Origin of the sequence: Streptomyces sp. ME19-01-6, from assembly GCF_033793745.1 — a bacterium.
GTDB lineage: Bacteria > Actinomycetota > Actinomycetes > Streptomycetales > Streptomycetaceae > Streptomyces.
In genome coordinates this window covers 1-57,671 of record NZ_JARAXF010000014.1, presented here as the reverse complement: position 1 = coordinate 57,671, position 57,671 = coordinate 1, and the positions used below count along the sequence as shown (strand labels likewise).

The following is a 57,671-nucleotide window of genomic DNA, read 5'->3' as shown; positions in this document are numbered from 1 at the left end:
TACCGATCGAACAGCACGGCGGCCGCGTCCCTCGGTCCTCGGACGAGCCCTCCGCAAGGGCACCGCTCGTGGCAGACGCGCCGGGGCGTCAGGCGCGGCGGCCGCCCGGCCGCCGTGGAACCGAGCACTTCAAGGAGTACGGCCATGGCCGTCGTCACGATGCGGGAGCTGCTGGAGAGCGGCGTCCACTTCGGGCACCAGACCCGCCGCTGGAACCCGAAGATGAAGCGTTTCATCTTCACGGAGCGCAACGGCATCTACATCATCGACCTGCTCCAGTCGCTGTCGTACATCGACCGCGCCTACGAGTTCGTCAAGGAGACCGTCGCCCACGGCGGTTCCATCATGTTCGTCGGCACGAAGAAGCAGGCGCAGGAGGCGATCGCCGAGCAGGCGACCCGCGTCGGCATGCCGTATGTCAACCAGCGCTGGCTGGGCGGCATGCTCACCAACTTCTCGACCGTGTACAAGCGCCTGCAGCGCCTCAAGGAGCTCGAGCAGATCGACTTCGAGGACGTGGCCGCCTCCGGCCTCACCAAGAAGGAGCTGCTGGTCCTCTCGCGCGAGAAGGCCAAGCTGGAGAAGACCCTCGGCGGTATCCGCGAGATGCAGAAGGTGCCGAGCGCCGTCTGGATCGTCGACACCAAGAAGGAGCACATCGCCGTCGGTGAGGCGCGCAAGCTCCGCATCCCGGTCGTCGCGATCCTCGACACCAACTGCGACCCGGACGAGGTCGACTACAAGATCCCGGGCAACGACGACGCGATCCGCTCGGTCACCCTGCTCACCCGCGTGATCGCCGACGCGGTCGCCGAGGGCCTCATCGCCCGCTCCGGTGTCGCCACCGGTGACGAGAAGGCCGACAAGGCCGCCGGTGAGCCGCTCGCCGAGTGGGAGCGCGACCTGCTGGAGGGTGAGAAGAAGGCCGACGAGCCCGAGGCGGCCAAGCCCGCCGAGGCCGAGCAGCCGGCGGAGGCCACGGCCGAGCAGCCGGCGGAGGCCACGGCCGAGGCTCCGGCTGAGGCCCCGGCCGCGGACGCCGAGCAGGCCTGACCACTCGGACCACGCGTGACGGCGGGGGAGGGTGCCTGGGGCACCACCCCCGCCGTTCCCCCGTAGAGCTTTCGACTTTCGAGAAGAGATTCACAGATCATGGCGAACTTCACCGCCGCTGACGTCAAGAAGCTCCGTGAGCTCACCGGCGCCGGCATGATGGACTGCAAGAAGGCGCTGGAAGAGGGCGAGGGCAACGTCGACAAGGCTGTCGAGCTCCTCCGCGTCAAGGGCCAGAAGGGCGTGGCCAAGCGCGAGGGCCGCAGCGCTGAGAACGGCGCCGTCGTCTCCATCATCTCGGACGACAAGACCTCCGGCGTGCTGGTCGAGCTGAAGTGCGAGACCGACTTCGTCGCCAAGGGCGACAAGTTCGTGGCCGTCGCCGACGCCATCGCCGCCCACGTCGCCAAGACCTCCCCGGCCGACCTGGATGCCCTGCTCGCCTCTGAGATCGAGGCCGGCAAGACCGTCCAGGCGTATGTCGACGAGGCCAACGCGACCCTCGGCGAGAAGATCGTCCTGGACCGCTTCGCGCAGTTCTCCGGCGGCTACGTCGCCGCGTACATGCACCGCACCAGCCCGGACCTGCCGCCGCAGGTCGGTGTGCTGGTCGAGCTGGACAAGGAAGACGCCACGGTCGCCAAGGACGTCGCGCAGCACATCGCCGCGTTCGCGCCGAAGTTCCTGACCCGTGACGAGATCCCGGCCGAGACGGTCGAGAACGAGCGCCGGGTGGCCGAGGCCACCGCTCGCGAGGAGGGCAAGCCCGAGGGCGCCCTGCCGAAGATCGTCGAGGGTCGCGTCACCGGCTTCTTCAAGGAGAACGTCCTGGTGGACCAGCCGTTCGCCAAGGACAACAAGAAGTCCGTCCAGAAGATCCTGGACGAGGCCGGTGTCACGCTCAAGCACTTCGCTCGCTTCCGCGTCGGCGTCTGAGCGTCGGCGTCCGAGCCGAGCAGCGAATGACCGGCGACCCCGATAGGGTCGTAGGCAGCCAACCGTCAACCGGTCGGCCGCAGATGTGACGAGGAGGCCATTGCCGCAGAGGTCGATCAAGGACCCGTCCGGCAGTGGCCTTCTTCGTATGTGCACGAGGAGATCTCCAATGAATCAGGGCCCGGGCGCCGCACAGGCCGCCGACGAGAAGAACGCTCAGGGCAGGGTCAAACGCCGTCGGTTCCTGCTGAAGCTCTCCGGCGAGGCGTTCGCCGGAGGCGGGGGACTCGGGGTCGACCCGGACGTCGTGCACGCCATCGCCCGCGAGGTCGCCGCGGTGGTCCGGGACGGTGCCGAGATCGCCATCGTCATCGGTGGCGGCAACTTCTTCCGCGGCGCCGAACTGCAGCAGCGGGGCATGGACCGGGCCCGCTCGGACTACATGGGCATGCTCGGCACGGTCATGAACTGTCTCGCTCTCCAGGACTTCCTGGAGAAGGAGGGCATCGACTCCCGCGTCCAGACCGCCATCACCATGGGCCAGGTCGCGGAGCCGTACATTCCGCTGCGCGCGGTGCGCCACCTGGAGAAGGGGCGCGTGGTCATCTTCGGCGCGGGCATGGGCATGCCGTACTTCTCCACGGACACCACGGCGGCCCAGCGCGCCCTGGAGATCCATGCCGAGGCCCTGCTGATGGGTAAGAACGGGGTGGACGGGGTGTACGACTCAGACCCCGCCCGGAACCCGGACGCGGTGAAGTTCGACGCCCTGGAGTACGGCGAGGTGATCACCCGCGACCTCAAGGTCGCCGACGCCACCGCCGTCACGCTGTGCCGGGACAACAAACTGCCGATCCTCGTGTTCGAGCTTCTCGCCGAAGGGAACATCGCGCGCGCGGTGAAGGGTGAGAAGATCGGCACGCTCGTGAGCGACCAGGGCTCCCGGGCCTGACGGCTCATACGGGGGATGGACAACGGCCTGCCGGTCGGACACCGTGCAGGAGAAGACGCACGCAGGGGCGAGGCTCTGCTTACTGATAACACCAGGAGCAAGTGGTGATCGAAGAGATCCTCCTCGAGGCCGAGGAGAAGATGGAGAAGGCCGTTGTGGTCGCCAAGGAGGACTTCGCCGCGATCCGCACCGGGCGTGCGCACCCGGCGATGTTCAACAAGATCGTGGCGGACTACTACGGAGCGATGACGCCGATCAACCAGCTGGCGTCGTTCTCGGTGCCGGAACCGCGCATGGCCGTGGTGACCCCGTTCGACAAGAGCGCGTTGCGCAACATCGAGCAGGCGATCCGCGACTCCGATCTGGGCGTCAACCCGAGCAATGACGGCAACATCATCCGGGTGGTGTTCCCCGAGCTCACCGAACAGCGCCGCAAGGAATTCATCAAGGTCGCCAAGGGCAAGGGCGAGGACGCGAAGATCTCGATCCGCAGCGTCCGCCGCAAGGCCAAGGAGTCCATCGACAAGCTGATCAAGGACGGCGAGGTCGGGGAGGACGAGGGCCGCCGCGCCGAGAAGGAGCTCGACGACACCACCGCGAAGTATGTCGCGCAGGTGGATGAGCTGCTCAAGCACAAGGAAGCCGAGTTGCTCGAGGTCTGATGAACGACTCATCCTGGGGAGCTCCGCCGAGCGCCCGCCTCTGGGAACCGGCCCAGCAGGGGCCCTCTCCCTCGCTTCGCGGCAAGGTGCCCTCGCCCTCGGCGGGTCCCGCGCACGACATGGGCGAGGCGGCGCAGACTCGGCCCATGCCCACCGTGCCCCACGCAGGCGGAGACCCTCGGGATGCCGCCGACCCTGATCGGGGGGCCGCTCGGCCGAGCGGCCCCCTGTTCCGCGATGACCGGGAGCCGGAGCGCGGGCCGCGGCAGCCCGCCGCGCACCCGCCGACGCCCCCGGACCGCGCCGACGCCACGCCCTCCGACAGCGCCGCTCAGCCCGGCGAGACGGTCGGCGCCCACCAGACGGGGAGCGCCGACGAGATGGGCAGCACCAAGAAGAAGAGCGCGGGCCGCAATCTGCCCGCCGCGATAGGGGTGGGCGTCGGCCTCGGTGTGGTGATCGTCGCCTCGCTCTTCATCTACAAGCCGGTGTTCATCGGCGTCATAGCGGTCGCGGTGGTCGTCGGCCTGTGGGAGCTGACCTCGCGGCTGGCCGAGCGCAAGGACATCCGCGTCCCCCTGGTGCCGCTCGCCGTGGGCGGCGTCGCCATGGTGGTCGCCGGTTACGTGCGCGGTGCGGAGGGCGCGTGGGTGGCCGTCTCGCTGACCGCCCTGGCGGTGCTCGTCTGGCGGATGACCGAGCCGCCCGAGAACTACCTCAGGGATGTCACGGCCGGCGTCTTCGCGGCCTTCTACGTGCCGTTCCTGGCCACCTTCGTCGCGCTCATGCTCGCGGCCGACGACGGGCCGCGGCGGGTGCTGGTCTTCCTGCTGTTGACCGTGGTCAGCGACACCGGCGCGTACGCGGTCGGTTGGCGCTTCGGCCGCCACAAGCTCGCCCCGCGCATCAGCCCCGGCAAGACCCGGGAGGGGCTGCTGGGCGCGATTGTCTTCGCGATGGTCGCGGGCGCGCTCTCCATGCAGTACCTGATCGACGGCGGCGCGTGGTGGCAGGGGACGCTGCTCGGGCTCGCCGTCGCGGTCAGCGCGACCCTCGGCGATCTCGGCGAGTCCATGATCAAGCGCGACCTGGGCATCAAGGACATGGGCAAGCTGCTGCCCGGCCACGGCGGGATCATGGACCGGCTGGACTCCCTGCTGCCCACCGCGCCCGTGGTCTGGCTGCTGCTGGTGATCTTCGTGGGCGGCGGCTGACCGGCCCTCTTACCGAAGGCCGTACGGCCTCGTGCCGCGCGTGGCACGAGGCCGTACGCACGTCTGCGACACTGGGGAGACCATGCCCAAGCCCGGAGAACTCACATTCGTCGCGCCGCGCGGAGCCAAGAAGCCCCCGCGGCATCTCGCCGACCTCTCGCCCGCCGAGCGCCGCGAGGCCGTCGCCTCCCTCGGCGAGAAGCCCTTCCGCGCCGGCCAGGTATCGCGCCACTACTTCGCCCGCTACAGCCACGACCCGGCCCAGTGGACCGACATCCCGGCCGCCGCGCGCGAAAAGCTGGCGGCCGGGCTGCTGCCGGACCTGATGAGCGTGGTGCGTCACATCAGCTGCGACGACGACACCACCCGCAAGACCCTGTGGCGCCTCTTCGACGGCACGCTCGTGGAGTCCGTGCTGATGCGCTACCCGGACCGGGTCACCATGTGCATCAGCTCCCAGGCGGGCTGCGGCATGAACTGCCCGTTCTGCGCCACCGGCCAGGCGGGCCTGGACCGCAACCTGTCCACCGCCGAGATCGTGCACCAGATCGTCGACGGGATGCGGGCGCTGCGGGACGGTGAGATCCCAGGTGGTTCGGCGCGGCTGTCCAACATCGTCTTCATGGGCATGGGCGAGCCGCTCGCCAACTACAACCGCGTCGTCGGCGCCATCCGCAGGCTGACGGACCCGGAGCCGGACGGCCTCGGCCTGTCCCAGCGCGGGATCACCGTCTCGACCGTCGGGCTGGTCCCGGCGATGCTGCGCTTCGCCGACGAGGGCTTCAAGTGCCGTCTCGCGGTGTCGCTGCACGCGCCCGACGACGAGCTGCGCGACACGCTCGTCCCGGTCAACACCCGCTGGAAGGTCCGCGAGGTCCTGGACGCGGCGTGGGAGTACGCGGAGAAGTCGGGCCGTCGCGTCTCCATCGAGTACGCCCTGATCAGGGACATCAATGACCAGGCATGGCGGGCCGACCTGCTGGGGCGGCTGCTCAAGGGCCGCCGGGTGCACGTCAACCTGATCCCGCTCAACCCGACACCCGGCTCCAAGTGGACCGCGTCCAGGCCCGAGGACGAGAAGGCGTTCGTGGCCGCCCTGGAGGCACACGGCGTGCCCGTGACCGTCCGGGACACCCGGGGGCAGGAGATCGACGGGGCGTGCGGGCAGCTGGCGGCGGCCGAGCGCTGAGGGCCGGCTGATACGGTGCCCTGGCACCACCTCGTACACACATGAACGTCTCGTACAAGTGAACATTCCGACAGGGGAGCGCGAACAGCGCTGAGAGTGCGGCCCGGCCGCAGACCCTCGGACCTGATCCGGGTCATACCGGCGTAGGGAGTCAGCCTCATATGAACAGCCGTCTTCGGCATGCCGTCGCCGCCGCCCTCTTCGGCTCGCTCGGCCTCACCACGCTCGTCGCCTGCGGAGAGGACTCCTCCGGCTCCTCCGGCGGCTCCGGCTCCAAGACCGTGAAGCTGGTCTCGCACGACTCGTTCGCCGCGTCGAAGGCCGTGCTGAAGGAGTTCACCCGGCAGACCGGCTACAAGGTGCAGGTGCTGCCCGGTGGCGACGCCGGGGCGGCCGTCAACCAGGCGATACTCTCCAAGTCGCACCCCCAGGGCGACGTCTTCTTCGGCGTCGACAACACCCTGCTCTCCCGCGCGCTCGACAACGACCTGTTCACCCCCTACCGGGCCACGGGCCTGGACAAGGTCCCCGCCGCCCTCCAGCTCGACGCGGCCGAGCACCGCGTCACCCCGGTCGACTTCGGCGACATCTGCGTCAACTACGACCGCAAGTACTTCGCCGACAAGAAGCTGGCCCCGCCGAAGACCTTCGACGACCTGACCAAGCCCGCCTACAAGAACCTCCTGGTCACCGAGAACGCGGCCACCTCCTCTCCCGGCCTCGCTTTCCTGCTGGGCACGGCCGCCCGGTACGGCGACGACGGCTGGCAGGGCTACTGGAAGAAGCTCAGGGCCAACGGCGTCGAGGTCGTCGACGGCTGGGAGCAGGCGTACTACGACCGCTTCTCCGGCTCGGCGGGCGGCGCGAAGGGCGACCGGCCGCTGGTCGTCTCGTACGCCTCCAGCCCGCCCGCCGAGGTCGTCGACTCCAAGCCGCGGCCCGCGCAGGCCCCCACAGGGATCGCGACGGGAACCTGCTTCCGCCAGGTGGAATTCGCCGGGCTCCTGAAGGGCGCGTCGAACTCCAAGGGCGGAAGGGCGCTGCTGGACTTCCTGCTGACCAAGCGGTTCCAGGAGGACGTGCCGCTCAACATGTACGTCAACCCGGCCCGCGAGGACGCGAAGCTGCCCGAGCTGTTCACGAAGTACGGCGTGAAGGTCGCCGACCCGGCCAGGCTGGACCCCCGGAAGATCGCCAAAAACCGTGACCAGTGGGTCAAGGCATGGTCCTCGCTCGTCCTGTAAAGCGGAGTGAGCGCCCCGCCGCCGCGCCGGGGACGGCGAAGGAGCGGCCTGGGCGGCTGCGCGGGGCGGCGCTGCGGCTGGCCCTGATGGCTGTGCCCGCCGCCTTCTTCGCGCTGTTCTTCGTCTATCCGGTGGCCGCCATCGTCGCCCGCGGACTGCGCGTCGACGGCCACTGGCGGCTGGGCCGCATCGGCGAGGTGCTCACCGACCCGGCGGTCCTGGACATCCTGTGGTTCACCGCCTGGCAGGCGGCCGCCTCCACCGCCCTGACGCTGGCGGTCGCGCTGCCCGGCGCGTATGTCTTCGCCCGCTTCGCCTTCCCCGGCAAGCGGCTGCTGCGCGCCGTGGTCACCGTCCCCTTCGTCCTGCCGACCGTCGTCGCGGGCTCCGCGTTCCTGGCCCTGCTCGGCCACGGCGGACTGCTGGACAGCCTGTGGGGGGTGCGGCTCGACACCAGCGTCTGGGCGATCCTCCTCGCGCACGTCTTCTTCAACTACGCGGTCGTGGTACGGACCGTCGGCGGACTGTGGGCGCAGCTCGACCCGCGGCAGGAGGAAGCCGCCCGGGTGCTCGGCGCGAGCCGCCTGGCCGCGTGGCGGCGGGTCACGCTGCCGGCACTGGCGCCCGCCGTGGCGGCCGCCGCCCTGATGGTGTTCCTGTTCACCTTCACCTCCTTCGGCGTCATCCAGATCCTCGGCGGCCCCCGATACGCCACCATTGAGGTCGCGATCTACCGGGAGACCGCCCAACTCCTCGACCTGCCGACCGCCGCCGTGCTGACTCTGATCCAGTTCGTGGCCGTGGCCGCGGTCCTGGCCCTGCACGCGTGGACCGTACGGCGCCGCGAGGGCGCCCTGAAGCTGGTCGATCCCGAACAGACCGCGCGCCGCCCCCAGGGCGCGGCCCAATGGGCGCTGCTGTGGGGCGTGCTCGCCGTCGTGGCGCTGCTGATCCTGCTGCCGCTCGCGGTCCTGGTCGAGCGGTCCCTGGACGCCCCCGGCGGCTACGGACTCGGCTACTACCGCGCCCTGCAGTCGGTGGCGGACAGCGGCGGCACGTTTTTCGTGGCCCCTATGGACGCCGTCTGGAACTCCCTGCGCTACGCCGCCGTGGCGACCGTCTTCGCGCTCGTGGTGGGCGGCCTGGCGGCCGCCGCGCTGACCAGAAAAGCGGGCAGGCTGGTACGGGGCTTCGACGCGCTGCTGATGCTGCCGCTGGGCACCTCCGCCGTCACCGTCGGCTTCGGCTTTCTCATCGCCCTGGACGAGCCGCCGCTCGACCTGCGCGCCTCATGGATCCTCGTACCGCTCGCGCAGGCCCTGGTGGGCGTGCCGTTCGTCGTACGGACCATGCTGCCCGTGCTGCGCGCGGTGGACCACCGGCTCCGCGAGGCGGCGGCCGTGCTCGGCGCGTCCCCGCTGCGGGCCTGGCGGGAGGTGGACCTGCCGCTGGTCGCGCGGGCCCTAGGGGTCGCGGCCGGCTTCGCCTTCGCCGTCTCGCTCGGCGAGTTCGGGGCGACGGTCTTCATCGCCAGACCCGACCACCCGACCCTCCCGGTGGCCGTCGCCCGCTTCCTCGGCCGGGCCGGGCAGCTCAACTACGGCCAGGCCATGGCCCTGAGCACGATTTTGATGCTGGTGTGCGCGGGCTCCTTGCTGGTACTGGAGCGGATCCGCACCGACCGTTCGGGGGAGTTCTGATGACGCTGCTGCGACTGGACGAGGTGACGGTCCGCTACGGCGAGCGCGCGGCGCTGGACGCCGTGGACCTCGAGGTCGCCGAGCAGGAGACGGTGTCGGTGCTGGGGCCGAGCGGCGGCGGCAAGTCCACGCTGCTGCGCGTGGTGGCGGGCCTGGAGCGGGCCCACACCGGCCGGGTGTGGCTGGCCGGGCGGGACCAGGCGGGGGTGCCCACCCACCGGCGCGGCGTGGGCCTGATGTTCCAGGACCACCAGCTCTTCCCGCAGCGGGACGTGGGCGGCAACGTCGCCTTCGGGCTGCGGATGCGCAAGGTGGCGCGCACCGAGGCGGAGCGCCGGGTCGCCGAACTGCTGGAGCTGGTCGGCCTGCCGGGCGCGCAGCGGCGCGCGGTCGCCTCGCTGTCCGGCGGCGAGCAACAGCGGGTCGCGCTGGCCCGCGCCCTGGCCCCGCGGCCCAAGCTGCTGATGCTGGACGAGCCACTGGGCCAGCTCGACCGCGGATTGCGGGAGCGGCTGGTGGTCGAACTGCGCCAGCTCTTCGGCGAGCTGGGCACCACGGTCCTCGCGGTCACCCACGACCAGGGGGAGGCCTTCGCGCTCGCGGACCGGGTGGTGGTGATGGACGGCGGGCGCATCGCGCAGGCCGGCACCCCGCTGGAGGTGTGGCAGCGCCCCGCCACCGAGTTCGTCGCCCGCTTCCTCGGCTTCGACAACGTGGTCGAGGGCATCGTGCACGGCGAGAGCGCCGACACCTGCTGGGGCAAGCTGCCCGTGCCCGACGGCACCCCGCCGGGCCCGTGCCGGCTGCTGGTCCGCCCGGCCGGGGTGCGGCTCACCTCCCCCGAGGAGGGCCTGCCCTGCACGGTGGCGGCGCGCACCTTCCGCGGCGACCGCGTGGCCCTCGTCCTCCAGCCGGCGGGCGCGCCGCGCCTGGAGGCGGCGTGCGCGCTGCGGGACGCGCCGAAGGAGGGGGAGCGGGTCGGCGTCGCGTTCGACGCGGGCGACGTGGTGGTGCTGGGCGCGGGCTCGTGACCGCGGGGGGCGTCACCGTACGGGGCGGCGTCACCGCGCCGAGGCTCCCGGGACCACGAGGCCCAGCTCGTACGCCAGGATCACCGCCTGCGCCCGGTCGCGCAGCCCCATCTTGGCGAACAGCCGGTTGATGTGCGTCTTGACCGTGTGGTCGGTGATGGTGAGGCGGTCGGCGATCTCGGCGTTGGACAGCCCTCGGGCGATCAGCAGCAGCACCTCCGCCTCCCGGGTGGCGAGCCCCTCAACGGTCCGCGCCGGTGGGCGGGGCCCGCGCTGGCGGGCGAACTCGGCGATCAGCCGCTTGGTGACCTCCGGGGCGAGCAGGGCCTTGCCCTCGGTCACCACCCGCACCTCGTACAGCAGTTCGGGGAAGGTCGCGTCCTTGAGGAGGAAGCCGCTGGCCCCGGCGGCGAGCGCGTCGTAGACGTACTCGTCGAGGTCGAAGGTCGTCAGCATCAGCGCCTTCGTCGCCCCGCCCGACGCGGCCACGATCTCGCGGGCGGCCTCGATGCCGTTCTTGTGCGGCATGCGGATGTCAAGCAGCGCCAGGTCCGGCCGGGTCCGGGCGGCGGCGCGCACGGCCTGCACCCCGTCCTCGGCCTCCGCCACCACCTCGATGTCCTCCTGGGTGGCCAGGAGATTGACGAAGCCGGTCCGCACCACCGCCTGGTCGTCGGCCACGAGCGCCCTGATCACCACGGGAGTTCAGCCTCCACCTCAAAGCCTCCGTCCGGCCCCGGCCGCGCGCTGAGGCTCCCGCCCAGCAGCGCCGCCCGCTCGCGCATGCCCGCCAGCCCGTGCCCAGGGACAGCCGCCTCGGGGACCACCGCCTCGGGGTCCGCCGCCATGCGGTCCGTCGATCCCTCCGGCCCCGGGCCGTCGTCCGCGATCCGCAGCGTCAGCCGGCCGGACCGGTACGCGATGTCCACCACCGTACGGGCCCCGGGCGCGTGCCGCCGCGCGTTGGTCAGCGCCTCCTGCACGATGCGGTAGGCCGACAGCTCCCAGGACGCGGGCCGCGCGGCCCGCTCCCCGCTGATCCGCAGCTCCGCCGCCCCGCCCACCGCCCGGTGCTGCTCGAGCAGTGCGTCGAGGTGGTCCAGGGTCGGCTGCGGGGACATGGGAGCGCACGCCCCGGGCTCACCGGGCGGGGCAGCGCAACACGCCCAGCAGCCGCCGCAGTTTCGCCATCGAGGAGCGCGCGGACGCCGCGATCTGCTGGAAGCCCTCGCGGGCCGGCGGGATGAGGCCGGGGATGGTGTACGTCGCGCTCTCGGCCTGCACGGCGATCATCGAAACAGAATGGGCCACCACGTCGTGGATCTCGCGCGCGATGGCCGCCCGCTCCGCCTCGGCCGCCTGCCGCCGCTCCATCGCGATCAGCCGGGCCTGCGCCGCCGCCTGTGTCCGCCGGGTCTCCTCCCGCGCCCGTACGGCGTCGCCCGCGCTGACCGCGGCGGTGATGGCCACGGTGAGCACGAAGCTCTCCGCGAAGAGCCCCAGCGCATAGGTGTGGTGCGGCCAGGTGGTGATGTGCAGGAGGTTGACGAGGACGGACAGCACCGCGCCGCCCGCGACGACGGCGACCGGCGGCAGCACTCGGCGCCGCCCGAGGGTGTAGCAGGCGGCCAGCCCGCTGACGGCGGCCGCCAGATACAGATCCGACCCCGCGGCGAAGCTCACCAGGACCGCGACCGCCGTGAGCAGGGCGACCGCCGGCCGGGACCGCCGCCACACCAACGACGCGGCGGCCACCAGCACACTCACGGCGATCACCCACGAGTGGACCGGGACCAGCGCCAGCTCCGCGGCCGCGCATCCGGTCAGCGCCGCTCCGGTGGCCCAGGGGTAGGCGGGGGCGTCGGCCCAGGCGCGCGGCCGCCGCCCGCGGAAGGTGCTCATGCCGCCATTCTTCGTACCACGGGGGCGGGCCGCGTCACCGTACGGGTTGATCCTCGGGCTCGGTCCACCCCCCACGGCGTGACCCCGCGTCACACCACGGCGTGATACCGGAGTTACCTCCTCCGTGTGACGCGCTGGGGTGGGGCCGTTCCTAGCCTCGGTCCGCATGACCGAACAGCCACGCGGGATGCCGCGCACCCTCGTGATCACCAATGACTTCCCGCCGCGCCAGGGGGGCATCGAGACCTTCGTCCAGGCCATGACCAGCCGCTTCCCGCCGGAGGCGGTCGTCGTCTACACCTCGTCCGAGCCCGGCGCGGCACAGTACGACGCCGACCTGCCCCACCCCGTCGTCCGCGACGGCGCCCGCACGCTGCTGCCCACCCGGCGCGCCACGAGCCGCGCGGTGGAACTGGCCCGCCGCCACCGCTGCGACAGCGTGTGGTTCGGCGCCGCCGCGCCCCTGGGGCTGATGGCCGGGCGGCTGCGCCGCGACGCGGGGGTGCGCCGGATCGTCGCCACCACGCACGGCCACGAGGTGTGGTGGGCCGCACCCCGGGGACCCGCGCGCTGCTGCGCCGCGTCGGGGCCGGGGCGGACACCGTGACCTACCTCGGAGCCAGTACCCACGCCCCCATCGCCGCCGCCCTCGGGCCCGCCGCAGCGGCCCGGATGACCCGGCTGGTCCCCGGAGTCGACACCGCCGCCTTCCGCCCCGGGCTCGACACGCGCCTCGTACGCGAACGCCACCGGCTCACCGGCAGCCAGGTCATCCTGTGTGCCGCCCGGCTCGTCCGGCGCAAGGGCCAGGACGCGCTCATCCGGGCCCTGCCGCTGGTGCGCCGGGCCGTGCCCGGGGCCGTCCTGCTGCTCGTCGGCGACGGCCCCTATGCGTACGGGCTCCGCCGGCTCGCCGACGCGCACGGCGTCAGGGACGCCGTGGTCTTCGCGGGCGGGGTGCGGCACCGCGCGATGCCGCCCTACTACGCCGCCGCCGACGTCTTCGCCATGCCGTGCCGCACCCGCAAGGGCGGCCTGGAGGTCGAGGGCCTGGGCATCGTCTTCCTGGAGGCGGCCGCCGCCGGGCTGCCGGTGCTCGCCGGGGACTCCGGCGGCGCGCCGGACGCCGTCCGGGACGGCGAGACCGGACATGTCGTCGACGGCCGCGCCACGCGCGCGATCGCCGACCGGCTGGTCGCGCTGCTCCGGGACCGGCCCGAGGCCCGGGCCATGGGCGAGAAGGGGCGGGCCTGGGTGCGTCAGGAGTGGGACTGGGACGTCTCGTACCGGACGCTGGCCCGGCTGCTCAGTCCGTCAGAGGCCCCATCAGCGACATGAGCGCGCCGGGAGCCTCGTCCACCGAGTCCACCAGCGCGATACGGGCCTTCATGGGCCTGCCCTCGGCGAGCGCCTCCAGCAGCGGCCAGGCCGGCAGGCGGCGTGTCCAGTGGTCGCGGTCCACGAGCACCATGGGCGTTGGCTCGCCGCGCGACTCGTAGTAGTTCGGCGTCGCGTTGTCGAAGATCTCCTGTACGGTCCCGGCGGCGCCCGGCAGGAACACCACCCCCGCGTTCGACCGCGCGAGCAGGCCGTCCTCGCGCGTCGCGTTGGCGAAGTACTTCGCGATGTGCGAGGCGAACGCGCTGGGCGGCTCGTGCCCGTAGAACCAGGTGGGAATGCCGACCGACGCCCCGCCGTCCGGCCACCGCTCCCGCACCGCGAAGGCCGCCTCGGCCCACTCGCCGACGGACGGCCGGAAGGAGGGGGCCTTGGCGAGCAGTTCGAGGGACTCGTCGAGCATCTCGTCGGCGCACGGGGCCGCGTACGCGCCCAGGTTGGCGGCCTCCATCGCGCCCGGCCCGCCGCCCGTGGCCACTGTGAACCCGGACCGCGCCAGCGCCCGCCCGAGCCGGGCCGCGCCCGCGTAGCCCATGGAGCCGCGCTCCAGGGCGTGGCCGCCCATCACGCCCACCACCCGGGATCCGACGAGGAGTTCGTCGAGGGCGTCGGAGACGGCGTCGTCATGGATGGAACGCAGCATCGAGGAGAAGATGTCGCCGTCGGCCTTGGTGCGCTGGAACCAGGCGTACGCCAGCGCGTCCGGCGTCCCCGCGTAGCCCCGCTCCGCCAGCCCCTCGAACAGCTCCTGCGGCGAATAGAGGGTGCCGCGGTAGGGGTCGAACGGCAGGCCGGGCACCGGTGGGAAGACCAGTGCGCCGCCCGCCCGCACCTTGGCGGCGGCCTCCGGCTCCATCGGGCAGCCGAGGAAGACCGCCTCCGCGGTGTCCGTGTCGAGCAGCGCCCGCGTGCGGTCCGTCAGGTCGACGGACTGGACGCGGTAACCGGCCAGGGTGCCGCGCGCCACGACCTCGTCGAACTCCCGCAGGGACTCGATCTCCCGGTCGGGGCAGGGGTCTTGGGCGGCGGTGGAAGCGTCGTCGGTCAGCACGGCGACATGCTACTTGCGGCCGTGCGCGCGGTCTCGTCCCGCAGGTGGGCGCGGGGGCGGGCGGGGGACGGGCAGGGATCGACCGTGTGCCGCCATTGCGGCGGCCTCACGGCTGCCCCGTGGGACGGCTTCAGGCCTACGTGGCGGCCTTAGGCGTACGCGGCGGGCGGCCCGCGTCCCAGCCGATCCGCACGACAGCCGCATGGCAGCCGCAGGGTGGCCCGCGTGGCCGTGTGGGTCAGCGGTTGAACGGCAGCGTGCTCAGCTCCGCGACAGCCCAGGTCAGCGGCGTCAGCAGGACCAGCAGCGCCAGTCCGCGCAGGGCCGCGGCGCCCCGCAGCAGCCGCGGGGGCGCGCCCAGGCGCAACAGGGCGTCTGTCGTCCCGTTCCGCGCGCTCTTCGCTTCGAGCGCCGCCATGAGCGCCGAGGCGGTGGCACACATCATGATCAGGGCCGCGCCCAGGCCGGTGAGCGGGCCGAAGGGGCGGTTCCCGGACGGCCCGGCGCCGGTGCCGTACAGCTCGACCGCGGCGTACGCGCCGGTGGCGACGGCGCACAGGACGCCGACCGAGTGCCCCAGGCGCCCCGCCTCCTGCTGCAACACCCGCCCGGCCAGCAGCCGCAGCGTGCCCGGCCGCCCGGCGGCCAGCAGTCTGCCGCACAGATGGGTGAGGCCGGGCCCGGCCAGCACCAGCCCGACCGCCGTCAGCGCCCAGCCACCCACCACGCCGGGCGGGCTGCCCCCGAGCCCGCCGGGCAGCGGCAGCAGCGCGTCGGGCGGAGGGGGCGGGCCGCTGTCCGAGCTGTTCGCGAATGCCTCCAGCGCGATCCCCGCCGCGGTCAGCGCGATCCCCCAAGGCAGCCCCCGGGCCGCGAGGTCCGGCGGCGCGGCGCCGCGCGGAACCCGCTCGGCGGCCCGCGGCCGCGCCCGGCCGCCGACCCGCGCCCGCTGCGCTCCCCGGGGCCACAGACGGCCCGCGCAGGCCGCGGCCGCCACCGCCGGCACGACGGCGAGCAGCGTGACCGTGGCGGCGGCGGGCAGCGGATACCCGATGCCGAGCGGGCCGCTCGCCGCCCCGCTCGCCACGCCGGCCCACGGCAGCCACGAGCCGCCCAGATCGCCCCGCAGCTGCAGGAAGGCGAGCAGCGCCAGCGCACAGCCCAGCGCGCACGACAGGGCGGCCGAGGCGGCCGCGAGCAGGGCCGACCTGGCCGGGCCGCCGCCGGCCGCCGCGAAGACCGCGCCGAACGGGACGCTCGGGTCGGCGCGCGACACCGCGACCGCGAGGTGGGCCGTGGCGGCCAGCGGCACCGCGCACCACAGCAGCCGTACGACCGCTCCGTCGGTCTGCTCAGGGTGCCCGGCCGCGTACCCCAGGGCGCACAGCAGCAGAAAGCCCGTGCCCGCCGCCGCGGTGGCGACCAGCGACCGCCGCAGCAGCGCCAGGGGCCGGGCGCCGCGAGCTAGGCGGAGACTGAGCACGCGGACCTGCCCTCCGCCTCGGGGGAGTGGGCCGACCCCACGCGGCGCCCGTCCAGCAGCGCGACGGTACGGTCCGCGAGGGTGGCCACCTCCTCGTCATGGGTGGCCAGGAGCACCGTGATGCCGTGCGAGCGGGCCGCCGTGGTCAGGGTGCGCAGCACCTGGGCGCGATCGGCGCGGTGCAGCGGGGCGGTGGGTTCGTCGGCGAACAGCACGGCGGGCGCGGAGGCCAGCGCGCGGGCGATCGCGACGCGCTGGCGCTGTGCCTGGAGCAGCGCGGCGGGGCGCCGGCGGGCGCAGTCGCCGACGTCGAGCCGGTCGAGCCACTCGTGTCCGGCGCTCTTGGCCTCGCGCCGGCCGGCGCCGCGCAGCATCAGCGGCAGCGCGGCGTTCTCCCCGGCCGTGAGTTCGGGGATGAGCTGGGGCTCGGTGTCGATCCACGCGAAGCGGTCGCGGCGCAGCTGTTCGCGGCCGAGCGGGGAGAGGGTGTGCACGGGGGCGCTGTTGAACCACACCTCCCCGCGGTCCGGGACGAGCAGGCCCGACAGGCACTTGAGCAGGGTGGTCTTCCCGCAGCCGCGCGGACCGGTCACGGCCAGGATCTCGCCGTCGCGGGCGCCGATGGAGACGCCGGCGAGGGCGGGCGACCCGCCGTAGGCGTACGTCAGGGTGCGTGCCCAGAGCACGTCGTTGTCCGGCGGAGCCACCATACGAAGCACCTCGCCTCAGCTGCGGTCGTCCGTGCGTTCCCCCGGTTGGGTGAACGAGCGCAGAGCCAATGGGTCACTGGCACGGTAAGGACTCCGCCCGGCGCCCGCGCCCAGGCTCGGCGCGGGCACGCTGTCAGTTCCTCCGATCAGCCCTCTGGCCGCCGGTGCCGGTGGGGCGAGCCGCGTTCCGAGCCCTGCGGCAGCCGAAGCTCTCGCCGAAGCGCTCAGTGGTGCGTAGGCCCGCGGACTACTGTGGGTGTCTCACCCATCGGAGGCCTGACAGGGAGGGGTGGCACGTGACCACCGAATCGCGTCGTTTGCGCAACTACATCGACGGGGAGTTCCGGGACGCCGCGGACGGGCGGACCACGGAGGTGGTCAACCCCGCCACGGGCGAGGCCTACGCCGCGGCGCCGCTCTCCGGCCCGGCCGACGTGGACGCCGCCATGGCGGCCGCCGCCGCCGCCTTCCCGGCCTGGCGCGACCTGGTCCCGGGTGAGCGCCAGAAGGCCCTGCTCAAGATCGCCGATGCCTTCGAGGCGCGGGCCGAGGAACTGGTCGCGACCGAGTCAGAGAACACCGGCAAGCCGCTCGCCCTCACCGCGAGCGAAGAGATCCCGCCCATGATCGACCAGATCCGCTTCTTCGCGGGCGCGGCCCGGATGCTGGAGGGGCGCTCGGCCGGTGAGTACATGGACGGGCTGACCTCGATCGTCCGGCGTGAACCGATCGGGGTGTGCGCGCAGGTCGCGCCGTGGAACTACCCGATGATGATGGCCGTGTGGAAGTTCGCCCCGGCGCTGGCGGCGGGCAACACCGTCGTCCTCAAGCCCTCCGACACCACCCCCGCCTCCACCGTGCTGATGGCCGAGATCATCGGCGGGGTGCTGACGGAGCTGGGTCACCCCCGGGGCGTCTTCAACGTCATCTGCGGTGACCGCGAGACCGGCCGGCTGATGGTCGAGCACTCCGTGCCCGCCATGGCCTCGATCACCGGCTCGGTCCGGGCCGGTATGCAGGTCGCCGAGAGCGCGTCGAAGGACATCAAGCGGGTCCACCTGGAGCTCGGCGGCAAGGCGCCGGTCGTGGTCTTCGAGGACACCGACATCGCCAAGGCCGTCGAGGACATCTCGGTCGCGGGCTTCTTCAACGCCGGCCAGGACTGTACGGCGGCCACCCGCGTGCTGGTCCACGAGTCGATCCACGACGAGTTCGTGGCCGCCCTGGCCAAGGCCGCCGCCGACACCCGGACGGGCGCCCCCGACGACGAGGACGTGCTCTACGGCCCGCTCAACAACGCCAACCAGTTGGCGCAGGTCAGCGGCTTCATCGAGCGGCTGCCCGCCCACGCCAAGGTCGAGGCGGGCGGCCACCGTGTCGGTGAGAAGGGCTTCTTCTACGCCCCCACCGTCGTCTCGGGGCTCAAGCAGGAGGACGAGATCATCCAGAAGGAGGTCTTCGGCCCGGTCATCACCGTCCAGTCCTTCACGGACGAGGGCCAGGCCGTCTCGTACGCCAACGGCGTGGAGTACGCCCTGGCGTCCTCGGTGTGGACCAAGGACCACGCGCGTGCGATGCGGATGTCCAAGGCCCTGGACTTCGGCTGCGTGTGGATCAACACCCACATCCCGCTGGTCGCCGAGATGCCGCACGGCGGCTTCAAGAAGTCCGGCTACGGCAAGGACCTGTCGTCGTACGGGTTCGAGGACTACACGCGGATCAAGCACGTGATGACCTCGCTGGGCGGCTGACCCCGCTGAGAGCACGCACGGTTCCCGGGACGCGCCGTCGTGTCCTGGGAACCGTGCCTATCGTTGTACCGCACGGCCGCGCAGCCGAAGCGCGGCGGGGAGGAGCACGGCCGTGACCATCGAGCTGACCGACAGGGTTGTACCGACCGACAGGATCGAGATGGCCGCCAGCGGAGAGCTGACTCTGGACTACTTGTTCGAGCGGCTGGAGCAGATGCCAGTCCCCGAGGGCTACAAGGTCGAGATCGTCAAGGGGGCCATCTTCATGTCGCCGCAGCGAAGGAATCACTGGGACACGATCAGCGCCGTCTACGAGCAGTTGCGTGCCCAGTATGCGAGGAAGCGCCTGACATCGGACGTCCGGTTCGACTTTCCGGGCCTCAACGGGCTCTGTCCCGACCTGGTCGCGCTGAAGGAGGACGCGAAAGCGGACGACAAGGGCCGGTGCAGGCCCGAGGACATGGAGTTCGTCCTCGAGGTCATCTCCAAGTCGACGGCCGCCAACGACTACGGCGACAAGAAGGCGGTCTACGCGGAGGCGGAGGTGCCGGTGTACCTGATCGTCGATCCGTACACCGGCAGGTGTCACCTCTACACGCACCCCAAGGGGGGCGAGTATCTGAGCGAGCTGACGGTCGCCTTCGGCGAGCCCATCGATCTGACGGGCACGGTCGTCGGGCTCACCCTCACGACGGACGACTTTTCCCGCGGCTGACCCCCAGCAGCGCACACAGCACCCCGATCCGGTTCGTCGTGATCGAGTCCACCCCCGCGCGCAGCAGCCGCGCCATCGACCGTCGGGTGTCGGCGGTCCAGGCGGAGACCAGCAGCCCGTCGGCGTGGTTGCGGGCGACCAGCTCCGGAGAGACCAGCCCGAAGCGGTAGTTGAGCCAGCGGGGGCGCAGGTCCGCGAGCAGCGTCGGGCGGGGCGGGGCCAGCGTGGTCCAGGTCAGGGCGATCTCGGCGTCCGGGTCCTCGCCGCGCACGGCGTACATGGCCGCCAGAGAGCCGCTGTAGTAGGCGCGGTCCGCCGCCCCGGACTCATGGACCTCGGTGACGGCGCAGTGCGCGGCCGAGGCGTCGGGGAGGTCGATCATCATGCGGGTCGAGTCGGCCGCGGCGAGCGCGTCCCGCAGCGTCGGCACACCGCCGCCGGTCAGCCCCCGCACCTCGTTGCCGGTCAGCGCGGCAATGGGGCGGTCGTGCCCCCACAGGCGCTTGAGGGTCGCGTCATGGAGCAGCATCGGGACGCCGTCCTCGGTCAGCCGCACATCGATCTCCACGGCACCGGCCCCCGCGAGCACCGCGGAGCGGACCGAGGCGAGGGTGTTCTCGCGGCAGACATACGGGTCGCCGCGGTGGGCGACCGCCGTGAACGCCGTGGCGGGCGCGGTCATCGGCCCACGGCCGCCGTGTAGGCGTCGATCTCGGCCGACAGCCGCGCCTTGCCCGCCGGGTCCAGGAAGGACGCCTCGACCGCGTTCTTCGCGAGGGCCGCGACGCCCGCCGCGTCCAGGTTTAGCAGCCGGGCCGCCACCGCGTACTCGGTGTTGAGGTCCGTGCCGAACATCGGCGGGTCGTCGCTGTTGATCGTCACCAGCACCCCGGCCTCGACCATCTCCCGCAGCGGGTGCTCGTCCAGCGTGGCGACCGCGCGGGTGGCGATGTTGGAGGTGGGGCAGACCTCGAGCGGGATCCGGTGCTCGGCGAGGTGCGCGAGCAGCTTCGGGTCGCGGGTGGCGCTGGTGCCGTGGCCGATGCGCTCCGCGCGCAGTTCGGTGAGCGCGTCCCAGATGGTCTCGGGTCCGGTGGTCTCGCCCGCGTGCGGGACGCTGTGCAGCCCGGCCGCGATGGCGCGGTCGAAGTACGGCTTGAACTGGGGGCGCGGCACGCCGATCTCAGGGCCGCCGAGACCGAAGCCGACCAGGCCCGCCGGGCCCAGGTCACAGGCGATGCGGGCGGTCTCCTCGGCGGACTCCAGACCCGCCTCGCCGGGGATGTCGAAGCACCAGCGCAGCACGGTGCCCAGCTCGGCCTCGGCCGCCTTGCGGGCGTCCTCGATCGCCTCGACGAAGGCGACATCGGGGATGCCGCGCCGCGTGGAGCTGTAGGGGGTGACGGTCAGCTCGGCGTAGCGGATGTTCTGCCGGGCCATGTCGCGGGCTATCTCGTAGGTGAGCAGCCGTACGTCGTCGGCGTCGCGGACCAGGTCGACGACGGAGAGGTAGACCTCGATGAAGTGCGCGAAGTCGCGGAAGACGAAGTAGTCGGCGAGGGCCTCGGGGTCGGTGGGGACCGTGGAGTCGGGGTGGCGGGCGGCGAGCTCGGCCACGATGCGCGGGGACGCCGAGCCGACATGGTGCACATGCAGCTCCGCCTTGGGGAGGCCGGCGATGAAGGTGGTGAGATCGGTCAACGGATCCTCCGGGAGGCGGCCGGCTGCGACGGGCTCCGGTCATCGTAATGGGGCGTGGTCAGGGGCTCGGTGCGGGCTGTGACGGAGACTGAACTCGGGCCGTCACAGGGCGGGTACAGACCGGCGGTAGGGGTTGGGCACAGGCCGTAGCATGGGCGGACATCGTCTGGGGGAGAGCATGGCCGACCAGCCTGAGCAGTCCGAACAGCCGAAGCGGCCGAAGCCGCGCGAGAGCGATCCGTGGGCTCCGCCGGAGCAGCGGGTGCCGCTGGACAAGCCGCCCGCGGCGGCCGAGCCGCCGACGGCCGTCCCAGGGGCGGGCCCACCGCCGGTGCCGGGTGCACCGCCCATGCCGGGCGTGCCTCTCGTCCCGCCACCGCCCCCTGCGCCCGGGCCGGGCCCGGTGATGGGGGCGGGCGCGGTGCCCCCGCCGCCTCAGGCGCCCACCGGCCCCGGCACGCCGAGCGCCTATCAGCCCCCGCCCGGACCGTACGGGGCGGGGCCGTACGCGACCACCGGCTACGGTCAGCCGGGCTACGGCCAGTCCGGGTACGGCCAGTCCCCGTACGGGGCGCAGCCCGCCTACCCCGGCGGATACCCGGGCTATGGCTACCCGGGCCCGGGCTATGGGCCCGGGGCCTTCACCCCCGACAACGGCAACGGCACCGCCGCCCTGGTGCTGGGCATCGTCGGCACCGTCCTCTTCTTCAGCATCGTCTTCGGCGTCATCCTCGGCGTGCTCGCGATCATCTTCGGGGTGCTCGGCCGCTCCAAGGCCGAGCGCGGCGAGGCCGACAACGGCGGACAGGCGCTGGCCGGACTCATCCTCGGGGTGATCGCCGTGGTCGCGAGCGTCGTGATGATCTTCGTCTATATCGCGGAGGAGGACGACGACGACCCGTACGCCCACGGACCCGGCTACACCGGCGTCGCCGCCGTGGTCGCGCACTCCCCGGACGACAGCCGCTGACGGGCCTCCATCAGCGCGAAACCCAGCAGATTCAGCCCGCGCCAGCGGGCTGGATCCTGGGACCGTTCGTCGTCCGCCGCCAGGCCGATGCCCCATATACGGTCCACCGGGCTGGCCTCCACCAACACCCGCGACCCCGTCCCCAGCAGATAGTCGCGCAGCAGCGGATCCGCCCCGAACTTGTGCACGCTGCCCCGGACCACCAGCTCGAAGCGGTGCCGCTCCCACTCCGCCTGGTCGAAGCCGCGCACCGAACGGCCCGCGTCCTTGGCCTGCTTGGGATGGGCCGCCTCCAGCGCCCGCCGCTCGGCGTCCGCGTCGCCGAACAGCCGGGCCTTGCCCGCCATCATCCAATGCTCGGCCGTCGCGTAACGGACGCCGTCGACGACGAACTCCGAGGGCCACCACTGGCTGAAGCACCCGGCGCCCACACCCCCGCCGCGCGGCGGGCGGTGGCCCCAGAACCACACGTACTTGAAGCGCTCGCCGCTCGCCTCCCGCCCGGTCAACTCCGCCACCGAACGCGGCCCGCCGTCCGCTGAAACCGAAACAGTCTCCCCGTTCGTCTCCATGCTCAGATTTTCGCATCTGCCACCGACAGCGCGGAGTGAGCTGCCACCACGGCTGGGCCCGGAGACCGATCAGCCCATAACATTGCACGGCACTTCATCAGGAGGGGAGACAACTCATGTCCGCTACCAACCCACAGCCCGGTCCGTACGACCCCAACCAGTACGGCACGCCCCAGCCGCCCGCCCAGCCCCCGCAGTACCCCGGCGCCAACGCCGGTTACCCTGCCGCGCCCCCCGTCCACCCGGGGGCCACCGGGATGCCCATGCAGCAGAGCAACGGCCTGGGGACCGCCGCGCTGGTGTGCGGCATCATCGGGCTGGTGTGCGGGATCACCTACTTCCTGTGGGTCTTCGCCATCATCCTGGGCATCCTCGCGATCATCTTCGGCTCGATCGGCAAGGGCAAGGCGAGCCGCGGCGAGGCCAACAACGGCGGGTCGGCCACCGCGGGTCTGGTCTGCGGAATCATCGGCATGGTCGTTCCGATGATCTACCTGATGGCGCTCGACGCCGCACTCGACTCCATCTTCTAGCCCGGTCCGACGGACCGGAGCCGGTGATGTCGGCGCCGCCCCGATGCTCGAAGCCGTCGCTCGGCGATGCGCGGAGACGGGGTGGCGTGCCGCGGCGTCGCATACAGCCGTCGAGCAGAACAGCGCGACACGGCACGGCATTTGACCGGGCGCTTGTAGGGTGACCGGGTGCATCCGGATCTCTTCGTGGCATTGACGGCTGGACGTACCGAGCCCTTGAGGGACTGGCTCTCCCAGCAAGACGTCAGGACCGGCATGCTGAGAGCCCTGCCGCGCTGGGACGCCGAGGCTCCGAGGGACGGCGTGCCCTCCAGCCGCAGACCTCCGGGCAGGAGAGCCGACGCGGCGGAGGAAGTGTCCGTCCAGTTGCCGCAGGCCGCGCGAGTCAACGGCGGCCCGGCCCTGTTGCTGCTGTACATCCTCCTGGAAGTCGAGGAGGCATGGGAGGTCTCCTACCACTACCGCCCGCTGTGGGACACCCTGCGCGGTGCGCAAGACGCCTTGCGTGATCGGTTGCCGGGCCTTGCGGAGAGGGACCGGGCAGCCGCGGGGGCGGTTCTGGCGCTGATGGAGAGCCTGGACGCGCAGATTCTGACGGAAAACGCCTTGATGTGCGGGCGCTTGGCCAGCTGCGCCGACGCTGCCGAATTGGCAGTGGAAAAAGGGCGTGAGGCGGCAGATCTGGCCTTGCGGGCAGCCATCGGCCTCCCCGAATTGAGCACATGGCTCGTGGCGGTGGCCAGACGTTACTGTCTCCTGCACGAAGCGGTCGCCCGCGCCGCGCGTGCGATGGTGGCGTTCTTTGACACGGGCGCGCCGCTCGACGACGCGATCGCCACTGTCGCGGAAGCGGAGAGGGCGATGGCCGGTCATCGCTCGCGCAGTGAGTTGAGGGCTCATCGCGCCAGCCTCATCACGCTCAACCAGCACAAGGACGCCGAATGGCTGCGCATCGACCATGGAAGCGTGGTGTTCATCTATCCCTTCGCTGTCCGTGGACTCACTCCCGAGCAGGTGGTAGCGGCGGCGAGCGGTGATGCCGCCGGGTGGCGGCTGGCCGGGGCCACGCCGCTCGACGTTCATGACGCACTCGACCTCGATGACATCTGGGACGGTTCGGATCCCTTGGGGCGGGGCTATGACGGCACTTTCCTCGAACTGCCCGACGTCACCATATGCAGTATCGACGGAGTCGAGCTCGGAACGGTCACGGCGCAGATCCGGTTCTCTGGGCTGGGAAATCACCATGTGAGATTCCAGGCCGAGCTCGTCGAATCCTCGCCCATGGACATCCATGCCATGCTGATGCGTGCCGCACCAGAACACGGGGTGGCGCGCGTGGGATTTCGGGCCGCGGAGCCGGACGGGCAGGCCTGGCCCAGGTTATCGGATTTCGCCATGCAGCTCGTGGACGATGTGAGCGTGGCGCTGCAGGGATCCGCAGAGGGGATTCCGGTACGCAGCGTGGCCAGACCGGGAATGTTTCAGGTCGTCATCTCGGTGAACGCGGCCTCGAAGGCACTGGGTCCGGCCGGCGGCAGCGGCAGAAGTGAAGTGCTCACCGTCGAAGAATTCAATGCAGCGGTGGGAGCCCAGGTCCTCACCAGTCCGGTCGCCTCCGACATCGGATCCCTGGCCGAGTGGATCCGCTATCCGCTCCATGACGCCGCGCAGGTCGATGCGATGGGCCTGACGACGGACTGGACGGTGCGTACGTGTAACACCGTGCTCCTGGTGGCTCCCGGTACTCCTGAGTGGGTCACCAGAACCCGCGGCAGCATCGCCGAGTTCGTGGCCTCCCTCGACGGCTTGTTCGCCGGCTGGTCTCATGAGCTGGCCAGTCACTACACGCGGGCAAAGGAATTCCAGCGCCGGGTGGCCGAGGCGGGGGTTGTGGACGATCTCCCTGCGGCCGCGCTCGGCGATCTGTCCAGCCAGCTGGACGAGGAGCGGCTGCGACTGAACAACTTCGCCGTCGAGGCCCGCTCCACGATGGCCCTGATACGTTCACCTTCACTCGTTTCCTCTCCCGTGTGTGCCGCTATGCTGGGATTGCTTCTCGACCGATCCGGATACCAGGCGCGCGTCGAGGAGATCGTCCTGAAGATCGAAGAGGTCGCTCACGAGCAACTCGGCCTGACGATTGAAAAATTGTCGCAACAGCGTGCCGATCGGGAATCCCGGGAAGAAGTCAGGACCGAACGGCAGCAGCGGGCCAAGCTCGACACCATGCTTGCCGTCATCGCCGCCGTGGGCGTCTCCGGCCTCGGCCAGATATTGCAGGCCGGTTATGACATTCAGGCCGCCGGCGCCTTGACGATCATCATGGTGATCGTGATTCTGGCGGTTCTGGTGGGCGGCTGGTTCTGGCGGGCGGCCGGAAGAAGGGATTCGTAGGGTGCGTCCCGGGATGCGTATGGTCGAGGTGCGCGCCGACGATGACCTTCTGCTCACGCGGGTGTACAGGGACGTGCTGCTGGCGTACTTCCCGTCGAACGAGCTCGAGTCGTATGACGAACTGCGGTCGGGGCTGGAGAAAGACCTCAGGCTCGTCACCGCGATCGTGGACGAGGATTCTCTGCCGGTGGCCGCGGCTGTCGGTGACTGGTCACCCGAATCGGGGGTGCTGCTGCTCGCGTACCTCGCCGTGCGTGCCGAGGCCCGCTGCAGCGGACTGGGCAGCTTGCTGATGGAAGAGGTGAGCGGTGGTTGGCAACGCCGTCTTAGGCCCCTGCTGACCCTCGCAGAACTCGAACATCCGCTGGCTCATCAGGGCGATGAGGTGTACGGCGATCCCGTGGCGAGACTGCGTTTCTACGCACGGTGTGGCGGCCGTGCCCTCGATGTGCCGTATTTCCAGCCGTCTCTGGGCAGTGGCATGGACCGGGTCTACGGGATGCTCCTCGTGATGCTGTCGGGAAGCGCTGACGTGGGTGGGCGGTCCGGTGCCACGATCCGTCCCGGTCCGATACAGGAGTTCATGCAGCGGTATTTCCTCGATACCGAGGGCACGGTTCCGAGCGACCGGCCTGCCAGACAGATGTGGCAGGCGATGGAGCGGCCCGGAGGCATCCCCCTGCTTCCCCTCACGGACGTGCGGAGGCTACCCCTGTCCGCCCTCGGGTGACTCAGCCGTCCCTGTTGACGCGCCGGACCACTGCACGTTGCCCCCGCGACAGCGCCCACCACAGCACCCACAGAAGACAGCCGGACAGACACCAGCTCCCGGCCACGTCCAGCGGCCAGTGATAGCCGCGCCGAACCAGCCCCACGCCCACGGCGAGGTTCAGCAGCACCACCGCCCCGACGAGGGCACGCCGGAGCGGCCGGTGCCGCTTTTGCAGGTTGTGGAGATACGGGCGCAGCAGCAGGACGGCCGCGCCGTAGGCGACCGCGGCGGTGGCGGCATGGCCCGAGGGGTAGAAGCCGGAGCCGTCCGCGAGGGGGCCGGGCGGGCCGGGGCGGTCGATCAGGGCCTTGGCCGGGGCGACGAGGGCCGGGACCGCCGCCATCGCCGCGGCGGCGGCCAGCGGGGGCAGCCACCAGCGCGCTGCCCCCGCGCGCCGCTCCCGCCACGCCACCCAGCCGAGCACGGCCGCGAGCACCGGCAGGGCCACGGCCATGTTGCCGAGGTCGGCGAAGAACTCGGCGGCGGGGGAGGGAAGGAGCGTGGGCCCGAGCCCTGAGGACGTGGTGAGCGCCCGGCCGAGCCGCTCGTCGAGCGAGCGCAGCGGGCCGTGGGCGGCCACCTGCCAGGTGCCCAGCGCGAAGAGGGCCACCAGGGTGAACAGAGCCGCCAGGGCGCGGACCGACGTGAGAATGATCGGCGGCCCCGGAACAGGGGGGGTGGTTCCGGGGCCGCCGGGGTGACCGGTGTACCGCGCGCCCCGGGGGGTTTGGGGCGGGCGGCCATCCGATCGGTGAGGAGATCCGGAGCCGGAGGCTCCAGTGGTGTGCGCGAGGGCACAGCCGGGTCGGGGCTGGGGAAGCACCGGCTCGGCGCCGCTCGCAGTCCCCTGCGAGCGGGGTGTTTCTCTCATCTGTCACGACCGTACGGCAGCGAAGCCGCGCCCGACAGGCCGATCACCCAGCTGTCATCGCCCTCGCACATCTTCTTCACGCCGCCCATCGATCACTCACAGTCACAGCTGACCGAACGCCTCTTCGAGAACGCCCAGCCCCTCGTTCAGCAGCTCCTCGCCGATGACCAGCGGCGGCAGGAAGCGCAGCACATTCCCGTACGTACCGCAGGTCAGGACCAGCAGGCCCGCAGCGTGACAGGCCTTGGCCAGCGCCGCCGTCGCCTCCGGGTTCGGGTCCTTGGTGCCGGACTTCACCAGCTCGATGGCGATCATGGCGCCGCGACCGCGGAGGTCGCCGATGATGTCGTGCTTGTCCTGGAGTGCGGCCAGGCGGGTTTTCATGACGTGCTCGATGCGCTGGGCTTTGGCGTTGAGGTCGAGGTCGCGCATGGTCTGGATGGCGCCGAGGGCGGCGGCGCAGGCGACGGGGTTGCCGCCGTAGGTGCCGCCGAGGCCGCCGGTGTGGGCGGCGTCCATGATCTCGGCGCGGCCGGTGACGGCGGCGAGAGGGAGGCCGCCGGCGATGCCTTTGGCGGTGGTGATGAGGTCGGGGACGAGGTTTTCGTGTTGGCTGGCGAACCACTGTCCGGTGCGGCAGAAGCCGGACTGGATCTCGTCGGCGACGAAGACGATGCCGTTGTCCTCGGCGAAAGCGGCGATCTTGGGGAGAAAGCCGGGGGCGGGCTCGATGAAGCCGCCTTCGCCGAGGACGGGTTCGATGATGATGGCGGCGACGTTGTCGGGGCCGACCTGCTTTGTGATCATGTCGATGGCCTGGGCGGCGGCTTCGTCGGCGCAGTGGTCCGGGCCGGTCGGCCAGCGGTAGGGGTAGGCGACCGGGACGCGGTAGACCTCGGGCGCGAACGGGCCGAAGCCGTGCTTGTACGGCATGCTCTTCGCGGTCAGCGCCATGGTGAGGTTGGTGCGGCCGTGGTAGCCATGGTCGAAGACGACGACGGCCTGGCGCTTGGTGTAGGCGCGGGCGATCTTGACGGCGTTCTCGACGGCCTCGGCACCGGAGTTGAAGAGTGCTGACTTCTTGGGGTGGTCGCCGGGGGTGAGGGCGGCGAGCTCCTCGCAGACCTGTACGTAGCCCTCATAGGGGGTGACCATGAAGCAGGTGTGGGTGAAGTCGGCGAGCTGGGCGGTGGCGCGGCGGACGACGGCCTCCGCGCTGGAGCCGACGGAGGTCACGGCGATGCCCGAGCCGAAGTCGATGAGGGAGTTGCCGTCCACATCCTCGATCACCCCGCCACCCGCCCGCACGGCGAACACCGGCAGGACGGTCCCCACACCATTGGCCACCGCCGCGGTCTTGCGCGCGAGCAGCTCCTGGGACTTCGGGCCGGGAATCGCGGTGACGACGCGGCGCTCCTGCGGGAGTGAGGGGCCTCCGGACAGTTCGGTCATGGGGTGCTCCAGGTGGTCCAGGGGGAGGAGGGAAGGACGGCGCTTCAACTCGCAGGCTAGGCGGGGCGCGGGGGGTGCGGCATGTTCCGTTCGGGAGTAGTGGGCGTGTTGCGTTGTCCATGACGGACATAGCGCGGAGCTCCGTCACTGCCGCTGTGCCGCCGCCCGCGGGACGTGGGAACCGCCGGGTCGCTGAACTCCTCGGCCGGGAACACTAGATTGGACGCCGGCGCGTCAGCGCGATGACGCGAAGCACGGAGCACAGCCGGTCAGGGGGCAAGGGGCAGCAGATGGACACCGAGGGCACATTCGACTCACGCGGCACCCACCGCAACCCACCCCCCCACCCGGCCACCCCACCCCCTTTCCCCACCCCGCTCCCCAACCCGCCCGCCGGCCCTCCACCCGTCGCGGGACCGCCCTCGTACCCCCACCAGGCCCCCCCGCTCCCACCCCAGCCGTCGGCCCCGCCGCCCATGAGCCTCCCGGCGACGCCTCCGAGCCCGGCAACGGCTCCACCTGCGGCGGAGCCACCCCTGATCTCTTGGCTGCGTGTGCCCCGGGCGGCGGCGGCTCCAGGAGTCTGGACGTACGGACACAAGCCCAAGCTGCCCGAGGACCCCGATCGGATCCCCGGTCGCCGCTTGCTGAGCGGTGCGCTCATCGCTGCCCTCTGCGGCTGGCTGTTGTGGTCGTTGCTCTGGCACGGTTACCTCGGCAACTACTGGAACTGGCCCTTGTACTTGCTGACGCCCGATTCGTGGTACCAGCGGGGTGGCAATACCGATGCAGGCTGGTGGGCCCAGCGTCTCTACATTGGCCTGGTATGGGTGGCACTGGGTGTGATTTTTGGTCGTATCGGCCACTGGGACGAAGTCTGGCGGCGATACATGGCCCCCCTCTTCCGCCGCGCATGGGACGACCCCGGCTCGTCCCCCGCCCCGGCCGACCCCCAAGCCGACCCCGCCCAGTGGCCCGAGCTGCGCGCGGCAGGGGCGCACAGTGCCGCGGATCGGTTGGCCGAGGAGGCGCGGGCGGGGCGGATGAATGATGTGGATCACGTGCGGATCCAGCGGGCCTGGCAGATCGTGCGGGCCGGCCGGGACTCGCTCGCCGCCTTCACCGACACCGTGCTGCGTCACGGCGCCGCCGCGCACGGGCACCCTTCGGGCGCGCGCGATCTGCCTGCCCGTATGGCGGAACACGACCTGGTCGCCCGCCAGGTCCGCATCGGTACCGCTGCCGATGACCTCCGCAACCCCTACCGGCACCGAGGTGTCGGCCTCGCCCTCGATCCCGACGTGCTCGGTACGTCTCTGCTGGCCGTCGGGCCGGCCGGGGCGGGGAAGACCGGGCGGCTGGTGCGGCCCGTGGTGGAGGCGCTGTGTCTGCAGGCGCTCGCGCGGCACGTGGCGGTGGTGGCCGTGGGGGCGGCGGGGTCGGGGCTCGGGACCGATGAGGCGTTCGATGTCGTGGTGAAGATCGGCCGCCCCGACTCCGCGTACGATCTCGACCTCTACGGCGGCACTAATGACCCCGACGAGGCCGCGGGCGTCCTCGCCGAGGCCCTGATCGGCGACATGACCGCGTCGCTGCCGGGCGGGGACAGCCGCCGGGCGGCCACCGCGCTCGCCCAGCTGCTCGGCCCGTACCGCGCCGCCCACGGCCGTTTCCCGTCCGTGCCCGAGCTGCGCGAGCTGCTGGACGGCTCGAAGGCCGCGGTCGGGGCGCTGCGCGAGGCGCTGGACGCGGCCGGGCAGTCGGCGCAGGCGCGCGAGCTGGACGCCCGTGTGCGGCAGGCCGGCGCGCCCGGCGACGTGGGGGCGCTGCTCGCCGACCGGATCGCGCTGCTGGACCGGCCGGTGTTCGCCGAGTTCTTCAACACGGGCGGTGACCGGCGCCCCTTCTCGCTGCGCGCCCTCGAGCACCCGCTGCGGGTGCGGATCGACCTGCCCGAGCGCGGTCACCTCGAGGCGTCCCGGATGCTCGCCCGCCTGGTCCTGGCGCAGTTCACCGAGTGCGCCGTGGGCCGCGCCGACCGGTCGCTCTTCGCCTGTCTGGTGCTTGACGATGCCTCGCACACCGTCACTCCCGAGGCGCTCCGCGGTATCCAGCGGCTGCGTTCGGCCAACGCGGGTGTCGTCCTGACCCTGCGCACCCTGGACGACGTGCCCGAGGCGCTGCGCAGCGCGCTGCTCGGCGCGGTCGGTTGCCGGATGGCCTACGCCGGGGTGACGACCTGGGACGGGGCGCGGTTCGCCGAGGTGTGGGGCACGGAGTGGGTCGAGGCGCGGGATGTCACCGACCGGCAGATCATCGCGGAGGAGCCCTTCACCAAGGTGCTGCACTTCATCCGGAAGGTGGTCACTGGCAAGGCTGTGACGACCCAGTCGGTGACCGTGCGGAAGGTCGAGCGCGAGCGCTGGTCGGCCTCGGAGCTCGCGCACGCGGTCCCGGCGGGGCACGCCGTGCTGTCGGTGACCTCCGTCCGGGGCGAGAGCGGGCCGCCGGTGCTGGTGGATTTGCGCGCCTGACGTCCGCGCGCAGCCGAAAATCGACGTTCCTCGATACCCCGGATTCGTCCATTAAGGCAGTATCGGTTGCAGCCGTTCATACGGGACGGCGAAATCTCCGTGCCGAAGTCCACCGAAGGTGACATGCCTCCCACCCTCGCCTCACTGGTCCACCACACCGCGCTGAAGCTGTCCGTGCTCGCGGGTGGGGACCGGCTGGAGACGCCCGTGCGCTGGGCACACGTCAGCGAGCTCGCCGACCCCGTGCCGTACATGGAGGGTGGTGAGCTGCTGCTGACCACCGCGATGAAACTCGACGCCGAGGACCCGGAGGCGATGCGCCGTTACGTGCGGCGGCTGGCCGGTGCCGGGGTGGTGGGTCTCGGCTTCGCGGTCGGGGTCAACCACGACGAGGTGCCCGCCGCGCTCGTCGCCGCGGCGGAGGAGGAGGGTCTGCCGCTGCTGGAAGTGCCGCGGCGTACGCCCTTCATCGCCATCAGCAAGGCCGTGTCCGCGGCCATCGCGGCCGACCAGTACCGCGCGGTGACCGCCGGGTTCGAGGCGCAGCGCGAGCTGACGCGCGCCGCGATCGGCACCGAGGGGCCCGCCGCGCTCCTCGCCCGGCTCGCCGCGCACCTCGACGGCTGGGCGGCGCTGTACGACGCCTCCGGCGCGGTGGTCGCCGCCGCCCCCGACTGGGCGGCCCGCCGGGCCGCCCGGCTCACCGCCGACGTGGAGCGGCTGCGCGCCCGGCCGGCTCCCGCCAGTGTTGTCGTCGGCGGAGAAGGCGCCGGGGACGGCGCCGGGGGCGGGGACGGCGAGGGGGACGGCGAGGGAAAGGGCGGTGCCGATGGTGCGGATCCGGCCGATGCGGCGGCCGCGGACCGGGTGGAGCTGCAGTCGCTGGGCACCGGCCGCCGCGCCCGTGGCGTGCTCGCGGTCGGCACGGGCGCGCCCCTCGGCACCGCCGAGCGCTATGCCGTGCACTCGGCGGTGGCGCTGCTGACCCTGACCACCGAGCGTTCCCGCGCCCTGCAGGAGGCCGAGCAGCGGCTCGGCGCCGCCGTGTTGCGGATGCTGCTCGCGGGCGAGCCCGACCACGCGCGGGCGGTCGCCGGGCAGCTGTACGGCGGTCTGCTCGACGCGCCGTTCCGGATGCTCGTCGCCGAAGCTCCGCACGGAGGCGGGCCGCAGCAGCCGGGCCCCGCCATCGGCGGCGGGGAGGAGGCGTCGGCGGAGAGTCCGGCAGACGCCGTCCCAGGCGGCGCGGGCCCAGGCGGCGCGGGCCCGGGCGGCGCGGGCTCAGCCGGTACATGTCCAGCCGGTACGGGTCCGGGCGGTGCAGGAGCCCGTACCCGTCAAGGGACCGGAACGGCCCCAGCCGAGGCGGTCCCGGCCGACGAGCCCCTCCGCTCCCTCGCCGACGCCATGGAGGCGGCCGCCGCCCGCTCCGGTGAGGCCGTGCTGGTGGTGCCCGATGGCGAGCGCCTCATCGTGCTGGCCCCCGACGGCGGTGCCGCGGTCTCCGCCTGTGCCGAGCACGCCAAGGCGGTCGAGAGCCGCCGCGGCGCCGCGGCCCGCCCGCGTGACCGCAGCGCCGCACCCCCGGGCGACGACCTCGTGATCGGGTTGTCCGCTCCGGCGGGTCCGACGGCCGCCGCGGCCGCCTACCGCCAGGCGGAGCAGGCGCTCTCGGTGGCCCGGCGGCGGGGCCGGGTACTGGTTGAGCACGAGGAGGTCGCCGCGGGCTCCGTGCTGCCTCTGCTGGCCGACGACGCCGTACGGGCCTTCGCGGACGGCATGCTGCGGGCGCTGCGGGAGCACGACGCGACGGGCCGCGGGGACCTGGTGGCTTCGCTGCGGGCCTGGCTGTCCCGGCACGGCCAGTGGGACGCGGCGGCCGCCGACCTCGGCGTCCACCGGCACACCCTCCGCTACCGGATGCGCCGCGTCGAGGAGATCCTGGGGCGGTCGCTGGACGACCCCGATGTGCGCATGGAGCTGTGGCTGGCCCTCAAGGCGACCGCGTGAACCGGCGGCCCCCGCCACGCCAATGCGGCGTGAGACGGGGGCCGACTGCTACGCACCGGACAAACAGCTTCCGGCCCGGCCGCGCCTACGGTGGAGGTGGAGACACCTCCGCACCATCACCCCACCACTTTCGGAAGGGTCGGGATCCGCTGTGCCAGACACACACGAAGCCGTCACCCACACGTTCTGGCTCGCCGGCCGCAAGGCCACGGGCGAGACCACCTTCGAGGTCACGTCCCCCTGGGACGGGCGCCTCGTCGGCGCGGTGAGCGTTCCCACCGAGGCCCAGGTCGAGGAGGCCGTCGCGGCCGCCGCCGCCGTTCAGGACGAGTTCGCCGCCACCCCCGCGTACGCGAGGGCCGCCGCCCTCGACCATGTCTCGCGGCGGCTGGGCGAGCGCGGTGAGGAGATCGCGCGGCTCATCTCCGTCGAGAACGGCAAGCCCATGAAGTGGGCGCGCGGTGAGGTCGGCCGGGCCGTCTCCGTGTTCCGGTTCGCTGCCGAGGAGGCCCGCCGGTTCAACGGCGGGGACGCGCAGCGGCTGGACACCGACCCGGGAGGCACCGGGCGGCTGGCGCTCACCCGCCGCTTTCCGCGCGGGGCCGTGCTGGGCATCGCGCCGTTCAACTTCCCGCTGAACCTGTGCGCCCACAAGGTCGCCCCGGCGCTGGCCGTCGGTGCGCCGATCATCCTCAAGCCGGCCCCGGCGACGCCGCTGTCCGCGCTGGTCCTCGGCGAGCTGCTGGCCGAGACCGACCTTCCCGCGGGCTCCTGGAGCGTGCTGCCGGTGCCCAACGACCGGATGCCCGCCCTCGTCCAGGACGAGCGGCTGCCGGTCATCTCCTTCACCGGCTCCGACAAGGTCGGCTACGCCATCAAGCAGTCCGTGCCGCTCAAGCACTGCACGCTGGAGCTCGGCGGCAACGGCGCGGCCGTCGTGCTGGGGGACTACTCCTCCGAGGCCGACCTGGACTGGGCGGCGACCCGCATCGGGACCTTCTCCAACTACCAGGCCGGGCAGTCCTGCATCTCCGTGCAGCGGGTGATCGCGGACGCCTCCGTCTACGAGCGGCTCGTACCGAAGATCGTCGCGGCCGTCGAGGCCCAGGTCACCGGCGACCCCTCCGACGACGCGACCGACGTGGGCCCGCTGGTCAGCGAGGACGCCGCGAAGCGCGTCGAGGCCTGGGTGGAGGAGGCCGTCCAGGGCGGGGCGCGGGTGCTGACGGGCGGCAAGCGCGAGGGCGCGGCCTACGCCCCGACGGTGCTCACCGATGTGCCCGCCGACGCCACGGTCTCCTGCGAAGAGGTCTTCGGGCCGGTACTCATCGTCCGCGAGGCGGCGGGGGAGGATGAGGCCTTCGCCGCGGTCAACGACTCCCAGTACGGGCTGCAGGCGGGCGTCTTCACCCGCGATCTGCAGACCGCCTTCCGCGCCCACCGCGCGCTGGAGGTCGGCGGCGTGATCGTGGGCGACGTCCCGTCGTACCGCGCCGACCAGATGCCCTACGGCGGGACGAAGAGGTCCGGCGTGGGCCGTGAGGGCGTGCGCTACGCGATGGAGGACTACACGTACGAGAGGGTTCTCGTCCTCACCGGCCTCGACCTGTGAGGCACGCCTGACCTCATGCCGAGCGCCCACGCGGAGGGTGACGTAGGTCCTCCGCGTGGGCGCGTGGCCCGTCATACCGGGCCGGGCCCGTGATATCGGGCCGGGCCCGTCCTGTGGCGGCTCCGGACCCTCAACCGGAGAAGCCGAGACGGGCCAGTCTCAGTGCCCCGCGCAGCGTGATGTGCAGGTCATGCACGCCCGACGGGGGAGTGGGCAGAGCGGCGCCCACGGTGGTGTAGCGGTACGGGCCGCCGGTCGGCGGGATGGCGACCGTGGCGAGCGTCGTGCCGTCGGACAGGTGCAGTTCGACCACCGCCGCACCAGCCGGGTCCGCCCCCGCCCCGGTGTCGTCCACGGTCTCCACGGGCTCCAGATTCTCCGTACCCTCCGTACCCTCCGTACCCTCCGTATTCTTCGCATTCTCCGCGCGTGCCGCCTCGACGGTGACCGTCCGCGCGCCCGCCCCGAAGTCGCAGGCGCGGAAGAGCAACCGGCCGATCGCGTCGTCCCCACTGGCCACCGCGTCGCCGCGCACCTTGGTCAGGTCCACCAGCCTGACCCCGTCGGCCGAGTCGAAGTCCGCCGCCGCAAGGCCCCGCTCCAGCACCGGGCGCGGGGCGGGCGGCGGGCCGTCGACGGTCACGGAGGTGGTGCGCCGGATGTCCGCGCTGGACGCGCCGGCGTGGATCTCGTACGTGCCCGGGTCGACGGCCCAGCGGCCGTGTGCCACATCCCAGAAGCCCAGCGCCTCCTCGGCCGGGACGGTGAGGAACAGCCGCGCCGTCTCGCCCTGGCGCAGCGGGACCCGGCGGTGGGCGATGAGCCGGCGGTGCGGGCGCGGGACCCGCGCGCCCGGGGCGCTGACGTAGATCTGCACCACCTCGTCGCCGTCGCACGGGCCGGCGTTGGTGACCTCGCACTCCACCGTGAGCACGGCCCCCTCACCCTCGCCCGCCGTCCGCTCCACCGACAGGTCCCCGTACGCGAAGCGGGTGTACGACAGGCCGTGCCCGAACGGGAACAGCGGCGCGCCGTCGAAGTACAGATAGGTGGCGCGGGACGCGATGATGTCGTAGTCGAGCAGGTCCGGCAGTTCCTCCTCGCCGGCGTACCAGGTCTGCGGCAGCCGGCCGGCCGGTGAGACGTCGCCGAACAGCACCCGGGCGAGCCCGGTCCCCGCCGCCTGCCCGCCGTGCGCGGTCCACAGCAGCGCGGGCAGCGCGTCGGCCGCCTCGCCCACCGCGTACGGATAGCTGGAGACCAGCACCAGGGCGGTGCGCGGATTGGCGGCGTGGGCGGCGCGCCACAGCCGGTCCTGCTGGGCGGGCAGCGCGAGGGTGGTGCGGTCCTCGGTCTCGCGGCCGTTGATGTGCGGGTCGTTGCCCGCCAGGACCAGCACGGTCGTGGCCTCCGCAGCCGCCCGCGCGACCGCGTCCTCACCGCGTTCGACGACCTCCAGCGTGAAGACCTCCGCCTTCGCCGGGTCCGCCTTTGTCCCCTCCGCCTCCGCCTCCGCCGACCCGTCCGGCACGGCAACCTTCAGGCCCTCGGCGGCGACACAGACGTACCCGCCCGTTCCCCCGTGCCGGAGGAGATGTCCGTCGCCGTGCCGCTCCAGCGTGAACGTCTCCTGGACCACCCAGCCCTCGGGCTGCTCGGCCGCGGCCCGTACGAATCCGTCCTCGGCCACGGTCAGATAGCGCCCCGACGGCGCGCGCAGCGTGAGGACGCCGCCGCCCCAGTCGGCCAGGGCCAGATCGGTGGGCGCGGGACCGACGGTCACCGGCGGCAGGTCGGTGCGCCCGGCCGCGTGCGCCGGGTTGAACGAGCCCTCCCGCTCCCGTTCCTCGAACGTCGCGTCCGGGACCCGCACCCACCCCGCCGCGGCGCGCAGCCGCACGGTGTCCGTCCCCTCCACGAACACCACGCGCTCCGCGCCGAGCCGCTCCACCAGCGCCTCGCGCGGTGTGCTGCGGCGGATCAGGCTGCCGCTGTACCAGTCGAGCTTGCACTCGTCCGCGAGCGGGCCGACCACGGCGACGGTGCCCGCCGTGGCGTCGGACAGCGGCAGCAGCCCGTCGTTCTTGAGCAGGACGACGGCCTGCTCGGCGGCCTCCAGGGCGAGCGCCCGGTGGCCCGGTGTGTCGAAGCCGGCCGCCTCCGCCGGGTCGGCGGGCGGGTCGAACTCCCCCAGCGTGAACCGCATGGCCAGCAGCCGCCGCACCGCCGCGTCGACGACCGACGCGTCGATCAGCCCGCGCCGCAGCGCGCCCCGCACCCGCTGGATCGTCTTCGACGCGTCCTGGTCGTGGTCGGTGAAGCTGTCCACCCCGGCCAGCAGGGCCGCGGCCACCGCCTCCTCGTGGGTGTCGAAGTAGTGCTCGGAGTCCACCAGGTTGGAGGGCGCGCCCGCGTCGGAGCACACCACCAGTTCCTGCTCGGTCCAGGTGCGCAAGTGCTCGCGCAGATACGGGGAGACGTGGTTGGGCCGCCCGTTGACCAGGTTGTACGCGGGCATCACGCCCGCCACCGCGCCCGCCCGCACCGCCCCGCGGAAAGCCGCCAGGTCGTACTCGTGCAGCACACGTGGCCGCACCGAGGAGGACATGGTGTCCCGGTGGGTCTCGTTGTTGTGCGCCAGCCAGTGTTTGAGGACGGGCGCGGTGCGCCAGCGGGCCGGGTCGTCGCCGCGCAGCCCGTGTGTGTACGCGGCGGCCAGCGCCGAGGTGAGGTACGGGTCCTCGGCGTAGCCCTCCTCGTTGCGGCCCCAGCGCGGATCGCGCAGCAGATTCACCACCGGCGCCCACACATTGAGCCCCACCCGCTCGTCGCGGGCGCGCATGGCCCGTACCTCGGTGCCCACCGCCTCGCCGATCCGCCGCAGCAGTTCGGGATGCCAGGTCGCGCCGAGCCCCACCGCCTGCGGGAAGACCGTCGCGGGCCCCATCCAGGCCACGCCGTGCAGCGCCTCCTGCCCGGTGCGGAACGGCGCGAGGTCCAGCCGCTCCACGGCGGGGGCGAACTGGTGCAGCATCGCGATCCGCTCGTCGAGGGTGAGCCGCTCCAGCAGGTCCTCGACCCGCTCGCCGACCGGCAGCCGCGGATCGCGAAAGGCCGGAAAGGGGGGTCTCGTCAACTCGCTGGCCTGGCAGCCGCTCACGCGCGGATCCCCTCACGGAGGTCGGAGGTGTCACTGAGGTCGGAGGCGTCGGTCGTGTCATTCGAAGCGCTTCGATGCTGGTGCCGAGCCACCTGGATGTCAAGGCTCGAAATGACAACAACCCCACAGCGTCATGATGTTGCGGGAATGTCACGATGAAGCAGGCCCGCACAGACCTCCTGGCCCGCCCACAGGCCCTCAAGGAATCTTTTGGATGCCACTCTTGCGCGACCCCACCCCCCGACTTAACCTCAGCGCAATATCGAAGCGCTTCGACCATCGGTCGCACGGCGGGTACGCCACGAAGGGTTGACGCAATGCCGAACTCCCAGGCTCCGGCCTCCACTTCCTCTCCGAGCCGGAGAACCGTCCTGTCCTCCGCGGCCGTCGCCGCGGTGGCCGTCGCGGGAGGGGTCCCGCTGCTGTCCGCGTGCTCCACCGAGGAGTCCACCGGCAAGGGCGGGACGACATCCGGCAAGGATCTGAAGAAGCTGCTGCCGGCCTATGTGGCCTCCCACGTGGTGAAGCCGGACATCCCGAGCGTGAACGGCTCGAGCCCCGGATTCACCCAGGCCAAGCCCGCCGCCGAGCTGGTCGCCTCCGTCAAGGGCAAACCGGGCCACGGCGGCAGCTACACCGTGTTCGAACCGCTGTGGGGCACCCCGCCGGCCAAGAACAGCGCTTACTACAAGGCCGTCAACGAGGCCCTCGGCGCGAAGATCACCTTCCAGCCGCAGGACGGCAACACCTACGGCGAAAAGCTCAGTGCCGTCCTGGCCTCCGGGGACATCGCGGACATCGTGATGATCCCGCAGTGGGAGATGGGCGGAAAGCTGATGGGCGCCATCAGCGCCAAGTTCGCCGACCTCGGCCCGTATCTGTCCGGCGACAAGGTCAAGAAGTACCCCAACCTCGCCGCCGTCCCCACCGCCGCCTGGCAGATGTCGGTCTTCGGCGGCAAGCTCCGCGGCCTGCCCATGCCCGCCCGCCCGCTCTCCGGCGTGATCCCCTTCTACCGGGAGGACATCTTCAAGAAGGAGGGCTACGAGGTCCCCAAGAGCGCCGATGAATTCCTCGCCCTCGCCAAGGAGATCACCCGGCCCAAGAGCAAGGTGTGGGCGTGCGAGGACATGTGGTGGTCGGCGCAGATCATCTTCGGCTGCCCCGGGGAGAAGCCGTTCTACTGGGTGGAGAAGGACGGCAAGCTCGTCCACAAGGTCGAGCTGGACAACTACCTCGAAGCCCTGGAGTGGTGCCGCAAGCTCTTCAAGGGCGGCTATGTCCACCCCGACGCGGTCGCGGGCAAGGCCAACGACACGCAGACCCGCTTCACCTCCGGCCAGTCGCTGATCATGAACGACGGCGACGCCAAGTGGTACGGCGCCACCTTCGAACAGGCCGAGCCCAACCCCGACTTCAAGATCCAGGGGATGGACTACTTCGGCGCCGACGGCGGCGACCCCACCCTCTACCTGGGCCCGCCCGCGAACATCTGGTCCTTCCTCAACAAGAAGCTCTCCAAGGACCAGATCGAGGAGATCCTGGCCGTCGCCAACTACATCGCCGCGCCCTACGGCACCAAGGAGCAGCGCCTGATCGACTACGGCGTCGAGGGCGTGCACCACACCTTGAAGCACGGCGCCCCGGTCAAGAACTCCAAGGGCGTCACCGAGGTCCAGGACACCTACCGCTTCATCGTCTCGCCCGAGGCCACCGTCGCGTACCCGGACTTCCCGCAGATGGTGAAGGACTACTGCGGCTGGATGCAGCGCATGGGCAAGTTCGCCAAGAAGCCCGTGTTCTACGGCATGCAGATCCAGGAGCCCAACCGCTACGCCTCCCTCTACACCCCCTTCGAAGACCTGGCCAAGGATGTCGTACGCGGCCGCAAGTCCATCCGCGACGCCCAGAGCGCCATCAGCGACTGGCGCAGCGGCGGCGGTGACAAACTCCGCGACTGGTACGCCAAGATCCTCGAGAAGAACGGCAGCGGCGCCTAATGGCCCTGGAAACCGGCAGCCGGGCCGGCAAGCCGCGCCGCGCGAGATCCACGCGGCGCGGCGGCCCCGGTGGCCCCGACGACTCCGCCGCGTCCGCCCCGCCGCCCACCGCGCCGGACGGCGTGCCCGACGGCGGCATCCGGTGGTGGCAACGGCTGCGCCGGGACCGCACCCTGCTGCTGATGGTGGCGCCGGCCGTCGGCCTGCTGCTGCTGTTCAACTACGTCCCGCTGATCTGGACCACGGTCGCCTTCAAGGACTACGACCCGTTCACCCAGGGGCTGTGGACCAGCCCCTGGGTCGGTTTCGACAACTTCACCCTCCTCTTCGAGGACAACCGCTTCTGGGACGCCTTCGCCAACACCCTCGGCATCACCTTCATCCAGCTGGTGCTCTTCTTCCCCCTCACCATCGCGCTCGCGCTGCTGGTCAACAGCGTGCTCAGCGAGCGGATCCGGGGCGTGGTGCAGTCGATCCTGTATCTGCCGCACTTCTTCTCCTGGGTGCTGGTCATCACCGTCTTCCAGCAGATGCTGGGCGGGGCTGGGCTGCTCGCCCAGCAGCTGCGTCAACACGGGTACGAGGGCTTCGACCTGATGACCGACCCCGGCGTGTTCAAGTTCCTGGTCTCCGCGCAGCTGGTGTGGAAGGACGGCGGCTGGGGCGTCATCGTCTTCCTCGCCGCCCTCTCCGCCGTCAGCCAGGACCTGTACGAGGCGGCGGCGGTGGACGGGGCGAACCGCTGGCGGCGGATGTGGCACGTCACGCTGCCCGCGCTGCGCCCGGTGATCGCCCTGCTGCTGGTGCTGCGCGTCGGCGACTCGCTCACCGTGGGCTTCGAGCAGATCCTGCTGCAGCGCGACGCGGTGGGGCCGGGCGCCTCCGAAGTCTTCGACACCTATGTGTGGTGGGTCGGCATCGCCAACACCGACTACGGGATCGCCGCCGCGGGCGGTCTGATCAAGGGTGTCTTCAGCCTGGTGCTCGTCCTGATCGCCAACAAAGTCGCCCATATGCTCGGCGAGCAGGGGGTTTACCAGAAATGACGGTGACCGCGCAGAGCGCGCCCGCGCGACCTGCCCCGGCCGCGCCGCGGAGCCGCAACAGCAGACGCCCGGTGTGGGAGGAGGAGCCGGGCAAGGCCGGCCAGGGGCTCAAGGGCGCCACCCTGGTCGGGGTGTGCCTGGCGATCCTCGGGCCGCTGTGGGTGGTGGTCGTCACCAGCCTCTCCGACCAGAAGGCCATCACCGACGCCGGCGGCCTGGTCATGGTGCCCAAGACGATCACCTTCCGGGCGTACTCCGAACTGCTCGGCGGCGGCACGGTCACCCGCGCGGCGATCGTCAGCCTCGCCCTGACGGCCGTGGGCACCGTGATCAGTACGGTGGTCTCGATCCTGTGTGCCTACGGCCTGTCCCGCCGGGGGTCCTTCCTGCACCGGCCGATCCTGATGGTGCTGCTCGTCACCATGTTCTTCAACGCCGGTCTGATCCCGACCTATCTGCTGGTCACCGGGGTCGGCCTGGAGGGCAGCTACTGGTCGATGATCCTGCCCAGCGCCATCTCGGTCTTCAACATCCTGGTGCTGCGCTCCTTCTTCCAGACCACCGCGCCCGAGCTGATCGACAGCGCCCGGATCGACGGCGCGGGGGAGTGGCGGATCCTGCTGCAGATCGTGATGCCGCTGTCCAAGGCGGTCATCGCGGTCGTCTCCCTCTTCTACGCGGTCGGCTACTGGAGCCAGTGGTTCAACGCGATGCTCTACCTCAACGACCAGGACATGTGGCCGCTGCAGATGATCCTGCGCCAGCTGGTCATCAAGCAGCAGGCGCCCCAGGGCATGTCCCAGATGATCTCCAGCAGCCAGGTCCCGGGCCTGGCGGTGCAGATGGCCGTCATGGTCCTCGCCCTGATCCCGGTCGTGGTCCTCTACCCGTTCGTCCAGAAGCACTTCACCAAGGGCATGCTCACCGGCGCCATCAAGGGCTAGCCCGCAGGACTCCCGCACGCCTCCCCGCACCACGGCCAGCCGTATTCCCCCAGCTACCGCTGGGCGGTGCCCCCGGACCCGAAGCGAGGCCCGATGCCCGAGCTGAGCGATGTCACCCGCGGCCGCATCCTCTACGGCGGCGACTACAACCCCGAGCAGTGGCCGCAACGCGTCTGGCGCGAGGACGTACGGCTGATGCGCGAGGCCCAGATCACCACCGCCACCGTCGGGGTCTTCTCCTGGGCCAGGCTGGAACCGCGCCCCGGCGCCCGCGACTTCGGCTGGCTCGATACGGTCCTGGACCTGCTCCACGAGGGCGGCATCGAGGTGTGCCTGGCCACCCCCACCGCCTCCCCGCCCCCGTGGATGGGCGCCCGCCACCCCGAGACCCTGCCGCGCGACGAGAACGGCGCCACCGTCTGGTACGGCTCGCGCAACCAGTTCTGCGCCTCCTCCCCGCTCTACCGCGAGTACGCGCTGCGCATCACCGAGGACCTGGCGGACCGCTACGGCGGCCACCCGGCGGTGCGCATGTGGCACGTCGGCAACGAATACGGCACCCACTGCTGGTGCGACACCACCGCCCGCCACTTCCGCCGCTGGCTGCGCACCCGGTACGGCGATCTCGACGCGCTGAACGAGGCGTGGGGCACCGCCTTCTGGAGCCAGCGCTACGACTCGTGGGAGGAGATCATTCCGCCCCGCCGCGCCCAGTATCTGATCAACCCCACCCAGGCGCTGGACTTCCGCCGCTTCACCAGCGACGCCCTGCTGGAGTGCTTCACCGCCGAGCGCGACGTCCTGGCCGCCCGCACCCCGCACATCCCGGTCACCACCAACTTCATGCCCCTGTTCATCGGCCAGGACGGCTGGGCGTGGGCGGCCGAGGAGGACGTGGTCTCCGTCGACCTCTACCCCGACCCCAAGGACCCGCACGCCGCCGCGTACGGGGCGATGATCCAGGACCTGACCCGCTCCCAGGCCGGCGGCCCCTGGGTCCTCATGGAGCAGGCGGCCGGCCCGGTCAACTGGCGCGGCGTCAACCACCCCAAGCCGCCCGGGCTGATGCGCCTGTGGTCGCTGCAGGCCGTCGCCCGCGGCGCGGACGGCGTCTGCTTCTTCCAGTGGCGGCAGTCGCGGCAGGGCAGCGAGAAGTTCCACTCCGGGATGGTCCCGCACGCGGGCGAGCACAGCCGAACCTTCCAGCAGGTGCGCGGGCTCGGCGCCGAGCTGCGCCGGCTCGGTGGGGTCGTCGGCCGCGGCGTCCCCGCCCGCGCCGCGATCCTGCACGACTGGCACGCCTGGTGGGCCACCGTCCAGGACGGCCGGCCCTCCGCCCGGCTCGACTACCCCCAGGTGGTGCGCGCCTGGCACCAGGCCCTGTGGGAGGAGAACCTCACCACCGACTTCGCCCACCCGCACGCCGACCTCAGTGACTACGCCCTGGTCACCGTCCCCCACCTGTATCTGCTCACCGACGAGGCGCTGGACAACCTGGCCGGCTACGTACGCGGCGGCGGCACCCTCGTCTGCGGCTTCTTCACCGGAGTCGCCGACGAGGACGACCGGGTCCGCCCGGGCGGCGTCGACCAGCGGCTCCGCGATCTCCTCGGCATCCGCACGGTCCACGAGTGGTGGCCGCTGGACGAGGGCGAAACCCTCACCGCCCAGGGCCCCTCCTGGCCGGCCGGCTTCACCGCCACCCTCTGGTCCGAGGACCTGGAGCCGTCCACCGCCGAGACCGTCGCCCGGATCAAGGGCGGCGAACTCGACGGCGGGCCCGCCATCACCCGCAACCGTCACGGCGCCGGCACCGCCTGGTACGTCTCCACCCTGCCCGAACCCGCCGCGCTGCGCGCGCTGCTGGCCCGCGCCGCCGACGAGGCGGGTCTGCGGCCACCGCTGCCCGGCCTCCCCGAGGGCGTGGAGGCCGTCTTCCGCGGCGAGCACCTGTTCCTCCTCAACCACGGCCGCGCCCCCGCGGTCGTCCCCCTCCCGTCCGCGCGGACCGACCTGCTCACCGGCCGCGTGTACGACACACAGGTCGGCCTCGACCGCTATGCGGCCGTGGTCCTGACCCCGCTCGATTCCCCCCACCCGAAGGGAGCAGCACCGTGCAACGAGCCGCTCGAAAGCTCTTCCTGACCCCGCTGTTCGCGCTCCTGGCGCTCATCGGCTTCGCCGCCGCCCCCGCCCACGCCGCCACCTGGTCCTCGTCGGACCAGTGGGGCACCTGGTCCAACGGCGGCTACACGCTCTACAACAACATCTGGGGCTCCGGCGCCGGATCCCAGACCATCTGGGCCAACTCCTCCAGCGACTGGGGCGTCTGGGCCAACCACCCCAACACCGGCGGCATCAAGTCCTACCCCAACGCCAAGCGGGTCGTCGGCAAGAAGGTCAGCGCCATAGGCTCCCTCAAGAGCAGCTACAACGTCACCGTGCCGTCCTCGGGCGCGTACAACACCTCGTACGACATCTGGGACAGCAACTACGACTACGAGATCATGCTCTGGATGAACAAGACCGGCCCGGTCGGTCCCCTCGGCACCTCCCAGGGCAGCCTCACCCTCGGCGGCCACAGCTGGACCGTCTACAAGGGCAGCAACGGCGCCAATGAGGTCTTCTCCTTCATCCGCACCTCGAACTCCACCTCCGGCTCCGTGGACATCAAGGCCATCGTGAACTGGATCAAGAACACCAAGGGCTGGTTCGGCGACGTCACCATCGGCGACGTCCAGTTCGGCTACGAGATCACCTCCTCGTCCGGCGGCCTGGACTTCAGGACCAACAGCTTCGGCGTGTCCTTCAGCTGATCCCGCCTGCCCGACCGCGTGCCGCCGCTCCCCGGGGAGCGGCGGCACATGGCGTTCAGGAGCGCCCTCCGCGCCGTCGGCGCAGGCCCTCCGCGCACACCCCGCACAGCGCGCCCCACAGGGCGTTGATGGCCAAGAGCGGGACGATCGCGATCGGATGGGCGAGCGGTCCCTGCAGCCGCCCGGTCAGCACGGGCGAGAGGATGCCGCTCAGCACGAGGACGGCCAGCGCGTATCCGAGGCCGGCGGCGACAAGCGTCGGCACGGGCTCGGGAGCGCGGCCGAGGCCCACGACGAGGATCCAGGTCAGCGAGATGGCCGCGGTGAGGATCAGGGGCGTCGCCGGTTTCCCCAACGCGTCGCTCAAACCGACGACGGAGCACAGGGGCCGGATCAGCGCCACGGCGGTCAGGCCCGCCACCAGCGGCGGATGGAGCCGACGGTGCCAGGGCGCGGCGCGGCGGCGCTTGTCGTACGCGTTCATGCCCGCAGCGTGGCGGAACGGCCCGCGGCCGGGCATCGGCCCGCCGGCGACACCTGCCGTACCCCTGCGGTTGTGGCCTCGCCGCCCCGCGTACTCCCCGAGTCGCGGCCCGGGCCCGGCCGTTCCGCCGCGCGGAGGAGGAGCGCGTATGCGAGTCGCCTCTAGGGTGAGCGCATGGTGTCTCACGGCTCTCTCGCGCGTCTGTGGCCGCCGCGCGGCCGGTGGGCGGACGCGGTGCCGGCCGGCGGTGTGTTCGTGCTGGCGGCCTTGGGCGGTATGAGGTCGCTCATCGGCGAGCGCGAGGAGCCCTGGCCGGTGACGGTCTTCGGCTGGGCGATGATCGTCGCCGCCTGCGGGGCGCTCTGCTTCCGCCGCCGCCGTCCGGTGTCCGTCGCCCTCGGCGTGCTGGCCGCCACCGCCGCCTACTACCTCACCAGCACCTATGACGGGCCGCTCCTGGTCGCGTTGGTCGTCGCGCTGTACGCGGTCGCGGCCCAGGGACAGCCGCGGGCGGCCGCCGCCATCGCCGCGCTGAGCGTCGTCGCCGTCGGCGTCGGCACGCTGGAGGGCAACGACGACGTCAACGGGGTCGCCCTCTTCATGCTCACCGGCTGGCTGGTCGCGGTGGTCGCGCTCGGCTGGGTGCGCCACACCCGCCTGGCCTACGTCCACGAGGTGGAGCAGCGCGCGGCCGGCGAGGAGCGGCTGCGCATCGCCCGGGAGCTGCACGACGTCATCGGCCACCACATCTCCCTCATCAGTGTCCAGTCCTCGGCCGCCCTGCACCGCATCAACAAGGACCCCGGGCAGGCCGAGACGGCCCTCGCCGCGATCAAGAAGTCCAGCCGCGAGGCGCTGCGCGAGCTGCGGACGACCCTCGGCCTGCTGCGGCAGGTCGACGAGGAGGCGCCTATGGCGCCGCCGCCGGGCCTGGCCCGGATCGGCGAACTCGTCGAGTCGGCGCGGTCGGCCGGGTTCGAGGTGCGCACGCACACCAGCGGCGAGCGGGTGCCGCTGCCCACCGAAGTGGAGCTGGCCGCCTACCGCATCGTCCAGGAAGCGCTCACCAATGTGGCCCGCCACTCCGGGGCCACCGCCGTCACCGTCCACGTCGGCCACGCGCCCCGCGAGGTCCGGCTCGAGATCGCGGACAACGGGCGCGGCCCGCACCGGACCGCCCCCGGCAGCGGCATCAGCGGCATGCGCGAGCGCGCCCGCGCACTGGGCGGCGAACTGACCGCGGGCCCCGGGCCGGACGGCGGCTTCGCCGTACGGGCCCGGCTGCCGCACCGGAACGGAGCACCATGGCAACCATGATCAAGATCCTGCTGGCAGACGACCAGCGGCTGGTGCGCGCCGGATTCCGCTCGATCCTGGAGGACGAGGACGACATCACGGTGGTCGCCGAGGCGGGCGACGGAGACGAGGCCGTCTCCGCCTGCCGCGAGCTGCGTCCCGACGTGGCGCTGCTGGACATCCGGATGCCCGGAACCGACGGCCTGGAGGCGGCCCGGCGGATCACCGCCGACCCCCGCCTGGAGGGCGTCAGGGTCGTCATCCTGACCACCTTCGACCTGGACGACTATGTGTACGGCGCGCTGCGCGCAGGCGCCACCGGCTTCCTGGTCAAGGACACCGAACCGGAGGAGCTGATCCACGCCGTGCGGGTGGCGCACCGCGGTGACGCGCTGATCAGCCCCTCCGTCACCCGCCGACTGATCGCCGAGTTCGCCGGGCGGGTCAGGGCCCCGGAGCCGGGCCCGAGGCTGCGCGCCCTCACCGGCCGCGAGCGCGAGGTGATGGAGCTGGTGGCCGCCGGGCTGACGAACGACGAGATCGCCGCCCGGCTGGTGCTCAGCCCGGCCACCGCCAAGACCCACGTCAGCCGCATCATGACCAAGCTGGACGTCCGGGACCGCTCCCAACTGGTCGTGCTGGCCTACGAGTCCGGGATGGTCAGCCCCGGCTGGCTGGCCGGGTAGCGCGGCCCCTTCCGCGACCACGACCGCGACCGGGGGAGTACGCGGGCGCGGCACCCCCCAACCCATGGGGTACGGCAGGTGTCCGCCCCGGGCCGACGCCCCGGGGCACACCCGGCCCGGATGCTGCGACCCATGAGCGACACGAGCGACACGACCGCGACGACCGAGCCCCCCGAGGGCCGGACGCCCCACCCCGCAGGCGCCTTCGGGCGCCTCGCCTCCTGGTCCCAGACCCATCGCTGGGGCGCCCTGCTCCTGTGGATCCTCGTGGTGGCCGCGATCACCCTCGGATCGCAGGCGGCCGGCAGCGCCTACCGCAACGACTTCGCCCTGCCCGGCACCGACTCGCAGACCGCCACCGACCTGATGGCCGAACACGGAGCCCGGCAGGCGGGCGACAGCGTGCAGATCGTCTTCAAGGACGAGGGCGAGGGCGGGCTGCGCGCCGAGCGCGGCCGCGTCGGGAAGACGCTCGACCGGATCGGCGGCCTGCCCGGCGTCGCCGAGGTGCGCGGCCCGTACGCGGACGCCTCCGCGATCTCCCGGGACGGCACCATCGGCTATGCGACGGTCACCCTCGACGGCAAGGCGGAGCAGGTGCCGAAGGGGGACATCACCAGGATCATCGACACCGCGAAGGCCGCCGAGGGGCACGGCCTCACGGTCGCGCTCGGCGGTGAGGCGGTGCGCGGCGCCGAGGAGGAGGCGGGCGGCGCGGCGGAGGGCGCGGGCATGCTCGCGGCGCTGGTCATCCTCGTCATGCTGTTCGGCTCGCTGGTGGCGGCCGCGCTGCCGCTGGTCACCGCGGTGTTCGCGGTGGGCGGCGCCATCGGTCTGATCGCCCTGGCCTCGCACCTGTTCACGGTCGCCGACTTCACCCCGCCCGTCATGATGCTCGTCGGGCTCGGGGTGGGCGTGGACTACGCGCTGCTGATCTTCTACCGCTACCGGCACGAGCTCATCCGCGGCGCCGCCGCCCACACCGCCACCCGCACCGCGCTGGACGCAGCCGGCCGTACGGTCTTCTTCGCCGGCTGCACCGTCATCATCGCGCTCCTCGGCCTGGTCGCCCTGGGCCTGGGCGCCCTGCAGGGCGTGGCGCTCGCGGTCGCGCTGACCGTGCTCGTCACCATGGCCGCCTCCCTGATCCTGCTGCCCGCGCTGCTCGCGGTCCTCGGCGGGCGCGTGAGGCGCCAGGTGCTGCGCCGCGCCGAACGCGCCCGGAGCAAGGGGAGGGAGGAGGGCCGGCGCTGGCGGGCCCTGGCCCTCGCCGTGCAGCGGCGCCCGCTGCCCGCGCTGCTGGCCGCCGTCATGGCGCTGCTCGCGCTGTCCGCCCCCGCGCTGGGCCTGCGCCTGGGCTTCGCCGACGCGGGAAACGACCCGACCACGTCCACCAGCCGCCGCGCCTACGACCTGCTCGCCGAGGGCTTCGGTCCCGGGTTCAACGGCCCGTTGGTCGTGGTGAGCCAGGGCGACGCGGCGGCCGCCCGGGAGCTGCGCGCCACACTCGCGCGCACCGACGGCATCGCCGCCACCACCCCGCCGCTGCCCTCGAAGGACGGCGCCGTCTCCACGGTCCTCGCCTTCCCCACCACCTCCCCGCAGGACGAGGGCACCGCCGACCTCGTCCACACGCTGCGCGACCGCGTCCTGCCGCGGCTCGGCGAGCGCACCGGCGCCGACTACCTGGTGGGCGGGTCCACGGCCGCCGCACAGGACTTCGCCGACTCCGTCGCGGACCGGATGCCGCTGTTCGTCGCCGTCGTCGTCGGCCTGTCCGCGCTGCTCCTCATGGTGGTCTTCCGGTCCGTACTGATCCCGCTGAAGGCCGCGCTGCTCAACCTGCTGTCCATCGCGGCCGCCCTGGGAGTGATCACCCTGGTCTTCCAGGAAGGCTGGTTCGGGGCCCAGCCCGGCCCGATCGAGGCGTTCATTCCCGTGATGATCTTCGCGATCGTCTTCGGCCTCTCCATGGACTACGAGGTGTTCCTGGTCTCCCGCATCCATGAGGAGTGGGAACGGACCCGGGACCACTCCCACGCGGTCCGCGAGGGTCTTGCGGCCACCGGCAAGGTGATCACGGCGGCCGCCGCCATCATGATCGTGGTGTTCGCCGCCTTCGTCCTCAGCCCGAGCCGCATGCTCCAGCAGTTCGGCCTGGGCCTCGCGGTGGCCGTCCTGCTGGACGCGGTGGTGATCCGCTGTCTGATCGTGCCGGCCGTCATGCGGCTGCTCGGCAGGCACGCCTGGTGGCTGCCCGCCCCCCTCGCCCGGCGGCTGCCGAAGGTGGCGCTGGAGCGGCCGGCCGACGGCTGAGGCGGGCGCCGACCGCGCGTCAGGGCTCCCGCACCGGCAGCCGCGCGTCGTCCCTCAGGAACAGCGGGATGCGGTCCAGCGGTGCGGGCACGGTCACCGTCCCGCCGCCCCGCAGGCTCTCGCCCGTCCAGGCGTCCGTCCAGCGCGCCCCCGCCGGGAGGTAGGCGGTCCGCTCGGTCGCGCCCGCCTCCAAAACCGGGGCGACCAGCAGGTCGGGGCCGAGCAGAAAGGCGTCCGCGACGCCCCAGGCCGCCTCGTCGCCCGGGAACTCGAGGAAGAGCGGGCGCATGGGCGGCAGCCCCTCCTCGTGGGCGGCGCGCATCTGCGCCAGCACATACGGCTTGAGCCGCTCACGCAGCCGCAGACAGGAGCCGAGGATGCGCTCGGCCTCCTCGCCGTACGACCACACCTCGTTCGGGCCGCCGGTCATGCCGGGCCCGAGCGGCAGCCCCGGATCGCGGAAGCCGTGCAGCCGCATGATCGGCGACAGCGCGCCGAACTGGAACCAGCGGATCAGCACCTCGCGGTACGCCGGGTCGTCCGGGTCGCCGCCGTGGAAGCCGCCGATGTCGGTGTTCCACCACGGGATGCCGGAGAGGGCGACGTTCAGGCCGGCGGCGATCTGCCGGCGCAGCGTCGCGAAGTCCGTGCCGATGTCGCCGGACCACAGCGCGGCCCCGTGGCGCTGGCTGCCCGCCCACGCCGAGCGGTTGAGGGTCACCACCTCCTCCTCGCCCGCCGCGCGCAAGCCCTCCTGGATCGCGCGGGCGTTCTCACGCGGGTAGAGGTTGCCGACCTCAAGGCCCGGCCCCGCGTGGTAGCGCAGATTCGCCGGGAAGCCGGGCTTGAGCTCCGGTTCACAGGCGTCCAGCCAGAAGGCGCGGATCCCGTACGGCTCCAGGTAGTTCTCCCGCACCCGCGACCACATGAACTCCCGGGCCCGTGGATGAGTCGCGTCGTAGAAGGCGACGTGGATCCGCTCGCCCTCGCGCACATCGGGCCAGTCGGCGTGCGCCGTGGGCCCGTACTCGGTGCCCACCAGGAAGCCCCGCTGCTCCATCGTCTCGTGGTTCTCGCTCAGCGGGGAGACCGAAGGCCACACCGAGACCACCAGCTTGATGCCCAGGTCCTCCAGCTCACGCGTCATCGCCGCCGGGTCGGGCCAGGCCGCCGGGTCGAACTTCCAGTCGCCAAGGTGCGTCCAGTGGAAGAAGTCGCAGACGATCGCGTCGATCGGCAGCCCGCGCCGCTTGTGCTCGCGGGCCACGGTCAGCAGCTCCTCCTGGGTGCGGTAGCGCAGCTTGCACTGCCAGAACCCGGCCGCCCACTCCGGCAGCATCGGCGCGCGGCCGGTCACCTCGGAGTAGCGGCGCTGCGCGGCGGCCGGGTCCCCGGCCGTGATCCAGTAGTCGATCTGGCGCGCGCTGTCGGCGACCCAGCGGGTGCCGGTCGCGGCCAGCTCGACGCGCCCGATGGCCGGGTTGTTCCACAGCAGGGTGTAGCCGCGGCTGGAGGTGAGGACCGGGATCGACACCTCGGAGTTGCGCTGCACCAGGTCGATCACGGCGCCCTTCTGGTCCAGCAGGCCGTGCTGGTGCTGGCCGAGGCCGTACAGTCGCTCGCCCTCGTACGCCTTGAAGCGCTGCTCGATGCGGTGGTAGCCGTTGCCCGTGGCGGTGCGCAGCCGCGGCCCCGGCCACCAGAAGTGCGCGCGCTGCTCGGCGAGCAGCTCCCGGCCGCCCTCGGTGGTCTCGAACCGGATCATGCCGTCCGCGGAGATCCGGGCGGTGATCGCGCCGCAGGTCAGCGACGCCTCCTCGGCCTCGATCGCGACGCTCGCGGCCGCTTTCGGCGGGCCGTCGAGGAGCGCGCCGGGCAGGTCCTCCAGCAGCGGCCCGCCGAGCCGGGCGCGGACCCGGATCGCGTCGGGCCCCCACGGCTCCAGACGTACGGTCTCCTGCCGCCCGCTCCACTCCAGCGCGCCGTCGCGCTCGCTGAAGGTGCCGACGGTGGGGGAGGACTGGGCGAGCGACGCTGAGGCGGTGACCGGTGGGGACTGGCTCACGGGTGACGCTCCTCGGGGTGCGGCGGTGAACGTACGGGCGGGGAGAGCTTTACGGGCGTATCGCTTCGGGGACGTGGGGCCCTGAGAAAGATCGTCGGCGCTTCGAGGGCGGGGCTTCAGCGGGACTGCTGCGGGGCTTCCGGCAGGGCTTCGAGCGGGGGCTTCGGCGGGAGGGAGGGCGCGGTGGCGCGCGGCAGACGGCCGCTACGGGCCGCGGCCGGGTCAGGACGCGGCGTTCGGCGCCGGCCCCGAGCTCGCCCGTACGGTCAACTCGGGCGCCAGCAGGGCCACCGCGTCCGCGCCGTGCCCCTCCAGCTTGGCCACCACCAGCTCCACCGCGCGCCGCCCCATCTCGTGCGCGGGGATCGCGACCGAGGTCAGCCGCACCGAGGCCTGGGCGGCCACCTGGTCGGGGCAGACCGCCACCACCGAGACGTCCTCGGGCACCGCGCGCCCCTGCAGGCGCAGCAGGCTCAGCAGCGGGTCGATGGCGGCCTCGTTCTGCACCACGAAGCCGGTGGTGCCGGGGCGCTCGTCGAAGATCCGGGCCAGCGCCCCGGCCATGGACTCGTAACTGCCCCCGCACGGGCGGTGCAGCAGACGCAGCCCCAGCTCGCGGGCGCGGCCGCGCAGCCCGTCCAGGGTCCGTACCGCGAAGCCGGTGTGGCGCTCGTACACCGCCGCCGCCTCGCCGACCACGGCGATCTCGCGGTGGCCGAGCCCGGCCAGATGCTCCGCGCACAGCGCGCCGGTCGCCGTGAAGTCGAGGTCGACGCAGGTCAGTCCGACGGTGTCGGCGGGCAGCCCGATCAGTACGGTGGGCTGGCGGGCGTCCCGCAGCGGCGGCAGCCGCTCGTCCTCCAGCTCCACATCCATCAGGATCATGGCGTCGGCGAGCCCGCTGCCGGTGACCCGGCGCACGGCCGCCGGGCCCTCCTCGCCGGTCAGCAGCAGCACGTCATAGCCGTGGGTGCGGGCGGTGGTGGCCACCGCGATGGCGACCTCCATCATCACGGGCACATACATATCGGTACGCAGCGGCACCATCAGCGCGATGATGTTGGAGCGGCTGCTGGCGAGGGCGCGGGCGCCGGCGTTCGGGTGGTAGCCGAGCTCCTGGATGCTCTGCTCGACCCGCTCGCGGGTGGGGCCCGAGATCGAGCGCTTGCCACTGAGGACGTAACTCACCGTGCTGGCGGAGACTCCGGCGTGCCGGGCGACCTCGGCGAGGGTGACCATGCGGGGACTCCGTCCAGATCATTGAAGCGCTTCGATTGGAGTGTCGAACCCCTCCTGGCTGGCTGCGCGCATCGACAGTAAACCGGTCCGGGTTCACTGTCCAGATAGTCGAAGCGCTTCAACTGGCTTTTTCCACCGCCTGGGGCCACACGCTTTGCCGCCCCGCCGGGCCGGATGCACACTGGCACCGTACGTGCCGGTAATGTCACGAGATTGTCCATTCGCGGCAAGGGAGCACCCATGACCGCATCATCCGTCAGGCCGGTGTCCGAGCGCGAAGCGCGCCAGGTCGCCGAGGCAGCCCGCGAGCAGGTATGGCACAAGCCGAGCTTCGCCAAGGAACTGTTCCTCGGCCGCTTCCGGCTCGATCTGATCCACCCCCACCCCGCCCCCGCCCCGGACGACGTACGGCGCGGTGAGAAGTTCCTCGACAAGCTGCGCGAGTTCTGCGAGACCCGCATCGACGCCGCCCGCATCGAGCGCGAGGCCAAGATCCCCGACGAGACCATCGAGGGGCTCAAGGAGCTCGGCGCGCTCGGCATGAAGATCGACCCCAAGTACGGCGGAGCCGGCCTCACCCAGGTCTACTACAACAAGGCCCTGGCCCTCGTCAGCTCGGCGAGCCCGGCCATCGGCGCGCTGCTCTCGGCCCACCAGTCCATCGGCGTTCCGCAGCCGCTCAAGCTGTTCGGCACCCAGGAGCAGAAGGACACCTTCCTGCCCCGCTGCGCCCGTACCGACATTTCGGCCTTCCTGCTCACCGAGCCGGACGTGGGCTCCGACCCGGCCCGGCTCGCCACCACCGCCGTGCCCGAAGGGGACGACTACATCCTCGACGGAGTGAAGCTGTGGACGACCAACGGCGTGGTCGCCGACCTCCTCGTGGTCATGGCCCGCGTCCCCGCGTCCGAGGGCCACAAGGGCGGCATCACCGCCTTCATCGTCGAGACGGCCTCCGAGGGCGTCACCGTCGAGAACCGCAACGCCTTCATGGGCCTGCGCGGCCTGGAGAACGGGGTGACCCGCTTCCACCGGGTCCGCGTCCCCGCCGCCAACCGCATCGGCCCGGAGGGCGCTGGACTCAAGATCGCCCTGACCACCCTCAACACCGGCCGGCTCTCGCTGCCCGCGATGTGCGCGGGCTCCGGGAAGTGGTGTCTGAAGATCGCCCGCGAGTGGTCCGCGGCCCGCGAGCAGTGGGGCAAGCCGATCGCCCGGCACGAGGCCGTCGGCGCCAAGATCTCCTTCATCGCGTCGACCACCTTCGCCCTGGAGGCCGTCATCGACCTCGCCTCCCAGATGGCCGAGGAGAGCCGCAACGACATCCGTATCGAGGCGGCGCTGGCCAAGCTGTACGGCAGCGAGATGGCCTGGCTGATGGCCGACGAGCTGGTCCAGATCCGCGGCGGCCGCGGCTTCGAGACCGCCGCCTCGCTCGCCGCCCGCGGCGAGCGGGCCGTCCCGGCCGAGCAGATGCTCCGCGACCTGCGCATCAACCGCATCTTCGAGGGCTCGACGGAGATCATGCACCTGCTGATCGCCCGCGAGGCCGTGGACGCCCATCTGTCCGTGGCGGGCGACCTCATCGACCCGGACAAGTCGCTGTCCGACAAGGGCAAGGCGGCCGCCAAGGCCGGCGGCTTCTACGCCCGCTGGCTGCCGGGCCTGGTCACCGGTCCCGGCCAGCTCCCCCGCGCATACGCCGAATTCCGCCCGCCCCGTCACCGCGACCTCTCCCCGCACCTGCGCTACGTCGAGCGCTCGGCCCGCAAGCTCGCCCGGACCACGTTCTACGCCATGTCCCGCTGGCAGGGCCGGATGGAGACCAAGCAGGGCTTCCTCGGCCGCATCGTGGACATCGGCGCGGAGCTGTTCGCCATGAGCGCCGCCTGCGTACGGGCCGAGATGCTGCGCACCACGGGCGACCACGGCGTCGAGGCGTACCAGCTGGCCGACGTCTTCTGCCGGCAGGCACGGATCCGCGCCGAGGAGCTCTTCGCCCGGCTGTGGACCAACACCGACGAGCTCGACCGCAAGGTTGTCGCGGGCGTCCTGGCGGGCTCGTACACCTGGCTGGAGGAGGGTGTGCTCGACCCCAGCGGCGACGGCCCCTGGATCGCCGACGCCACCCCGGGCCCGGCCCTGAAGGAAAACGTCCACAGGCGCATCAGGCCCCGCGCCTGATGCCGGCGGGCCCGTAGTTGCGCCCGGGTTCCCCCACCCGGGCGCAACCATCAATTGAGCAACCTCCGCGGCGAGCAACCAGGTCCGCGAGAGCGGCGCCGGTTTAGGCGCGGAGAGGGGCAAGGGCAACAATGGGGCAATGACGGATTCCCTCGCTGACCCGCACCTCCGCTTTCCGGCGGCCACCGCCGCCACAGGAGGCCCGCGCGACATCGTGATCCTGGGCTCCACCGGATCGATCGGCACCCAGGCCATCGACGTGGTGTTGCGCAACCCCGACCGCTTCCGGGTGACCGGGCTGTCCGCCGCGGGCGGGAGGGCCGGGCTGCTCGCCGAGCAGGCGCACCGGCTCGGGGTGCGGTCGGTCGCGGTGGCGCGGCCGGAGGCCGTGTCCGAGCTGCGCGAGGCGCTGGCCGCGCGGTACGGGGCGGGGGAGCCGCTGCCGGAGATCGTCGCGGGGCCGGACGCGGCCACCGAGCTGGCCCGCTCCGAGTGCGACACCGTGCTCAACGGCATCACCGGCTCCATCGGCCTGGCGCCCACCCTCGCCGCGCTCGAGGCCGGCCGGGTGCTCGCGCTGGCCAACAAGGAGTCGCTGATCGTCGGCGGCCCGCTGGTCAAGGCCCTGGCCAAGCCCGGGCAGATCGTGCCGGTCGACTCCGAGCACTCCGCCCTCTTCCAAGCGCTGCTCGGCGGCTCCCGGCAGGAGGTCCGCAAGCTGGTGGTCACCGCGTCCGGCGGGCCGTTCCGGGGGCGTACGAAGCAGGAGCTGACCGAGGTCACGCCCGAGCAGGCGCTGGCCCACCCCACCTGGGCGATGGGCCCGGTCATCACGATCAACTCCGCGACCTTGGTCAACAAGGGGCTGGAGGTCATCGAGGCGCATCTGCTCTACGACATTCCCTTCGACCGGATTGAGGTGGTGGTCCACCCGCAGTCGTATATCCACTCGATGGTCGAATTCATTGACGGCTCCACCCTGGCGCAGGCGAGTCCGCCCGATATGCGGATGCCCATCGCGCTCGGTCTCGGCTGGCCGGACCGGGTGCCGGACGCCGCGCCGGGCTGTGACTGGACCAAGGCGCACACCTGGGAGTTCTTCCCGCTGGACAACGACGCCTTCCCCTCGATCGGCCTCTCCCGCCACGTCGGCGCGCTCGGCGCCACCGTGCCCGCCGTCTTCAACGCGGCGAACGAGGAGTGCGTGGACGCCTTCCTGGCCCGGAAGCTGCCGTTCAACGGAATCGTCGATACGGTCGCCCAAGTGGTGGCCGAACACGGCACCCCCACCGCGGGAACCCGGCTCACGGTCGAGGACGTCCTCCAGGCCGAGGCCTGGGCTCGCACCCGCGCCCGTGAACTGGCCGCCCGCGCGGCGAACGCGACTCCGGAGGCTCGCGCATGACGACACTGATGATGACGGTCCTCGGCATAGTCGTATTCGTCGTCGGACTGCTTTTCTCGATCGCCTGGCACGAACTCGGCCATCTCTCCACGGCCAAGCTCTTCGGTATCCGGGTGCCGCAGTACATGGTCGGCTTCGGCCCGACGATCTTCTCCCGGAAGAAGGGGGAGACGGAGTACGGCATCAAGGCCGTCCCGTTCGGCGGCTATATCCGCATGATCGGGATGTTCCCGCCCGGCGACGACGGGAAAATAGCGGCCCGCTCCACCTCGCCGTGGCGCGGCATGATCGAGGACGCCCGGTCGGCCGCCTACGAGGAGCTGCAGCCCGGCGACGAGACCCGGATGTTCTACACGCGCAAGCCGTGGAAGCGCGTGATCGTGATGTTCGCCGGGCCGTTCATGAATCTGGTGCTCGCCGTGGTGATCTTCCTCGGCGTGATGATGTCCTTCGGTGTCAACACCCAGACCACCACCGTGGGCACCGTCCAGAAGTGCGTGGTGCCGGCCTCGGCCGACACCGACAAGTGCCCCAAGAGCGCCAAGGACACCCCGGCCAACACCGCCGGGCTGCGGCCCCGAGACAAGATCGTCGCTTTCAACGGCGAGCCGACCTCTGACTGGAGCACCCTCCAGCAGAGCATCCGCAAGACGGTCGGCCCCGCGACGATCACCGTCGAGCGGAACGGCGTCCGCAAGGATCTGCACGCGGTCCTCATAAAGCACCAGGTCGCCAAGTCGGACGGGCGGGGCGGCTATGTGGAGGGGAAGTACGTCACCGCGGGATTCCTCGGCTTCACCCCGGCGAGTGGCGTGGTCAAGCAGACCTTCGGCCAGTCGGTGGACCGCATGGGCAATATGGTCGAGGACGGCATCGACTCGCTGATCGCCCTGCCCTCGAAGGTCCCCGACCTGTGGAACGCGGCCTTCGGCGACGGTGAGCGCAAGGCGGACTCCCCGATGGGCGTCGTGGGCGCGGCCCGGGTCGGCGGAGAGGTCGCCAACCTGGACATCCCGGCCTCCCAGCGGGTGGCCACCATGCTCTTCCTGGTGGCCGGCTTCAACCTCTCGCTCTTCCTCTTCAACATGCTGCCGCTGCTGCCGCTGGACGGCGGGCACATGGCGGGCGCGATCTGGGAGGGCGTGCGGCGCCACACCGCCCGGCTGGTCCGCCGGCCCGACCCCGGGCCGTTCGACGTGGCCAAGATGATGCCGGTCGCCTATGTGATCGCCGGGGTGTTCATCTGCTTCACCCTGTTGGTGCTGGTGGCCGACGTGGTGAATCCGGTGAAAATCTCCTGATGATGCGAAATGCCCCGAAGTGCACCTTTGGGTGCACTCCGGAACCGTAATGTGCCCGGCCCGCATACGGTGCCGTAACCTCGGACACCGGAGCCCGCCGATCTCGGGACCTTCATTCATGACCTTGGGGTTGCTCGCCAGATGACAGCGATTTCGCTTGGAATGCCGTCCGTTCCGATCAAGCTCGCCGACCGCAGAGTCAGCCGGAAGATCCAGGTCGGGTCGGTGGCGGTGGGCGGGGACGCGCCGGTGTCGGTGCAGTCGATGACGACGACGGTGACGGCGGATGTGGGTGCGACGCTGCAGCAGATCGC

43 protein-coding genes, 2 pseudogenes and 1 riboswitch are annotated in these 57,671 nt (G+C 71.9%); of the genes and pseudogenes, 31 read left to right on the top strand and 14 right to left on the bottom strand.

The window, feature by feature from the left end; all coding sequences use genetic code 11:
- Positions 1-144 precede the first annotated feature (144 nt).
- The 9 genes from rpsB to PV419_RS27865 all read left to right on the top strand — a co-directional run bounded on the left by rpsB (position 145) and on the right by PV419_RS27865 (position 9,981).
- Entirely contained in the window at positions 145-1,053 is a 909-nt protein-coding gene (gene rpsB, locus PV419_RS27905) for a 30S ribosomal protein S2 (RefSeq protein ID WP_319693637.1), read from the top strand.
- Between the two features lie 99 nt (positions 1,054-1,152).
- On the top strand, positions 1,153-1,989 hold the full coding sequence (gene tsf, locus PV419_RS27900; protein ID WP_319693635.1) for a translation elongation factor Ts: 837 nt from the start codon (positions 1,153-1,155) through the stop codon (positions 1,987-1,989).
- 169 nt (positions 1,990-2,158) lie between these two features.
- Positions 2,159-2,941 carry a UMP kinase gene (gene pyrH / locus PV419_RS27895; RefSeq protein ID WP_319693633.1) on the top strand — a complete coding sequence of 261 codons (783 nt, stop codon included), beginning with the start codon at positions 2,159-2,161 and terminating at the stop codon, positions 2,939-2,941.
- 104 nt (positions 2,942-3,045) lie between these two features.
- The gene (frr, locus tag PV419_RS27890; RefSeq protein ID WP_311727779.1) at positions 3,046-3,603 is read left to right on the top strand and encodes a ribosome recycling factor; all 558 of its coding nucleotides are present in this window, start codon (positions 3,046-3,048) and stop codon (positions 3,601-3,603) included.
- Positions 3,603-4,817 (top strand): phosphatidate cytidylyltransferase, encoded by a 1,215-nt coding sequence (locus tag PV419_RS27885; protein WP_319693630.1) that lies wholly within the window; start codon positions 3,603-3,605, stop codon positions 4,815-4,817. Before frr ends, PV419_RS27885 begins: the two co-directional genes overlap by 1 nt.
- A gap of 82 nt (positions 4,818-4,899) precedes the next feature.
- The gene (gene rlmN / locus PV419_RS27880) at positions 4,900-6,006 is read left to right on the top strand and encodes a 23S rRNA (adenine(2503)-C(2))-methyltransferase RlmN (RefSeq protein ID WP_319693629.1); all 1,107 of its coding nucleotides are present in this window, start codon (positions 4,900-4,902) and stop codon (positions 6,004-6,006) included.
- 62 nt (positions 6,007-6,068) lie between these two features.
- A riboswitch (TPP riboswitch) is annotated at positions 6,069-6,173 on the top strand.
- The gene (locus PV419_RS27875; protein ID WP_319693627.1) at positions 6,168-7,250 is read left to right on the top strand and encodes a thiamine ABC transporter substrate-binding protein; all 1,083 of its coding nucleotides are present in this window, start codon (positions 6,168-6,170) and stop codon (positions 7,248-7,250) included. (Overlaps the previous riboswitch by 6 nt.)
- Positions 7,251-7,336: 86 nt before the next feature.
- Entirely contained in the window at positions 7,337-8,950 is a 1,614-nt protein-coding gene (locus PV419_RS27870; protein ID WP_319693931.1) for an iron ABC transporter permease, read from the top strand.
- Positions 8,950-9,981 (top strand): ABC transporter ATP-binding protein, encoded by a 1,032-nt coding sequence (locus tag PV419_RS27865; RefSeq protein WP_319693626.1) that lies wholly within the window; start codon positions 8,950-8,952, stop codon positions 9,979-9,981. Before PV419_RS27870 ends, PV419_RS27865 begins: the two co-directional genes overlap by 1 nt.
- A gap of 30 nt (positions 9,982-10,011) precedes the next feature.
- On the opposite strand, the gene PV419_RS27860 is transcribed toward PV419_RS27865, so the two are convergent.
- Both PV419_RS27860 and PV419_RS53405 read right to left on the bottom strand, forming a co-directional pair.
- A complete protein-coding gene (locus tag PV419_RS27860) occupies positions 10,012-10,680 on the bottom strand; it encodes a response regulator transcription factor (protein WP_319693625.1) in 669 nt (222 codons plus the stop codon).
- Positions 10,674-11,883, bottom strand: a pseudogene (locus PV419_RS53405) (sensor histidine kinase). Before PV419_RS53405 ends, PV419_RS27860 begins: the two are co-directional and overlap by 7 nt.
- A 187-nt stretch (positions 11,884-12,070) precedes the next feature.
- On the opposite strand from PV419_RS53405, the pseudogene PV419_RS27845 reads away from it, so the two are divergent.
- A pseudogene (locus PV419_RS27845) lies at positions 12,071-13,221 on the top strand (glycosyltransferase family 4 protein).
- On the opposite strand, the gene PV419_RS27840 reads toward PV419_RS27845, so the two are convergent.
- The 3 genes from PV419_RS27840 to PV419_RS27830 form a co-directional block, all read right to left on the bottom strand.
- Positions 13,190-14,332, bottom strand: a complete 1,143-nt coding sequence (locus tag PV419_RS27840; RefSeq protein WP_319693621.1) for a Rossmann fold nucleotide-binding protein — start codon at positions 14,330-14,332, stop codon at positions 13,190-13,192. The pseudogene PV419_RS27845 and the gene PV419_RS27840 sit on opposite strands and share 32 nt — an antisense overlap.
- A gap of 238 nt (positions 14,333-14,570) precedes the next feature.
- Complete coding sequence (locus tag PV419_RS27835; protein ID WP_319693619.1) at positions 14,571-15,815, bottom strand: hypothetical protein; 1,245 nt, start codon at positions 15,813-15,815, stop codon at positions 14,571-14,573.
- Entirely contained in the window at positions 15,797-16,525 is a 729-nt protein-coding gene (locus PV419_RS27830) for an ABC transporter ATP-binding protein (RefSeq protein WP_319693618.1), read from the bottom strand. Before PV419_RS27830 ends, PV419_RS27835 begins: the two co-directional genes overlap by 19 nt.
- A 296-nt stretch (positions 16,526-16,821) precedes the next feature.
- Here PV419_RS27830 and PV419_RS27825 point away from each other — a divergent pair, with 296 nt between their 5' ends.
- Together PV419_RS27825 and PV419_RS27820 are read left to right on the top strand one after the other, a co-directional pair.
- On the top strand, positions 16,822-18,276 hold the full coding sequence (locus PV419_RS27825) for a gamma-aminobutyraldehyde dehydrogenase (RefSeq protein ID WP_319693617.1): 1,455 nt from the start codon (positions 16,822-16,824) through the stop codon (positions 18,274-18,276).
- A gap of 160 nt (positions 18,277-18,436) precedes the next feature.
- On the top strand, positions 18,437-18,991 hold the full coding sequence (locus tag PV419_RS27820) for a Uma2 family endonuclease (RefSeq protein ID WP_319693929.1): 555 nt from the start codon (positions 18,437-18,439) through the stop codon (positions 18,989-18,991).
- Here PV419_RS27820 and PV419_RS27815 read toward each other — a convergent pair.
- Together PV419_RS27815 and PV419_RS27810 are read right to left on the bottom strand one after the other, a co-directional pair.
- Entirely contained in the window at positions 18,963-19,673 is a 711-nt protein-coding gene (locus tag PV419_RS27815; RefSeq protein WP_319693616.1) for a glycerophosphodiester phosphodiesterase, read from the bottom strand. The genes PV419_RS27820 and PV419_RS27815 overlap by 29 nt on opposite strands.
- Positions 19,670-20,692, bottom strand: a complete 1,023-nt coding sequence (locus PV419_RS27810; RefSeq protein WP_319693615.1) for an adenosine deaminase — start codon at positions 20,690-20,692, stop codon at positions 19,670-19,672. Before PV419_RS27810 ends, PV419_RS27815 begins: the two co-directional genes overlap by 4 nt.
- A gap of 178 nt (positions 20,693-20,870) precedes the next feature.
- Between PV419_RS27810 and PV419_RS27805 the strand changes: the two genes are divergently transcribed.
- Positions 20,871-21,662, top strand: coding sequence for a DUF4190 domain-containing protein (locus tag PV419_RS27805; protein ID WP_319693613.1), 792 nt, complete (start codon positions 20,871-20,873; stop codon positions 21,660-21,662).
- Here PV419_RS27805 and PV419_RS27800 read toward each other — a convergent pair.
- Positions 21,611-22,234 (bottom strand): NADAR family protein, encoded by a 624-nt coding sequence (locus PV419_RS27800; protein ID WP_319693611.1) that lies wholly within the window; start codon positions 22,232-22,234, stop codon positions 21,611-21,613. The genes PV419_RS27805 and PV419_RS27800 overlap by 52 nt on opposite strands.
- Before the next feature lie 116 nt (positions 22,235-22,350).
- On the opposite strand from PV419_RS27800, the gene PV419_RS27795 reads away from it, so the two are divergent.
- The 3 genes from PV419_RS27795 to PV419_RS27785 all read left to right on the top strand — a co-directional run bounded on the left by PV419_RS27795 (position 22,351) and on the right by PV419_RS27785 (position 25,894).
- Positions 22,351-22,767 (top strand): DUF4190 domain-containing protein, encoded by a 417-nt coding sequence (locus PV419_RS27795; RefSeq protein WP_319693609.1) that lies wholly within the window; start codon positions 22,351-22,353, stop codon positions 22,765-22,767.
- Positions 22,768-23,121: 354 nt separating this feature from the next.
- Complete coding sequence (locus PV419_RS27790; protein WP_319693607.1) at positions 23,122-25,164, top strand: hypothetical protein; 2,043 nt, start codon at positions 23,122-23,124, stop codon at positions 25,162-25,164.
- A 13-nt stretch (positions 25,165-25,177) separates the two neighbouring features.
- On the top strand, positions 25,178-25,894 hold the full coding sequence (locus PV419_RS27785) for a GNAT family N-acetyltransferase (RefSeq protein WP_319693605.1): 717 nt from the start codon (positions 25,178-25,180) through the stop codon (positions 25,892-25,894).
- 1 nt (position 25,895) lies between these two features.
- Here PV419_RS27785 and PV419_RS27780 read toward each other — a convergent pair whose 3' ends face one another.
- Together PV419_RS27780 and gabT are read right to left on the bottom strand one after the other, a co-directional pair.
- Positions 25,896-26,546 carry a phosphatase PAP2 family protein gene (locus tag PV419_RS27780; RefSeq protein ID WP_319693603.1) on the bottom strand — a complete coding sequence of 217 codons (651 nt, stop codon included), beginning with the start codon at positions 26,544-26,546 and terminating at the stop codon, positions 25,896-25,898.
- A 363-nt stretch (positions 26,547-26,909) separates the two neighbouring features.
- Positions 26,910-28,259, bottom strand: coding sequence for a 4-aminobutyrate--2-oxoglutarate transaminase (gene gabT / locus PV419_RS27775; RefSeq protein ID WP_319693602.1), 1,350 nt, complete (start codon positions 28,257-28,259; stop codon positions 26,910-26,912).
- A gap of 290 nt (positions 28,260-28,549) precedes the next feature.
- On the opposite strand from gabT, the gene PV419_RS27770 reads away from it, so the two are divergent.
- From PV419_RS27770 to PV419_RS27760, 3 genes are all read left to right on the top strand, one after another.
- Positions 28,550-30,793 (top strand): ATP-binding protein, encoded by a 2,244-nt coding sequence (locus PV419_RS27770; protein ID WP_319693600.1) that lies wholly within the window; start codon positions 28,550-28,552, stop codon positions 30,791-30,793.
- 123 nt (positions 30,794-30,916) lie between these two features.
- On the top strand, positions 30,917-32,803 hold the full coding sequence (locus PV419_RS27765) for a PucR family transcriptional regulator (RefSeq protein ID WP_319693598.1): 1,887 nt from the start codon (positions 30,917-30,919) through the stop codon (positions 32,801-32,803).
- Between the two features lie 151 nt (positions 32,804-32,954).
- Positions 32,955-34,415, top strand: coding sequence for an aldehyde dehydrogenase family protein (locus tag PV419_RS27760; RefSeq protein WP_319693597.1), 1,461 nt, complete (start codon positions 32,955-32,957; stop codon positions 34,413-34,415).
- Positions 34,416-34,545: 130 nt separating this feature from the next.
- Here the strand turns inward: PV419_RS27760 and PV419_RS27755 are convergent, their stop codons facing one another.
- Complete coding sequence (locus tag PV419_RS27755; protein ID WP_319693595.1) at positions 34,546-37,551, bottom strand: glycoside hydrolase family 3 C-terminal domain-containing protein; 3,006 nt, start codon at positions 37,549-37,551, stop codon at positions 34,546-34,548.
- 341 nt (positions 37,552-37,892) lie between these two features.
- Between PV419_RS27755 and PV419_RS27750 the strand changes: the two genes are divergently transcribed.
- The 5 genes from PV419_RS27750 to PV419_RS27730 all read left to right on the top strand — a co-directional run bounded on the left by PV419_RS27750 (position 37,893) and on the right by PV419_RS27730 (position 44,381).
- Positions 37,893-39,575, top strand: coding sequence for an extracellular solute-binding protein (locus PV419_RS27750; RefSeq protein WP_319693593.1), 1,683 nt, complete (start codon positions 37,893-37,895; stop codon positions 39,573-39,575).
- A complete protein-coding gene (locus PV419_RS27745) occupies positions 39,575-40,621 on the top strand; it encodes an ABC transporter permease (protein ID WP_319693592.1) in 1,047 nt (348 codons plus the stop codon). Before PV419_RS27750 ends, PV419_RS27745 begins: the two co-directional genes overlap by 1 nt.
- Positions 40,618-41,565, top strand: a complete 948-nt coding sequence (locus tag PV419_RS27740; protein WP_319693590.1) for a carbohydrate ABC transporter permease — start codon at positions 40,618-40,620, stop codon at positions 41,563-41,565. Before PV419_RS27745 ends, PV419_RS27740 begins: the two co-directional genes overlap by 4 nt.
- A 93-nt stretch (positions 41,566-41,658) precedes the next feature.
- Positions 41,659-43,710 (top strand): beta-galactosidase, encoded by a 2,052-nt coding sequence (locus tag PV419_RS27735; RefSeq protein WP_319693588.1) that lies wholly within the window; start codon positions 41,659-41,661, stop codon positions 43,708-43,710.
- Complete coding sequence (locus tag PV419_RS27730; RefSeq protein ID WP_319693587.1) at positions 43,680-44,381, top strand: GH12 family glycosyl hydrolase domain-containing protein; 702 nt, start codon at positions 43,680-43,682, stop codon at positions 44,379-44,381. The genes PV419_RS27735 and PV419_RS27730 overlap by 31 nt, the downstream gene beginning before the upstream one ends.
- Positions 44,382-44,436: 55 nt before the next feature.
- Here the strand turns inward: PV419_RS27730 and PV419_RS27725 are convergent, their stop codons facing one another.
- Positions 44,437-44,865, bottom strand: coding sequence for a hypothetical protein (locus PV419_RS27725; RefSeq protein WP_319693585.1), 429 nt, complete (start codon positions 44,863-44,865; stop codon positions 44,437-44,439).
- A 174-nt stretch (positions 44,866-45,039) separates the two neighbouring features.
- Between PV419_RS27725 and PV419_RS27720 the strand changes: the two genes are divergently transcribed.
- From PV419_RS27720 to PV419_RS27710, 3 genes are all read left to right on the top strand, one after another.
- Positions 45,040-46,182: a sensor histidine kinase gene (locus tag PV419_RS27720; RefSeq protein ID WP_319693583.1), complete on the top strand. Its 1,143-nt coding sequence runs from the start codon at positions 45,040-45,042 to the stop codon at positions 46,180-46,182.
- A complete protein-coding gene (locus PV419_RS27715) occupies positions 46,179-46,847 on the top strand; it encodes a response regulator transcription factor (protein ID WP_319693927.1) in 669 nt (222 codons plus the stop codon). Before PV419_RS27720 ends, PV419_RS27715 begins: the two co-directional genes overlap by 4 nt.
- A 132-nt stretch (positions 46,848-46,979) precedes the next feature.
- Positions 46,980-49,163 (top strand): MMPL family transporter, encoded by a 2,184-nt coding sequence (locus PV419_RS27710; RefSeq protein ID WP_319693581.1) that lies wholly within the window; start codon positions 46,980-46,982, stop codon positions 49,161-49,163.
- Positions 49,164-49,182: 19 nt separating this feature from the next.
- Here the strand turns inward: PV419_RS27710 and PV419_RS27705 are convergent, their stop codons facing one another.
- Together PV419_RS27705 and PV419_RS27700 are read right to left on the bottom strand one after the other, a co-directional pair.
- Positions 49,183-51,228 carry a glycoside hydrolase family 31 protein gene (locus PV419_RS27705; protein ID WP_319693579.1) on the bottom strand — a complete coding sequence of 682 codons (2,046 nt, stop codon included), beginning with the start codon at positions 51,226-51,228 and terminating at the stop codon, positions 49,183-49,185.
- 222 nt (positions 51,229-51,450) lie between these two features.
- Entirely contained in the window at positions 51,451-52,467 is a 1,017-nt protein-coding gene (locus PV419_RS27700) for a LacI family DNA-binding transcriptional regulator (protein ID WP_319693577.1), read from the bottom strand.
- Positions 52,468-52,707: 240 nt separating this feature from the next.
- Here PV419_RS27700 and PV419_RS27695 point away from each other — a divergent pair, with 240 nt between their 5' ends.
- From PV419_RS27695 to PV419_RS27680, 4 genes are all read left to right on the top strand, one after another.
- A complete protein-coding gene (locus PV419_RS27695) occupies positions 52,708-54,651 on the top strand; it encodes an acyl-CoA dehydrogenase family protein (protein ID WP_319693575.1) in 1,944 nt (647 codons plus the stop codon).
- Positions 54,652-54,790: 139 nt separating this feature from the next.
- A complete protein-coding gene (gene dxr, locus PV419_RS27690) occupies positions 54,791-56,056 on the top strand; it encodes a 1-deoxy-D-xylulose-5-phosphate reductoisomerase (protein ID WP_319693573.1) in 1,266 nt (421 codons plus the stop codon).
- Positions 56,053-57,357, top strand: a complete 1,305-nt coding sequence (locus PV419_RS27685; RefSeq protein ID WP_319693571.1) for a site-2 protease family protein — start codon at positions 56,053-56,055, stop codon at positions 57,355-57,357. Before dxr ends, PV419_RS27685 begins: the two co-directional genes overlap by 4 nt.
- Before the next feature lie 141 nt (positions 57,358-57,498).
- Positions 57,499-57,671 (top strand): flavodoxin-dependent (E)-4-hydroxy-3-methylbut-2-enyl-diphosphate synthase (locus tag PV419_RS27680; RefSeq protein WP_319693925.1); only part of this gene is annotated, 173 nt, incomplete at its 3' end.

Bases quoted from the DNA above. Each gene is read 5' to 3' on its own strand.
- rpsB (WP_319693637.1), top strand. From the start codon at position 145: ATGGCCGTCGTCACGATGCGGGAGCTGCTGGAGAGCGGCGTCCACTTC.
- tsf (WP_319693635.1), top strand. From the start codon at position 1,153: ATGGCGAACTTCACCGCCGCTGACGTCAAGAAGCTCCGTGAGCTCACC.
- pyrH (WP_319693633.1), top strand. From the start codon at position 2,159: ATGAATCAGGGCCCGGGCGCCGCACAGGCCGCCGACGAGAAGAACGCT.
- PV419_RS27885 (WP_319693630.1), top strand. From the start codon at position 3,603: ATGAACGACTCATCCTGGGGAGCTCCGCCGAGCGCCCGCCTCTGGGAA.
- rlmN (WP_319693629.1), top strand. From the start codon at position 4,900: ATGCCCAAGCCCGGAGAACTCACATTCGTCGCGCCGCGCGGAGCCAAG.
- PV419_RS27875 (WP_319693627.1), top strand. From the start codon at position 6,168: ATGAACAGCCGTCTTCGGCATGCCGTCGCCGCCGCCCTCTTCGGCTCG.
- PV419_RS27870 (WP_319693931.1), top strand. From the start codon at position 7,337: ATGGCTGTGCCCGCCGCCTTCTTCGCGCTGTTCTTCGTCTATCCGGTG.
- PV419_RS27865 (WP_319693626.1), top strand. From the start codon at position 8,950: ATGACGCTGCTGCGACTGGACGAGGTGACGGTCCGCTACGGCGAGCGC.
- PV419_RS27830 (WP_319693618.1), bottom strand. From the start codon at position 16,525: ATGGTGGCTCCGCCGGACAACGACGTGCTCTGGGCACGCACCCTGACG.
- PV419_RS27820 (WP_319693929.1), top strand. From the start codon at position 18,437: ATGGCCGCCAGCGGAGAGCTGACTCTGGACTACTTGTTCGAGCGGCTG.
- PV419_RS27815 (WP_319693616.1), bottom strand. From the start codon at position 19,673: ATGACCGCGCCCGCCACGGCGTTCACGGCGGTCGCCCACCGCGGCGAC.
- PV419_RS27805 (WP_319693613.1), top strand. From the start codon at position 20,871: ATGGCCGACCAGCCTGAGCAGTCCGAACAGCCGAAGCGGCCGAAGCCG.
- PV419_RS27800 (WP_319693611.1), bottom strand. From the start codon at position 22,234: ATGGAGACGAACGGGGAGACTGTTTCGGTTTCAGCGGACGGCGGGCCG.
- PV419_RS27795 (WP_319693609.1), top strand. From the start codon at position 22,351: ATGTCCGCTACCAACCCACAGCCCGGTCCGTACGACCCCAACCAGTAC.
- PV419_RS27785 (WP_319693605.1), top strand. From the start codon at position 25,178: ATGCGTATGGTCGAGGTGCGCGCCGACGATGACCTTCTGCTCACGCGG.
- gabT (WP_319693602.1), bottom strand. From the start codon at position 28,259: ATGACCGAACTGTCCGGAGGCCCCTCACTCCCGCAGGAGCGCCGCGTC.
- PV419_RS27770 (WP_319693600.1), top strand. From the start codon at position 28,550: ATGGACACCGAGGGCACATTCGACTCACGCGGCACCCACCGCAACCCA.
- PV419_RS27765 (WP_319693598.1), top strand. From the start codon at position 30,917: ATGCCTCCCACCCTCGCCTCACTGGTCCACCACACCGCGCTGAAGCTG.
- PV419_RS27750 (WP_319693593.1), top strand. From the start codon at position 37,893: ATGCCGAACTCCCAGGCTCCGGCCTCCACTTCCTCTCCGAGCCGGAGA.
- PV419_RS27745 (WP_319693592.1), top strand. From the start codon at position 39,575: ATGGCCCTGGAAACCGGCAGCCGGGCCGGCAAGCCGCGCCGCGCGAGA.
- PV419_RS27740 (WP_319693590.1), top strand. From the start codon at position 40,618: ATGACGGTGACCGCGCAGAGCGCGCCCGCGCGACCTGCCCCGGCCGCG.
- PV419_RS27735 (WP_319693588.1), top strand. From the start codon at position 41,659: ATGCCCGAGCTGAGCGATGTCACCCGCGGCCGCATCCTCTACGGCGGC.
- PV419_RS27725 (WP_319693585.1), bottom strand. From the start codon at position 44,865: ATGAACGCGTACGACAAGCGCCGCCGCGCCGCGCCCTGGCACCGTCGG.
- PV419_RS27720 (WP_319693583.1), top strand. From the start codon at position 45,040: ATGGTGTCTCACGGCTCTCTCGCGCGTCTGTGGCCGCCGCGCGGCCGG.
- PV419_RS27715 (WP_319693927.1), top strand. From the start codon at position 46,179: ATGATCAAGATCCTGCTGGCAGACGACCAGCGGCTGGTGCGCGCCGGA.
- PV419_RS27710 (WP_319693581.1), top strand. From the start codon at position 46,980: ATGAGCGACACGAGCGACACGACCGCGACGACCGAGCCCCCCGAGGGC.
- PV419_RS27700 (WP_319693577.1), bottom strand. From the start codon at position 52,467: ATGGTCACCCTCGCCGAGGTCGCCCGGCACGCCGGAGTCTCCGCCAGC.
- PV419_RS27695 (WP_319693575.1), top strand. From the start codon at position 52,708: ATGACCGCATCATCCGTCAGGCCGGTGTCCGAGCGCGAAGCGCGCCAG.
- dxr (WP_319693573.1), top strand. From the start codon at position 54,791: ATGACGGATTCCCTCGCTGACCCGCACCTCCGCTTTCCGGCGGCCACC.
- PV419_RS27685 (WP_319693571.1), top strand. From the start codon at position 56,053: ATGACGACACTGATGATGACGGTCCTCGGCATAGTCGTATTCGTCGTC.